This is a genomic window from Flavobacterium sp. PL02, from assembly GCF_035013205.1.
Classification (GTDB): Bacteria; Bacteroidota; Bacteroidia; order Flavobacteriales; family Flavobacteriaceae; genus Flavobacterium.
The window spans coordinates 57,518-115,188 of record NZ_JAYGJP010000011.1; the positions used below are offsets into that span (position 1 = coordinate 57,518).

The window sequence follows — 57,671 nt, forward strand, 5'->3', positions numbered from 1 at the left end:
TGGATAACGATAAACATCCAGTTCTTACGCCAGAAGATAGTTTAAAACTGGTAAATCATCAAATTGAAGTAAAAGGTGAAGTAGAGTTTCTGTTGCAATTAACTGTAGATTCATTGCGTAAAATGAAAGTGGTAACCATAAATGATTTTAAAGTAGTTTGCCAGAGCGGAGAAGTTAAAAAAGATGATAAAACTTGCAAAGGAGTTTTACTAAAAGACATTTTAGAGAAAGCTAAAATTAAACAAAGCGGACATAAAGACCGTAATTTTTATATCGTAGCAAGAGCTTCTGATGGGTATATGGCAACATTTTCGTGGGCAGAAATTTTTAATAATCCAACAGGAGAAAATGCCTATGTTCTTTTTGAAGAAAATGGTAAACCGGTAAAAAACGGAGAAATGATTACGATTTGTAAAAATGACATAAAAACAGGTCCGCGCCATGTTTCCTGGCTTAAAAGTATAGAAGTTTATAAAGTTAAGTAAAGGTTCTGAGTTACTAAGGTTTTTCTAAGCTACTAAGGTTCTAAGTGGCTAAGGTTTTGAAGATCTAACCGCAAAGTGCACAAAGGGGTACGCAAAGTTCGCAAAGCTTTGTGTACTTTGCGTTTTTATAAAACTATATATTTAAAACCTTTGCGCACTTTGCGGTTAAATCAACTTTTAAGGTTCTAAGTGACTAAGATTTTCAATAAGTAAGCTTACGAAAGACTAAGTTGTTGATTCAGCTTTGCGCACTTTACGTTTTTATAAAGTCGCGCATTAAAAAAACTTGGCGTACTTTGCGGTTAAATAAACTTTTTATTCAATGTCTAAATGTATAATTATAGTATAAAAGTTCGTTATTAGCTGTAAATAATGAAATTCTTTATTATTTTTACCACATAATTTAAGCAAACTATGAGTTCTAACTTTGATAAATTTCAAAAACGCAGGTTAATTTCCTCTTATTTTTCGGTTGTATTAAGTGTATTTCTGGTTTTATTCCTTTTGGGAGTACTAGGATTGTTCATTATTAATTCTAAAAAATTAGCAGATGATTTTAAAGAAAAAATCGCAATGACGGTTTTCTTCAAAAACGAAGCTAATGATAGTATAATAAAGGCATTTAATACCGAATTGAAAAGAGCTCCTTTTGCAAGATCGTTTGTTTATGTTACTAAAGAAGCTGCTGCTAAACAACATACCGATATTATTGGTGAAGATTTCCTAACGTTTTTAGGAGAGAATCCATTATTGAATTCTTACGATATTCACTTAAAAGCAGATTATGTTGTTAGAGATAGTATTACTAAAATAGAAACTAACTTACGTAAAAACACTATGGTTTCGGATATTGTTTATGACAAACAATTGGTAAATCTGGTTAATGATAATATCAAAAAAGTAAGTATGTGGATTTTAATTATAAGCGGATTTTTAACTGTAATTGCAGTATTGCTTATTAATAGTTCATTACGTTTATCAATACATTCTAATCGATTTATTATTAAAACAATGCAAATGGTTGGTGCTACAAAATCGTTTATTCGTAAACCATTTGTAATGCGAAGCATTAAATTAGGATTAATTGGTGCTGGTTTGGCAATTGTTGCTTTAATCGGACTTTTAATATATGTAGATACAAACTATCCAGGACTGGGAATATTAGATGATAAAGCTCTTATTGGGTTAGTATTATTGGCTGTTTTAGGAATCGGAGTTTTAATTACTTGGTTAAGTACACACTTTGCTACACAACGTTTCTTGAATTTAAGAACCGACGATCTTTATTAAAAAGTGTATAGTCGCAGTATTCAGTAAACATTATAACAGAATTTAATTTTAGAAATGAAAAATAAAGAAGAACAAAAAAAACAGGAATTCCTTTTTGATAAAGTAAATTATAAAATTTTATTGGTTGGGATTGGTGTAATTGCATTAGGATTTATCTTAATGGCAGGCGGAGGAAGTGATGATCCAAATGTTTTTAATGAAGCTATTTTTAATTTCAGACGTATTCGTTTGGCTCCAACTACCGTTTTGATAGGCTTTGGAATCACAATTTATGCTATTCTTAAAAACCCTAAAACAGACTAATTAGGCTCCTTAGACATTTTAGATCTTTAGATTATTAGATTAATCTTTTCTGAAAAATCTAAACAGTCTAATATTCTAAACAATCTAACAATCTAATAAATGGATACTTTACAAGCTGTTGTTTTAGCCATTATTGAAGGAATTACAGAATTTTTACCTGTTTCTTCAACTGGCCACATGATTATTGCCTCATCATTTTTTGGGATTGCCCATGATGATTTTACAAAACTTTTTACGATTGTAATTCAGCTAGGCGCGATTCTTTCGGTTGTAGTTTTGTATTTCAAACGTTTCTTTCAAACGCTAGATTTTTACTTTAAATTATTGGTTGCTTTTATACCAGCAGTTGTTTTAGGATTACTATTAAGTGATTTTATAGATGGTCTATTAGAAAATCCAGTTACAGTTGCAATTTCACTTTTACTAGGAGGAATTATTTTATTAAAAGTCGATGAATGGTTTAGTACACCAAAAGGAGCCGAAACATCACAAGAAATCACCTATTTGCAAGCTTTTAAAATAGGAATGTTCCAGTGTTTGGCAATGATTCCTGGAGTTTCTAGAAGTGGAGCAAGTATAGTAGGAGGAATGTCGCAAAAATTGACAAGAACTACAGCCGCAGAGTTTTCATTCTTTTTGGCTGTTCCTACGATGTTGGGAGCAACAGTAAAAAAGTGTTATGATTATTATAAAGCAGGATTCGAATTATCGCATGATCAAGTTAATTTATTGATTATTGGTAACATTGTAGCTTTTATAGTAGCGCTTTTGGCTATTAAAACTTTCATAGGATTTTTGACTAAAAACGGATTCAAAGTATTTGGATATTACCGAATTATTGCTGGAATTGTATTGTTACTAATTCATTTCTTTATTCATCCGCTTACTATTATATAATGAACACTCCCGAAGATTTTTTAAACGGACAAATTTTACTAATAGATAAGCCATTAAATTGGAGTTCTTTTCAGGCAGTAAATAAGTTAAAATATGCACTGATAAACAAAGCTGGATTACCAAAGAAATTTAAAATTGGTCATGCAGGTACATTAGATCCTTTGGCAACAGGGCTATTACTTATTTGTACAGGTAAGTTTACCAAAAGAATTACCGAGTTACAAGGTCAAGCCAAAGAATATACTGGGACTTTCTTTATTGGAGCCACCACACCTTCTTATGATTTAGAAACCGAAATTGACCAAACTTTCCCAACGGAACATATCGATGAGGTGCTTATTCATGAAACTGTAAAACAGTTTTTGGGCGAAATAGATCAAAAACCACCTATTTTCTCTGCTATAAAAAAAGATGGCGTTCGTTTATACGAGCATGCACGTGCAGGAGAAACTATCGAAATTGCAAGTCGAAAAACTACAATTCACGAATTTGAAATTACAAGAATCGCACTTCCAGAAATCGATTTTAGAGTAGTTTGCAGCAAAGGAACTTATATTCGATCATTAGCTTTTGATTTTGGAAAAGCAATGAATTCTGGTTCCCATTTAACTGCTTTAAGAAGAACTAAAATTGGTGATTACGATGTAAAGAATGCAACTGATGTAACTTTATTTGAAGCTTCTTTAGGGTTGAACAAAGAATAAACTATTTCAAAAGAAATTTGTTTTCATGGTTTTGTAGATAACTTTACTATTATGAATGCCAAAAAAAATAATTTCGATAATCTTGCGATACCTGGTAAACCAATGTCTCAAAAAAAATTTGCTTCAATGATTAAAGAAGTAGAAGGCGGAGTTTTTTATTCATTAGAAGAGTCTAAAAAACATTTTCAAGAATGGAAATCCCAAAGAAAGAAGTAGTTACTTCTGCACTTTTTGATTTTGTTGATCTTCCTTCAATTCACGAATATTGAACTAAGACTTTCGTTTTAAGATTTGTAGATTTAAACTTAAATTTACTTAAATAACTTATATGGTTGCTTTGCCATGTAAGGAATGTAAGTTCATCAAAACATATTAAACGGAGGAATTTAGCCTTTTTAGTTAAGGTACTTATTTCACTAAGCTTTAATGGAATTTCCTTGAATAATCAATCTTCATAAAAATGAAATTAGCACATTACAAATAAGATATTGTAATGTGCTAATACTTGAGTATCGCTATTCCATACAATGTGTTTTTTGAGGTTAATAATGAGATATGTTTTTCCCTCCAAACAAGAATCGCGAAAAAAAATCGTAGAACTTTTCAAATAACTTTTTCATAATAGTGCATTTTTTAATTGTTAGACAATAAATAGACACCAATAAAAAGAGCAAATAAAAAAGTAAATAATAGAATTGGGACTATAACAGCAAGTTACAAAAAATAAATTAAAAATAAATATTTTTTTTGATGTATAATACTTGTTTTCAGTGTTTTAGTTTGTGTTTTGTAAATATTTAAGATTTGTGGTAAAAAATACAATCAGTTATCCTTCCTGTTTTTCCATGATTTCCATGATTTTATCCTGTGTAGAAACTCCTTTATCATGAAGGTACCATAATTGTAAATTGGCCTTGATAGTTTCATCAAAAGCCCCAAATTCTTTTTTATAGTTGTTTACCAAGTCAATTGCTCCTTTTGGGCGTGGTCCCCAATCGGCAAGAACTTCAAGTTTTTCTTTATCGATTATAATTAATTTCGGAATTGCTTTTCCTCCATTTGTTAAGAACAGATTCATTAACTCAGAATTTTCATCACGAAGTACAATTTTCAGATCGATTTTGTTTTTAGATTCTGTTGCCATTTTATAAATAATAGGCAATAATTGTGCAGCATCTCCACACCAACCTTCAGAAATAACGAGCCAAATATAATTTTTGTGAACGTTTTGTAGCTTAGAAATCGTTGTTTCGGTAATTTTTATTGTTTTTTCCAGCCGATTCATTCGAGTTTCGTTCAAGCTGCTATAATTTGTTAAATCTTCGGATTGTTCTAGTCCTGTCGATTTTCCTTCGGCTAATAAATCAGAAACAAGTTTTCGGTATTCGATATATGAATAGCTATTGGACAGGGCGTTGGAAATACATTTTTGCATAAATTTTATTTTTTTATGAAATACAAATTTACAGCTTTAATAGAAACCGATGCTGATTTTTGTCATGTTGTGTCCTAAATACATTATTAAAATGGACGTTTTATGCAAAAAAGAGAAGATAAATTAATTTTTTTAAAACACTATTTTTAAAAATCAGAATATGTCTATATTTGCACAAACCAACGCAACATAGAAATGAAATACAAAAGAATTCTTCTTAAATTAAGTGGAGAAGCTTTAATGGGAGATTTACAATACGGAATCGACCCAAAAAGATTGGACGAATATGCCGAAGAAATTAAGCAAATTCATGCAAAGGGAGTAGAAATTGCCATTGTAATTGGAGGAGGAAACATTTTTAGAGGAGTTTCTGGGGTAAGTTCAGGAATGGATAGAGTACAAGGTGATTATATGGGAATGCTTGCTACTGTAATTAACGGAATGGCATTACAAGGCGCTTTGGAAAATAAAGGAATGTTAACGCGTTTGCAAACGGCTCTAAAAATAGAATCAATTGCAGAACCTTATATTAAAAGAAGAGCAGTACGCCACCTTGAGAAAAACAGAATTGTGATTTTTGGTGCAGGTACTGGAAACCCTTACTTTACTACAGATACAGCAGCAGTTTTAAGAGGTATAGAAATTAATGCCGATGTTATTTTAAAAGGAACTCGTGTTGACGGTGTTTACGACTCGGATCCAGAGAAAAATGCATCAGCTGTAAAATTTGATTTTATCTCTTTTGAAGATGTACTTAAAAAAGGATTAAATGTAATGGATACTACTGCTTTTACATTAAGCCAGGAAAATAAATTACCAATTGTGGTTTTTGATATGAACAAAATCGGAAATTTATTGAGAATTTGCGAAGGCGAAAATATTGGAACTGTAGTAAATATATAGTATTCAGTTACAGTTTACAGTCGCAATTGTCGACTTGAACTGAAAACTGAGATTGAAAACTGAAAACTTAAAAATATGACTGAAGAAATCGAATTTATCTTAGATAGCACTAAAGAATCAATGGCAAATTCTATTGCACATTTAGAAAAAGAATTTCTAAATATTCGTGCAGGAAAAGCATCTCCAGCAATGCTTGGAAGTGTTTTTGTAGATTATTATGGTTCAGCAACACCACTTTCGCAAGTGGCTAAAATTAGTGTTCCAGATGCAAGAACAATTACTTTGCAACCATTTGAAAAAAATATGTTGCAAACAATTGAAAAAGCAATCATGGTAGCCAACATTGGTTTTAATCCTATGAATAATGGAGATGTGATTATCATAAGTGTTCCGCCATTAACAGAAGAGCGTCGTAGAGATTTGGCAAAACAAGCAAAATCAGAAGCAGAAGATGCTAAGATTGGTGTGAGAAACGTTCGTAAGGATGCCAACACAGATATTAAAAAACTAGAAAAAGAAGGAACTTCAGAAGATGTTTGCAAAAGCGCAGAAGAAGAAGTACAAAACCTGACTAACAAATATATTAAACTTATTGATGAGTTATTAGCTAATAAAGAGGCTGAAATCATGAAGGTTTAATCTTTTTATAACGATTAAAAAATCCGTCTTGTTAATTTTATACGAGACGGATTTTTTTATTCTTACTTTTGTGTATCCTAGCCAATTTATAATATTGTTTTCTGTATGAAGTTATTGTGTTTCTTGACATTGTTTTTCACGCTTTCTATACAAGCGCAATTCCAGATAAACGGAATTGTAACGGAAAACGCTACCAATAAACCACTCCCTTTTGCAACAATCGTTACAGATGATGGTATGAACACCATTACTGATGTCGATGGAAAATTTACACTCCTATCAATTTCTAGTATCGAATATTTTTCGGTTTCTTATATAGGATATACATCAATTACAATTTATACTTCGCCTAATAAGAAGTTTTATAAAATAAGCCTGGCCGAATCTACAGATGCTTTAAAAGAAGTTGTTATCTCAAACGAGAATCCCGCTCTTGAAATCATCAGAAAAACAATTGCGAGTAAGGACAAAAATAACCCACAAAAAAAATTAACGAGTTTTGAGTATAAAACCTATAACAAATTAATTGTAACGGCAAATCCCGATTCTATAAACTCAAGATTAGATTCTATTTTTGTGCAAGAAGCTATAGGTCGAAGATTTATTAAGGTAGATTCTGCTAATTTTAAATTCAAAGAGATTTCTAACAAACAGCATTTATTTCAAACCGAAAAAGTATCTCAATATCAGTTTGGAAACAAGAAGCTAAAAGAAACCATTCTAGGAACAAAAATGGCAGGTTTCAAGCAGCCTATTTATGAAATTATTGCATTTAATCTACAATCGATTTCTATATACGATTCTAATTATGAACTTTTCGAAACCAAGTATAATAGCCCAATTGCCAAAGATGCTTTAAAAGACTACAGTTATAAGTTACTGGATACGGTTATGATAAAAGGAAGGCAAACCTATATGGTTTACTTTAAAAACCGAATGAAGAAGTCTGAATTAGGCTTGGAAGGAGTTCTTTATATTGATCAGGATAGTTACGCTATTGCAAAAGCGGTAATGCGTATAAAAGGTGTACTCGATATTAGCGGAATACATGAGTTTGATTATATTCCAGAGGAGAAAATCTGGTTTCCAAAGAATACAACGTTCAAAATCGTTAAAGGAAAAAATGACGATGATATTAAGATTCTTGGAGGAACAATTCAGTTTGACGGAGATGCAGAACAAGAAGAAGATATTCATAGGAAAAAAGGAGCTTCGGATTATACATATCTAATGTCCGAAAGCAACAATTTTGATGTTCATTATAACAGAACAATAGAAATAAAAAATCCATCTATCTATATTGAGATTACAGATGATGCTATAAAAAAGCCAGAGAGTTTTTGGAATAAATATCGAAAAGATAGTTTAGATATTCGCTCGCAGAAAACGTACATGTTATTAGATAGTATTTCGTTAAAGAAAAGAGTCGAAAGCAAAATTAGATTTGGACGAAAAATTATTAATGGCTACTTGCCGTTAAGTGTTGTCGATTTAGACTTAAGAAAACTATTTAGTTATAATAATTACGAAGGATTCCGATTTGGTTTAGGAGGAGTTACCAATGAGCAGTTTTCAAAAAAATATAAGATTGGTGGTTACACAGGTTACGGGACAAAAGACGGTAACTTTAAATACAACCTGGATTTATCTACAAGAGTCGAAAGATTTTCGAATACATGGGTAGGAGCATCATACACCAACGATGTAAGAGAGATTGCAAGTACCGTTTTTGCAGTAGATAAAAGAGTATTTAAACTCTATGATCCAAGACCCATAAACATTAGTACTTTTTATAATTATGTGAGTTGGGCTAGTTATGTGGGTACTCGAATTGTACCGAAGACAGAAAGTATTTTTGAGCTTTCACGTTCCTTTATCGAGCCCAAATTTGACTATGCTTACAATTTAAACGGAAGATTGTATACTAACTATGTTATGACGACGGCAATGTTATCATTGGCTTGGAATCCGTTTAGTGATTATATGCAAACCCCAAACGGGCGAATTGAAACTGAAAAAAGATTTCCGAAGTTTACCATACAATACACTCAATCATTGCCTAAAGTGATGGAAAACGATTTTAATTTCTCTAAAATAGATTTTAAAACCGAATACGAGAAAAAATATCTGAATGGGCAAAAAACAAGTTTGCTCTTGCAAGCAGGATATGCAATGGGCGATGTACCAATTACACACTTATACAATACCTCTCCGAATAATATTACCAAAGAAACAATGATTCAGAGAATAACGTTTGCAGGTAGAAACAGTTTTGAAACGATGTTTTTTAATGAATTTTTCTCCAGCGAATATGCTATTTTTCAGGTAAAGCATGGTTTTAACCGATTTAAAATTATCAAGAAAGTAAGACCGTCATTAGTGTTAGTCTCGCGTATGGCGTGGGGAAATATGAAAAACCCAGAACAACATGTTGGGATTGACTACAAGACGTTAAATAAAGGTTTCTTTGAATCGGGTATAGAAATTAATCAGATATTTAATGGTTTGGGATTAAGCGGATTCTATCGCTACGGACCAAATCAGTTACCTAGATTTGAAGATAATATCGCCGTTAAATTGAGTTTTGTGCTTAATTTAGGTATATAAATAAAAAAATCCCATTCTTTACGAATGGGATTTTTAAAACTATTAAGGTTTAAGAATTAAAACCGATGGCGTATTATTAAGCCATGTGCTTTGAGATTCGATTAGTTTTTTCCAGCTGTCTAAACTAATAATCATTAAATCTTGATTTTCTAAAAACTCTTTTTTAATAGTTCTATCAGACATTAGCATGATATGATTTGGGGCAATTTGTTCAATAGATCGAATAGATTCCTGCATATCCCGGGTGCTTTTTAATTCTCCGCTCGCATCTAGAATCGTAATTTGGGAACCATTGTTGTTAATTAATTTTTTTGCATATTCGATAAGGAATGCATCTTCTTTGCTAAAAACAGGCATGAAAACCTGATTTATTTCTTCTAATTCCTTGTCGATAAAAATTCCGACTGGCATTTTGCTTTTAGCGATAACGTGCCTTGTTCTTTCATCAAAAGGTGAATTTTCAAACAATCCTTCCTTTCCTGTGAATTTATCGATTAAACGGTCTGGATTTACGATTCTGGTCGTGAAACCAAGGATTTTACCTAGCAACGTTCCGTCGAAAATAGATTGTCCTAAACTAACCAATAATAAATCGTATTCACCTTGGTTTGCCGTTTCGGTTATATCAGCATCAATATCATTAGATACTTTAAAAAGGCTAATCATGTTTTGGTTTAAAACTTCAGATTCTGAAATAACTGGTAAGAGCATTTCTCTTTCATAATCTTTTACTTCAAACGAGTGTAACTCAGAGCTCAACGATAAATGCATTGCTGTTACAATAGTATTATCAGGTTGTTTTTTAGTCAGGCTATTTGCAATACGCAATAAAGTTTTTCCTTTTTCGGGAGTATCAAATGAAAATAAGATTTTGTATTTGCTTTTGTTTCCTATTTCTTCTGGAATAGTCGTCTTTTTATCTTTAAAGATAAAATTGATAAAGTCTAAAGCAGGTCCAGTCATAAATGTAGTAACCAATGCCATAATTACCATCATGGTAAAGATTTCGGTAGATAAAACACCTAAATCATATCCTATGTTTAGGACCACTAGCTCCATTAAACCACGAGTATTCATTAAGGCGCCGATGGCTAAACTATCTTTCCAGTTTTGTCCCACAAATTTGGCTGCAAGAGCACTTCCGAAGAATTTACCAACTACAGCCACAGCAATAATTACTCCTGTAACTTTCCATAAATAAGGATCATTTAATAAGCCTATCTGAGTACGTAATCCTGTGAAAACAAAGAATAAAGGAAGTAAAAGTATAACCGATACATCTTCTACTTTTTCGATGAAAATGTTACGGAATTTATTGTTTTCTGGCATGATTGCTCCTGCTAAAAATGCACCAAATAAAGCATGGATTCCTATTAGCTCTGAAGCGTAAGAAGAAAATAAAAGCGTTAAAAAGAAAATGGCAACTACTGGTTTGTTTAAACTTTCACGAGTTGAATTTAAATCGCCTACACGTTTTAAAAACGGTCGAACTATTTTTAGCATCACAATTACATACAAAATAGCTAATCCTATTACATATAATGAACTAGTAAATGAACCTGCTTTTACAATAGCAATTACTACGGCAAGAATACACCAGGCAGTAATATCATCGGCAGCAGCACAAGTTATGGCAATGGTACCAAGTTTAGTTTTTTGCAAGCCTCGTTCCTGAACAATTCGAGCTAAAACGGGAAATGCCGTAATACTCATGGCAATACCCATAAAGAGTCCGAAAGAAGAAAATTCGACACCTACTGGAGCAAAAGTATGATAAATGAAATAAGCCAATGTTAGTCCTAAAGCAAATGGAATTACAATACTTGCATGACTAATTACTACAGATTCATGTGCTTTGTTTTTAAGTACTTTTAAATCTAGTTCCATACCAATTACGAACATGAAAAGTATTAAACCAATCTGACTTAAAAATTGTAGGTTTCCTAAGGATTCTTTTGGGAATAAAGTGGCTGAAAATTCAGGAAAATACATTCCGATAAGGGATGGTCCTAAAACAATACCAGCAACCATTTCTCCAATTACTGATGGTTGACCAATTTTTCTAAAAACCCACCCAAAGAAACGTGCTACCAAAATAATTGTAATAATCTGGGCAAGTAAAATAGCAAGCGGATGTTGTAGATTTTCGATCATTGCCGAAATGAAGTCATTCCAATGGCTACTTTCTGTTTTTTTTACAACGATATCTCTTCCTATTTCTAATGCTTTTCCTTTTGAGATTACCAAATAGATTAAAGTCGAAAATCCGCCAATAATTATTAGATAAAATAATGAGTTTTTGATGTTTTTCATATCACGTCATTTTGATTTATTGTGCAAATATGAGAAGTGACTTTTAAGGAAAAAAGAAAATCTAGAGCTAATTCCTGTTAGATGTAATAAGACGGAAAAACTTTGTAATAACTTATATTTTTACTTTAAGTAAAAAGTCAGATCGGTACGTTTCGCTTAAAGAAAGAGTAATATTCTCCCCATTTTTTCTTTGATGAAGCAGTACAATTTCGTTGTGATTAAAGAATTGTATAGCGTTCATAGCTATGATTTCCTTTTTATTAACTCGACAAAAATGAGCATCAGGTAATTGCTTTAAAAGGGTATCAAAATTAATGTTTTTTAAGGTAAGCAAACTACCATCTGTAAGTAGCACCGTTTTGTCCCGACTATCTGTTGTGGCTGTTTTTATGTATTGAATTTGGTTAAAATACAACAAGGTTTTGCCTTTGTCGGTATTTAAGTGCATGAATTTTTTTGTAGCCTCAGGTTTATTGAATTGCTCAAGCGCTTTGGAAATTGCTTTTTGCAAACGTTCTATTTTTACAGGCTTTGTAATATAATCTACAGCATCAATATTAAACGCTTCGGCTGCATAATCTTTGTAAGCGGTACAAAAAATAATTAATTTATTCTCTAGTAAACTGGCAAGACTCAATCCGTCAATTCCTGGCATTTCGATATCCGAGATTAATAAATCGAAATCAAGATTAGGAATTTCTGCTAGTAATTTTTCGGGATTATTAAACGTTTTTACAATCTCTAATGTTGGAATTTGTTCACAAAGCATCTTTAGATAAGTTAAACCAGGTAACTCATCATCCAGTAGTAAGCATTTGAGTTTTGTATTCAAGTAGATTAATTTTTAAATGAGCAATGTAAATATCGTTCTCTACAAATTTATCAAGTTTGAATTGATTTTTATAGATAATTTTTAAACGTTGTTCCAATGTGGTGTTTCCGATACCGCTTCGTTCTTTTTTTAATACTTTTTTATCTGATATTTTATTAGAAACCGTCAGTGAGAAATGATTGTCTTTAAATTCGAATATTACCGAGATAAAAGCATCGGCATTTTGTATGTCGGCATGTTTAAAGGCATTTTCGATTAAATCGATAGAAATTAAAGGGGCAAGTAAAGGTTGGTCGTATAATTTTTCGTCTTCACCAATAATAGTCTTGACCTTTAATTCAAAAAGTGGGCTGATTTTTATTTTATTGATTTCGATAAGATTCAGTGCAAACTCGATTTCTTCTTTTGGTGTTACAAGCTTTTTTTTGCTTTCGTAAAGAATATAATCTAACACATTTGCCAGTTTATCCAGAGCAAAATAAGTTTGATATGCATGTGATTGAATCGAATTAAGAATGTTCTTGAAAAGATGTGGATTCAGTTTAGATTCTAATGTTTCCAATTGCAAATCATTTACTTTCATCTCGAGTAAGTAAAAATTCTTTTCGGCTATCTCTTTTGCTTTTCTGGATTGAATTAATTGATAAACGATATAGCCAATTAAAACTACTAGCAAAAGAATTATTGCTAGTAGAAAATTAGTTATAGTGTTGCTTGTTTGCATGTTATTAGTGGCTAGAAACAAATTTTAACCCAATAATTGAAGCTATTAAAGTTGATAAGAAAAATATTCTCCAAAATGTAGCTGGTTCTTTAAATATAAAAATCCCAACCAAAACAGTTCCCACAGCTCCAATTCCTGTCCAGACAGCATAAGCCGTTCCTATAGGTAAAACCTGAGTTGCTTTAAATAATAAAACCATACTTATGGTAAGGCATACAAAAAATCCAATCATCCAGTAGGTAGATACCATTCCAGATGTTTCTTTGGCTTTGCCAAGACAAGAGGCAAAACCTACTTCGAATAGCCCAGCTATTATAAGTAAAATCCAATTCATTTTTTAGGGTTTAATAATTAATACAGAAGGCACGTTACTTAACCAAGTGCTTCTGGAGTCGACTAATGCTTTCCAGCTTTCAAGACTAATAATCATTAGATCTTGTTTATCTAGAAATTCCTTTTTGATGATGCGGTCGCTCATCATAGATATGTTCTTAGGGAATTTTTGCTCTAAGGTACTAATAGCACTCTTAATTACAAAATTAGACTCTATGTTTCCGTTTACATCCAGAATCATGATGTGTGAATTGTTATTGAAAATTAGCTTCTGAGCATAGTCTATCAAGAACGTATCTTCGACACTAAAGATTGGTATAAATACTTGATTTACATTTTGTAATTCTTTGTCGATTAAGATTCCTAAAGGCATTTTAGTTTTCGAAACAATCAATCGGGTTCTTTCGTCAAAAGGAGAATTCTGAAACAATCCTTCTTTCCCAATAAATTTATCTATAAGTCTATCTGGGTTAATGATTCGGGTTGTAAAACCAATTACTTTCCCTAACAATGTTCCTTCAAAAATAGATTGTCCTAGACCAACCAGTAACAGGTCATAATTGCCTTGATTGGCAATGTCGGCAATGTCACTTTCAATGTCTATAGTTGCTTTAAAAATAGTGGTGATTTCTTGTTTAAGAATTTTTGATTCTTCGACAAGTGGGATAAAACTATCTTTCTCTTTATCTTCGATATTAAAAGCATGCATCTCGTCGCTTAAAGATAAGTGCATTGCTGTAACTTGGGAGTTATCCTGCTGTTTCTTGACCATGCTATGTGCCAATCGCAAAAGAGATTTTCCTCTTTCGTTATTTCCAAACGAAATTAAGATTCGGTATTTATTGCTAATTGATGGTTCTTCGAGAACTGGGGTTTCTTTGGTTTTAAACACAAAATCGATTAAATCCAGTGCGGGTCCAGTCATAAAAGTAGTTACCAATGCCATGATAACCATCATTGTAAATACTTCGGGAGTTAGTACTTTGAGCTCTAATCCTATATTTAACACGACCAATTCCATTAATCCCCTTGTGTTCATTAGGGCTCCAATGGTTAAGCTGTCTTTCCAGCTTTGTCCTACGAATTTAGCTGCAAGTGCGCTCCCAAAAAATTTCCCAACAACTGCAACTAATATAATCATTCCGGTTACAGTCCATAAATAAGGATCGTTTATAAGCCCGATTTCGGTTTTTAAACCAGTAAAAACGAAGAAAAGAGGTAGTAATAAAATTACGGATACATCTTCGACTTTCTCGATAAACATGGTTCGGAATTTAGGAACATCAGGCATGATTGCTCCAGTCATAAATGCACCAAAAAGGGCATGAATACCAATAACTTCGGTTGCGTATGAAGATACAATAAGAGTAAGTACAAAAATTGCCACGACAGGTTTGTCTATATTCGATTTTGCTCCGTATAAATCCCCTATTCTTTTTAAGAATGGTTTTACAATATATAACATTGCCAAAACATAAATAACAGCTAGGGAAATGATGTATATCGAGCTAACAAAACTTCCAGCTTTTACAATAGCAATTACTACAGCAAGTAAACACCAGGCAGTAATATCATCGGCAGCAGCACAAGTGATAACGATTGTGCCTAATTTGGTTTTATGAATACCTCGTTCCTGAACGATTCTTGCTAAAACAGGAAAAGCAGTAATACTCATGGCTATTCCCATAAATAAACTAAAGGATAGGAATTTTACACCTTCGGGAGCAAATTGGTTGTAAACAAAATAAGCGAGCCCAATACCTAATGCAAAAGGAATTACGATACTGGCATGACTTATTACAACGGCTTCATTTGCCTTGTTTTTTAATGCGTTTAAGTCGAGTTCCATTCCAATGACAAACATGAAAAGTATTAAACCAATCTGACTTAAAAATTTTAAGTTTCCTAAGGATTCGACAGGAAATAAGGCCATTGCAAATTCAGGAAAATACAAGCCTAATAAGGATGGTCCAAGAGCAATACCGGCAATAATTTCGCCTATTACAGATGGTTGCCCAATACGTTTGAAAATCCACCCAAAAAAACGGGCGACAAAAATAATTGTTATAATTTGGGCTAATAATATGGCTAGTGGGTCTTGAAAATTAGATTGCATCGAAGAAATAAAATCTTGCCAAGAACCTTTTCCTGTACCTACAACTTCTATTGTTTTATTTGCCTCTAAGTATTTACCTTTAGTAATGATCCAGTAAATTAAAGCTGTAAAACCTCCGGTTACCCCTATATAAAACAATGCGTTTTTGTAGTTCTTCATCCTATATTTTAAATAATGTAATTATTTTCTCAAAAATAATACAAATATGAGAAAAGGTAGCTAAGAAATCGTATCAATTTCAATTAACTTATTGTAAAAAAATGACTATAATTTATAGAAAAAACAGTATAAAAGTGTAATCAAATTTTATCCTTTCCTGTGTTTTTCACTACATTTGCAACCATTTTTAATACTTTTATGAAAAAGAAATCAAATGTAGGTTTCTGGGAATCTATTGCCAGAATTATACTTAAAAATAGAATCCTAATATTAGGGATTATTGCAGCCATAACTATTTTTCTTGGCTTGCAATGGAGGAATCTTGGAATGACTTATACGGAAGCTAATTTACTTCCTAAAAAACACATTGTAAACCAACAATATCAAGACTTCTTAAATAAATTTGGGGAAGAAGGGAATCTTATTGTTATCGGTTTTAAAGACGAAACTTTTTTTACACCAAAAAATTATGCTGCCTGGAATGAGTTAATGACAGGATTAAAGGATTCTAAAGCGGTAGATTTAGTTGTTTCGCTAAATGATTTAAAGAAGCTGGAGAAAGATACGGTTGCGGAGAAATTTGTACTTGTTCCTTTTATAGATCAGCACCAAACGGTAAATCCGGAATACCTTAAAAAAATAAAATTTGACTTGTTTAATAATTTGCCTTTCTACGAAGGTTTATTATTTAATAAGCAATCAGGAAGTATTCGTTCGGCAGTTTATCTGAATAAGAAAATTGTAAACACTGCAGCTCGAAAAACATTTATTCTAGAAGAATTAGTTCCTAGAATCGAGAAGTTTGAAAAAACTACAGGAATAGATCTTCGCGTTTCGGGAATGCCATATATCCGAACAATTAATGCGGAGAATATGAAAGGCGAAATTGGACTTTTCATCGGTGCAGCATTACTTATTACTTCATTGATTTTCTTTTTGTTTTTCCGTTCTTTTAGAGCTACATTTATATCAATTTGTATTTTGTTAATTGGGGTAATGTGGTCGTTCGGGACATTAGGATTGTTTCATTATAAAATCACCATCTTAACAGCTGTAATTCCGCCATTGATTATTGTAATCGGGATTACAAATTGTATTTTCCTGATTAATAAATACCAGCAGGAAATAAAGATTCATAACAATCAGGCAAAAGCTTTACAGCGTATTATTTCTAAAATTGGGGTTTCGACTTTAATGACGAATTTAACGACTGCTGTAGGTTTTGCAACGTTTATGATTACGGGTAACGACTTGCTTTTTGAGTTCGGGTTAGTAACTTCTATTAATGTTATATCGGTTTACTTGCTTACGCTTGTAATAGTGCCAATTGTGTATAGTTTTATGCCTTTGCCAAAAGAAAAGCATTTGTACCATTTAAGTAAAAACTACATTTCGTCTTTATTGGATTGGGTAGAGAATGTTGTGAAAAACAAACGAAAAGTAATTTATACAATTTACGGTTTAGCGCTTCTTTTTAGTGTAATAGGAGTTTCTCAAATTAAAGTTTCGGGTAGTTTAATTGGTGAAATGCCAAAGAGTGCTTCGTTTTTTAAGGATATTCTTTTTTATGAAAAAGAGTTTAATGGTGTAATGCCATTGGAGATTATGATTAACACCAAGCATAAAAAAGGTGTTATGAAATTATCTACCATGAAAAAAATGGATGAGTTGCAAGAGACAATTGCTACGATTCCAGAATTATCAAAACCGGTTTCGATAGTAAATTTAGTTAAATATTCTAAACAGGCATTTTATAATGGTAATCCAGAGTACTATGAGTTGCCAACTTCGCAAGAGCAAACATTTATCTTGTCGTATGCTAAAAATGCTACTAAAAACAGTAAAGATAACTTGATGAAAAGTTATGTTGATTCAACTGGGCAATACGCTCGAATCACAACTTTTATGAAAGATATTGGAACTCAGGAAATGGCTCGAGTAGAAGGGAAACTGAAAAAGAGAATAGAAGAGATTTTTCCAAAAGACCGTTACGAGGTTACCTTAACAGGGAAAGCTTTAGTGTTCCAGAAAGGAACTTCGTATTTAGTAGATAATCTTATAGAGTCTTTGATCTTTGCAATTTTAGTAATTGCAGCGCTTATGACTTATTTGTTTAGATCAGGAAAAATGGTAATGGCATCGGTAATTACTAATATTTTACCACTTTGTATAACATCAGGATTAATGGGGTATTTTGGTATTCCACTTAAGCCATCTACAATATTAGTATTTAGTATTGCTTTTGGTATTTCGGTAGATAATGCGATACAGTTTATGGCAAAATACCGACATGATTTATTGCAAAGTAATGGTAAGATTAAAAAATCAGTATTTAGTGCATTAAGAGAAACGGGAATTAGTACGTTTTACACTTCGATTGTGTTGATTTTTGGGTTCGCAACTTTTACATTGTCTAGTTTTAGCGGAACAATTGCTTTAGGAGGATTAATATCTTGTACGTTGCTATTTGCAATGTTTGCAAATTTATTAGTCTTGCCAGCATTGGTCTTGACATTTGAAAAGAAGAAAGCAAAAAAAGAAGATAATATAGAAGGAGAGATTTAATCTCTCCTTTTTTTTGTAAATATATTTCAGGAAGTTATAACTGAATTTGTCTGTCGATTTGTTGGTCTAATGAGATGAAGGTTTCTGTTCTGGAAACACCTTCAATCGCCTGAATTTTGGTGTTTAATAGCTGCATTAAATGTTCGTTGTCACGACATATTATTTTAATTAATATCGACCAGTTTCCTGTTGTGTAGTGACATTCGAGAACTTCGGGTATTTTTTTTAATTCCCTTACTGCTTCTGGATTTCGTGCAGCTTTATCAAGATATACGCCTACAAACGCCATTGTATTATATCCTAGAACTTTATTGTTAACGGTAAATTTTGAACCCGATATTACGCCCGATTGCTCTAGTTTGCGTAATCGCTGGTGAATTGCTGCACCCGAAATTCCGATTTTATTAGCAATCTGTAATATTGGTTTTCGCGCATCCTCCATTAAGTGTCGTAAAATTTCTTTATCGATACCATCTATTTCTATAACGAGTGAGTTGATTTTCATGTGTTGTGATTTGAAACTAATTTGAGTAGTTTGGTTAAAGATAGAAACCAAATTTAATGATAAAACTTTAATTAAGTTCTGAAATCGAAATCTTTGTCAAAGTTTAAAACTTTGACAAAGATGAATTGGGGTGGAAGTTGAGATAAAACAAAAATTTCAAATCTATAAGTGATGTAAGGTTTTGTATTACTTGAAGTTGGGATTTGAGCATAAAAAAAAGCCGCGAAATTCGCAGCTTTTTATTTATTTAGATAAAAGGATTATTTTCCTTTATTTGCTTCAGCAATATATTTTTCTAATGCCATTGTCATTGATGGAGTTTCAGGAGTTGGAGCAAGAATATCTATTCTTAAACCATAATCTAAAGCCTCTTTTTGAGTTGTGCTTCCAAAAACAGCTATCCTAGTTTCGTTTTGTTTGAAATCAGGAAAGTTTTTAAACAATGATTTTATTCCTGTTGGGCTGAAAAAAGCTAAAATGTCATAATAAACATCTGCTAAGTCAGATAAATCACTCATTACTGTTTTGTAAAAAATTGCTTGAGTCCAATCAACTTTTAAGTTGTTTAAAGTAATAGGAGCATCAGCATTTAATTGATCAGAAGCAGGTAGTAAGAATTTTTCGTCTTTGTACTTTTTGATTAATGGAGATAAATCTGCAAAATCTTTAGCACCAACATAAATTTTACGTTTTCTGTACACTACGTATTTTTGTAGGTAAAAAGCAACGGCTTCCGATTGACAAAAATATTTTAATCCTTCAGGAACTTTATAACGCATTTCTTCTGCTACTCTAAAAAAATGATCAACAGCGTTTCTGCTTGTTAAAATGATTGCAGTGTAATGATTAAGATCGATTTTTTGAAGTCGAATCTCTTTAGCGTTAACTCCTTCCACGTGAATGAAAGGTCTGAAATCAATTTTTATTTTGTGTTTCTGTTGGAGCTCAAAATAAGGGGAGTTTTCCACTTTAGGTTCAGGCTGTGACACCAAAATTGTTTTCACTTTCATAAGTTGTAATATTTTCTAAGCACTCCCTTTGGTAAACCAATAATACATAAAATAATAAGGGGCTATTTCAAGAGTGCAAAGATATAAAATAAAATAAAATAACTTACTCAATATTACGTTTTGATAGTTTTTAATTGAAATAAAATAAGAGAACAGGCTAATACATAGTGAAATAGCTAGTATTGTTAGCGGTACATTTTTTGAAATATCGTCATAATAGAACAAAATTGCATTAACTGGAAGGATTAAAATACCGATATAAGCTCTATAAGTTACTTTTTGTAAGTTAAAGTGCTCGATAAATTCTTCAATATTAAAAGAAGTAGCAACAATCTTTTCTATTAAATACTTTGATAAAATAAAAAATCCCAGCAAGGTTACAATTTGGATATAAAGAGTCCAATCAGTTTTTGATGCATGTCCAAAACTACTTAAGGTAAGTTGTATAAAGAATGCAAAAGAAATAATTTGTAAAAAAAATAAGGCAATTGTAAAACCGCTTTTTATGTGGCTGCTATCTCTATATATTTTTGCATATTTATCAGAGAAAATCAATTTTGTAAAGTCTCCAAAACGGCTCTCATAGATAGACTTTGTTATAGCAATAACCGCAAAGCATAACACAAACAAAAGTGTTGCCCAGTCTTTGTTTTCAGTAATTCTTGGATGAAGTTGTTCAATCATAGCGATGCAAAATTAGTAATTTTTTATATCAATACTTTTATTATAACTTTATTATGAATGAAATGCTATAAAAAGTTTACTTTTGCGTTGAAATTACTCAGAAAAATGAATGATTGTATTGTCATAATTCCCACTTACAACGAAATTGAAAACATTGAAAGCATTATAAGAGCTGTGCTTTCTCAACATAAATCTTTTCACCTTCTTATTGTCGATGATAACTCTCCAGATCGTACTGCAGATAAAGTTGTCATGCTTCAAGAGGAGTTTGAAGGGAAATTGTTTTTAGAAAACAGAGCCAAAAAAGCAGGCTTAGGAACTGCTTATGTTCATGGTTTTAAATGGGCTCTGGATCGAAAGTATAATTATATATTCGAAATGGATGCCGATTTTTCGCATAACCCAAATGATCTCGAAAAACTTTTTGATGCTTGCCATTTTGGTGGAGCAGATTTGGCTATTGGATCAAGATATGTAACAGGGGTAAATGTTGTAAACTGGCCATTAAGCCGTGTATTGATGTCATATTTTGCTTCGGTGTATGTAAAATTCATAACAGGTATGAAAATACATGATGCCACAGCTGGATTTGTATGTTATAAAAGAGAAGTCTTGGAGGCTATTAATCTTAACAGAATAAAATTTGTTGGTTATGCTTTTCAGATTGAAATGAAATATAGAACGTATTGCAAGAAATTTGAAATTACCGAGGTTCCTATTATTTTTACTGATAGAACAAAAGGAGTTTCTAAAATGAGTAATGCTATTATAAAAGAGGCAATTTTTGGAGTTATCTCACTTCGACTAAAAAAATTAGTCAATTCATTATAAACCAATATTAAGGATGAATAGGATTTTAATAAAAAATGCTAAAATTGTAAACGAAGGGTCAATTTTTGAAGGCGATTTGCTAATCGAAAATGATATAATTGTAGAGATCTCAGATAGTATAAGTCTAAAGTCTTCTAATTGTGTCGTTATTGATGCCGAAGGAAGTTACTTAATGCCGGGAGCGATAGATGATCAAGTACATTTTAGAGAGCCGGGTTTAACACATAAAGGAGATATCGAATCTGAGTCTAAAGCAGCTGTTGCTGGAGGAATTACTTCGTTTATCGAGCAGCCTAATACTGTTCCTAATGCTGTAACTCAGGAAATATTAGAAGAAAAATACCAAATAGCTTCAAAGAAATCGTATGCGAATTATTCGTTTATGATGGGAGCTACAAATGATAACTTGGAGGAGGTTTTAAAAACAAATCCAAAAAATGTAGCAGGAATTAAGATATTTCTAGGTTCTTCAACCGGAAATATGTTGGTAGATAATGAAGCTACTCTCGAAAAAATATTCTCTAGTACACCAATGCTTATTGCTGTACACTGTGAGGATGAAACAACAATTCAGAATAATTTAGAAAAATATAAGGCAGAGTATGGTGAAGATGTTCCTGTGACGGTACATCATTTAATTCGTAGTGCCGAAGCGTGTTATATTTCTTCATCTAAGGCTATCGCTTTGGCGAAGAAAACAGGAGCTCGTTTGCATATTTTTCACCTTTCGACTGCTAAAGAAATGGAATTGTTTACAAACAAAATCCCTTTGGAAGAAAAGAAAATTACTGCCGAAGTTTGTGTGCATCATTTATGGTTTACAGATGAAGATTATAAAACTAAGGGTAACTTTATAAAATGGAATCCTGCTGTAAAAACTGCCGATGACCGAAAAGCTCTTTGGGAGGCATTACTAGATGGACGAATAGATGTAATTGCTACAGATCATGCGCCACATACTAAAGAAGAAAAGAAACAATCCTATTTAAAAGCTCCTTCTGGAGGTCCTTTGGTTCAGCATGCCGTTGTAGCTATGTTTGAAGCGCATCATCAAGGAAAAATTAGCGTTGAGAAAATCATTGAAAAAATGTGTCACAATCCTGCTAAAATTTTTAAGATTGAAAAAAGAGGTTTTATTAGAGAAGGTTATTATGCCGATTTGGTAATTGTAAATCCTGGTTTACCTTGGAGTGTAAATACAGATAATATTTTGGCAAAATGTAAATGGTCTCCATTTGAGGGATATACATTTAAATCAAGAATTACTCACACTTTTGTAAATGGTCAATTGGTTTACAATGCATTTAAAGTGAAAAACGTTCACGCTGGAAAAAGATTATTATTTGATAGATAAGATATGAAAAAAATAGTCATAATTATTTCGGTACTAATGTTTGCTGTAGGATGCAAGAAAGAACTGGTTCCAAAACCAGAACGACTTGTTGAAAGAGATAAGATGATAGATATTATGTATGACTTATCATTATTAGAAGCAATAAAATACCAGAATCCAATGTCTCTTGATTCTAGCGATACTAATCCTACCAGATTTATATTAAAAAAATATAAAGTGGATAGTTTGCAATTTGTAAAGAGTAATATGTATTACGCTGCAAATTATAATGATTACAAAGACATGTTTGATGAGATTAGTGCGCGTATAGAAAAAAATAAAAAGAAGGTAGATTCTTTAATCAAAATTGAAGAAAAGAAAAAGAAGTCGCTTGAAAAAAATGGCAAAGCTGTTAAAAAAGACACTATTAAAAAACCTAAAGAAGAATTGATAAAAGTAAAGCCGGTTTCGCCTAAAATAGAGATGAAACAGAGTAATTAACTTTTTATAAAGTAGAAACCTCTTTAATATATTGATGGATATTTATGAAGTCAGTTTTTAAAGTGGTTTTTATTTTTTCATTCGAATATAAATCTTTTGTATAAGACGATTTTGCAGTCGCTTTTGTAATCTGTCTTTTCTTCAGGAAAAATGTAGATAGAAACCAATCGATTCTCCATATAATTTTCATAAGTAAAGGACTTGCATGAATTGTAGGTCTTTTTACTTTTAATGCATCAGCAATAGTATTTAGAATATCTCGAAAAACGACATTATCTGCAATTAAAGTAAATCGCTCATTTTTTATCTCGCTTTTCATTAATGTTACGGCGATTCTAACAACATCATCTACAGCAACAAATCCGGTACTTCCCAGCGTATAGAATGAAAGCCCATTGGCTACTTTTGTATAAAGTTCTGCGCTTCCTTGTTCATCACTTTTAGATTTTGGGATAGGACCCATAATTACCCCAGGATTTATAATAACAACATCAAGGCCTTCTTGCCAACTACGCCAAACTTCCATTTCGGCGCCATATTTAGATATTGCATAATCACTATGTGGTTTTTCAGGATTCCATTCTGTTTCTTCGGTTATGATAGTTTCATGCGCTGCAAGGTCTCCAAGAGCGGCTATTGAACTTACAAAACATAATTTTTTTATTTGCTTTGCGATACAAAAATTTACAATGTTTGCAGTGCCTTCGATATTGGTTTTTCGTACTAAGTCTTCGTCCTTTGGGTCAAAAGAGATTAAGGCTGCACAATGATATACATACTCAATATCTGCAAAAGCAATTTCTAATGAGGGAACATCGAGGATATCAGCTTCTGTCCATTGTATTGATTCGAATAAATGAGATTTTTTATATAAATCAAAAACTGATTTTGTTCTTTCTATTTTATTTGCGTTTCGGTAAATTGCCCGAACGTTGTCTCCATTTTCAATTAAATGAAGTAATAAATGTGCGCCAACTAAACCTGTTCCTCCTGTTACTAAAACCATTTTGTAAAGATAATACTTTCGATTTATCTACATACAAATTTCGTATGATTCAGGGTACAGATAATAAATAAGGCATATTAAAAAGTATCTTTTCAATATGCCTTATTTGTTTATAGGATCAAATGTTTTGTTTATTAGAAAATTGTGTATCCTAAAACAAAATCTATTGAGCTATATTTTGCAGAATAAGTTAGATAATCGCGCATTAATTCTTTTTTGGTATTTAATCTTGCTTCGAAGCTAAATTTATTTTTAAAGTTATAACCAAGGCCGAAAGCAAAATTACTTCCAGAACCACTTTCATATTCTCTTGTAGTTTTATTTGTTACATCCGTGTAAGTGATGTTTGTTTTGCTTCCCGCATCAAATGCATAAGCTACGTTTATAAAAATTTTAGAGGTTTGATTTAAAAACATATAATGTCTTATTCCGATAGGGATTTGTATAGAAGTGTATTTTACTTTTGCATTGTTAGGGGTTTCCGGGCTTATTATAAATCCACTAGGAACATTATATGTTTTATCATCTTGGTATGTTTGATAAGCAGGATTTATAAAAATACTCCATTTGTTTTTATTGTATGGAAGGATGTACTCTGCCTCGACACCAAACTTGAAGTTAATTTTATTATCTAGTTGTACGTTATCGCGAAGAAAGTAATCGTTTTCAGTAGATAATGATGCAATGCTTGCGCTAGGTGTTATTTTAACTAGAAAAATTCCTTTGTTTACTTTTCTTTCTTCTTTAGCTAAATTAGGTTTGATGTTATTGTATTTTATGAAATACTTAGTAAGATCTGATTTATTGTAATTAAGTTTTATAATTTCTTTTTCGGTTGTGTTTTCGGCCTTTACATTTTGAAATAGTTGTTGTTTGTATTCATTATTTTCGGCTAGTATTGTTGGGGAGCCGTTAGAATCAATCTGATAATATTTTGTATAAACAAGTTGCTCCACAGGAATCGTTTTTGTTTCGTAAAAATATCTATTAAGGTTTTGATCGGTGTAACTATATAAAGTGGCATCGCCTTTTACAAGAACTTTTAAAAAAATCACTTCTTCTTTAAAAACAGGATTTCTGTCAGCTAATAACTTATTTGGTTCGTCGCTTGTGCGATCTATTTTAATTTTAAATTTTTTAAATGTGGTTTCATTGTCGATCCCGAACTCTTGAACGTTTGCAATGGTTTCGGTTTTAAAGTCGTTGTCACTAAGTTGTGTTTTGTATTTAAAATCTGTTGGATTGTTTTTCCAGTCTATGTTTCTTATGAAACATTCTATGCGACTTCCATCGTTTAAAATATAATATCCTTTTTCAAAAGATATTTGCGCATAAGAAAAAGTAAAAAAGAATAAAAATAAAATAGTAATCAGTAATGGTTTTTTCATGGTAATTTATTAGTTTTTTTGCGAATGTAGCCATTATATATTGCTTTTATTGCATATTAAAGGTTAAAGCATGAATTGTTTAGCTGGGTACAGATGAAGATAGTCTTTATAGTTTGAATTTAATGGTTAATATTTTGCAGGACAGAAATGAAAATCTTTTGTAACAGGAGTGTTTTATAGTATTTACTCCTAACAGAATTAATTATATTTGTAAAAATTATTTTAAAAGAAATGAAAAATTTTATTGAAGAAGTAACTTGGAGAGGAATGCTTCACGACGTTATGCCAGGTACTGAAGAACATTTGATGGAACAAATGAGAGTGGCATATGTGGGAATTGATCCAACTGCGGATTCATTGCATATAGGGCACTTGGTTGGAGTGATGTTATTGAAGCATTTTCAGTTATCAGGACACAAACCATTGGCGTTAGTTGGTGGGGCAACAGGTATGATTGGTGATCCATCGGGAAAATCGAATGAAAGAAATCTACTTGACGAAACAACGTTACGTCATAATCAGGAAGCTATAAAAGGGCAATTGTCTCGATTTTTAGACTTTACTTCAGATGCGGCTAATGCTGCTGAATTGGTGAACAACTACGATTGGATGAAAGAATTCTCATTCCTGGATTTTATTCGTGATGTAGGTAAACATATTACGGTAAATTATATGATGGCAAAAGATTCTGTAAAGAAAAGATTGTCTTCAGAAGCTGCCGAAGGAATGTCGTTTACAGAGTTTACTTATCAGTTAGTTCAAGGATATGACTTTTTGCATTTGTATAAAAACAAACAATGTACCCTACAAATGGGAGGAAGTGACCAATGGGGTAATATCACCACGGGAACGGAATTGGTAAGAAGAATGGAAAGCGGAAAAGCTTATGCTTTAACTTGTCCATTAATTACAAAAGCTGACGGAACAAAATTCGGAAAATCAGAAGGTGGAAATATTTGGCTGGATGCAGCAAGAACATCTCCGTACAAGTTTTACCAATATTGGTTAAATACTTCGGATGTTGATGCTGAAAAATATATTAAAATTTTCACTTTCTTATCAAAAGAAGAAATTGAATCTTTGACAATAGAACATAGAGAGACACCACATTTGCGTATTTTGCAAAAAAGATTGGCTGAAGAAATTACTGTAATGGTACATTCTGCTGCAGATTTAGAAAATGCAATTAAAGCTTCGGGGATCTTATTCGGAAATTCTACTTCAGATGATTTAAAACAATTAGATGAAGCGACTTTCTTAGATGTTTTTGACGGTGTGCCTCAAGCAGAAATTGCTAAAGCCGACCTTGAAAACGGATTGGAGATCATAAATGTTCTGAATGAGAAAACAGGATTCTTTAAGTCGAATGGTGAAGCTAGACGTGCTCTTACAGCTAATTCTATTTCGGTTAACAGAGAAAAAATAACAGAGGAATTTGTTCTTTCTAATAAAGATTTAATAAACAATCAGTTTGTTTTATTACAAAGCGGAAAGAAAAATTATTTTGTGATTAGAGTAGTATAATTGGTGAATCGTTTAATTGTTTTTTTTCGTTTAACCAATAAACGGATTAACTTTTTTAAAGTACCATTAAATTACAACCTCGAATATCAGAGTTATCAAAACGTCCCAATACCTCGAAAGAGTTGTTGGGATATTTTTTGCCCAAATCTTGCGTAGCGATAAAGGAGCAGGAATTAATATTGGCTAAGTCGATTACGTTTATACCACCAGTTTTTCCTTCTTTTACGTAAGTTAAAGCATCTTCGGTATCACGAATAAGAACTTGTATCCACGAAGGACATTCAAAAATTCCTTCACCCAAAGAATAAGCTTGCGATAATAATTCGGTCATACCATACTCAGAATGTATTGCAGATACTCCAAAGCCTTCACATAATTCTTTGTGTAATTCTTCGCGAATCATTTCTTTGCGTTTGCCTTTCATTCCACCAGTTTCCATGATGATGGTATTTTGTAGTTTAAACGAGTTTTTTTCGATTAAATCTAATAAAGCATATGTTACACCAATTAAGATAGTATTTTGTCCTGACTGGTCTAATTCGATTAGCTTTTGGGTAAGTTCTTCGTGGTTGTGTAAATAAAACCCACTTTCTGGATGGTTTGATAATTTAATTAAATCTTCGACCATGTATATTAAAGAAGATCCTTCGCGTTCTAGATAAGAAGGTAAAAGTGCTAGTACAGCATAATCTTCGATGTTACCATAAAATTCTGAAAATCCTTTGCGATAACTTTCTTCATACAAAGAGACATCAGTTACAATATGCTTGCTTGTAATCATTCCTGTTGTGCCACTACTAGTAAAAGTAACTTGTGCAGGATTAGAATTTGAAACTACATTATGACTCTTAAAGAACTGGATTGGTAAGAAAGGGATTTGAGTAAGAGACTTTACCTTTTGCGGATCTGTTTTAAGATAATCACAGAATGTTCGATATACTACGTTGTTTTCGTATTGAAAGCGAAACACTTTCAACGCTATTTTTTCAAATTGCTTTTGATTGGAAATCGTAAATATATCGGTTGTTGTAATCAAGATCTTTTTTTTGCAAAGGTAATTTATTTAAAAGAAAAAGCTCCAATATTACTTTGGAGCTTTTTTATGTTTTTATTTTTAAAAATTACCTGACAATTAGCTTTCTAGTTGCAGTTGCGTTCTCTTCGTTTATTTTTATGATATAAACACCTGGCGAAAGATTAGAAACATTAAGCTCTTTAGAACTTATTTGTGTCTGTAGGACTTTTTTCCCCAGTACGTCAAAAATGGTTATCTCTTTTTCTAAATCATTTTTAGACGAAATGTATACTTTACCGTTACTCACAGGGTTTGGGTACAAACTTAAGCCCTCTATAACAGTGCCGTCTTGCGGTTTTGGCAGTTGTTTACTGTCTTGTGCCGAGACACTTACAGTAAAGAAAAAAGCCAATAAGAATGTAATATAAAAGTAGTTTTTTGCCATCACTTAAATTTAGTATTAGTAAATATACAAAAAAGTTTTCAAAAACTACGCCAAAAAAAAACATCCTATAAATTTAGGATGTTTTTAACATTTTATTTCGAAGTTATTAGAAATCAACTAATCAATAAAGAATTGTGTGTTTTTCTAAAACTTTATTTAATTACTTAGTCCAGTTACCCCAAGTAGGTAATTCAGCACCAGCACCAGCACCAGTTGCACCAGTAGTTGTTCCTGATAATTTAGCACCATCAAAAACAGTTACAGAAGCTCCAAAAGTATAGTTTGTGATAGTAAAGTTACCAGCAGCGATATTTGCAGTTGCACCAGCATCAGTTGATAATTTAGTAAGGTCTTTAGGCATTCCATCAGCAACATATAAGTTTGTGTAAGCTTGTTTTCCACCACCTTCTTTATAGTTGATTGATTTTTCGTCAGCTGGGAAAGCAGCATCACCTTTAATGATAGAGATATTAATGATTTTAGCATCAGTCATTGGAACAGCTGTACTTGGATTTTTTTGGTTGGTAGATCCTTCAACACCTGCTTTAGTAACACCTTTGATGTAAACGTTTGTAGCAGTACCTTGCCATCCGTCAGCAAAATCTAATGAATCATCATAAGAATTGATAATTACTAAGTTAGAAGCGTTTACTGCTCCTCCGAAGAATTCAATTCCGTCATCACCACTTTCAAAAGTGTAGATATCAGATACTATTGTTCCTGAACCTACCCCGAAGAAAGAAACTCCATTGTATTCTTTTTCAGCAGTGTATTTAGAACCTGTGTAAGAAATTTTTAAGAAGTTGATATTTCCAGAAGAATCTGCATTGTTATTACCTCCATAGCTTAAAGCACCTACTTCAGAAGTACCATTGTCTCCTGTGTTCACTTTTGCATTACCAGCGATAATTAATCCACCCCAGTCACTTTGAGCAGGAGTAGCTTTTCCAGATGTCATAATAACTGGTTTAGCAGCAGTACCATTGATGTTGATTTTAGCATTTCTCTCTACAGCAATGAATAAAGAAGTAGCTTCTGCAGTAGCAGAACTTTTAATTACCGTTCCGGCAGGAATTACTAAAGTAGCTCCACCTTTAACAACTAAACCTCCAGTTAAAGTGTAAGTTTTAGTAGGGTCTAAAGTTACAACACCTTCATTGATGTCTCCCTTTAAATCGTCAACCTTTAATACGAAATTACTTTTGTTTTCGTCCTTTTTGTTGTTGTTATCATCAGAACTACAGCTTGTTAAAGCAAGTCCTAATATTGCAGTCATCGCAAATAATGATTTTTTCATTTTGTTGTGTTTTATTGTTTTGATTTATTTAAGGCAAAGTAAACGAACATATGTTTTTGCTGAGTTAAGACCATATTAACAATATATTAAGTATATTGAGTAAAAAATAAACCCGCTTAATGTAAAATTTACATTGAATTTTGATAAATAAAAAAAAGGTGATTAGATAATACTAATCACCTTTTGAAATTTTTATGGTTTTACTTTTAGAATGTATAGCTTAAAGTAAGTCTAAAATCTGAACCTGCTTTATATGAAATTGCAGTAATATCACCAACAGATTCTTTTCCTGGTACTTTTCCTTGTTCTTGTACACGATTGAAAGCCGGGTTTAAAATATTATTGTAAATAAAGCCTAATTTTAAGTTTTTAGTCAAACTTGCATTAGCGATAAAGTCTAGTTTATTTACAGCTTTATCAACTAAGTTTCCTACTTGTCCGGTTCCAATAACAGCTAATTTATCTGAAAAATAAGAGTATGATATTGTTGTAGTTATATCCTGACCTTCTCTGAATTCATTTAAAAATGATAAGTTAGCATTGGCAAGGAAATTAGAAGCCCCTGTTAATTTACTCTCTGTAAAAGTAAAGTTTGCCCCAAAATCATTTTCGTTATTTACTTTCTCATTACTTAAATCCTGATTTGTATAAAGGTAAGACCCATTGGCATCAAACGAAAGTTTTGTCTTTAGGTTGTTACTGTTTTCAATTTCAAAAATGTCTTTTCTAAATTCTAATTCAACCCCTGCTACAGTTGCTTTGTCTCCTGTATTAGCATAAGTAATATCATTTGAAGATGAATTAAGGAACATTTCGTTGATTGGATTTTGAATGATTTTTCCAAATGCAGTAACAGAAATTAATTCGCCTGCCTTAGGAAAAAATTCCCATCCTAAATCAAAGTTATAATTTGTTGAAGCATACAAATTAGGGTTTCCTTCGTATGCTTGTGCGACATCTTCGTAAATAATAGGCACTTTTTCTTTAAACTGAGGTAACGTATATGTTTTACTTGCAGAGAATTTTAAATTCTGCTTTTCATTCAAGGTATACTTTGAAATTAAACTTGGTAATATGTTAAACTTTGACTCATCTGAACTATCCCCATCAGGAACTGTGGTTGTGATATAGGAAACATTCTGAGTCAATTGTTCCAGTCTCGCACCTAATATCACACTCAATCTATCAGTTAAAGAGTATTGAACATTAGCGAACGCAGCATTGATATATAAATTTCCATTATACAATTGGCTAATTCTGTTTGAGTAAGATGAACCCCAATGGGCAGGGTCTAAATAGTTGTCTACGTGATGTATGTCTTCTTTAGGGAAAGAAATTGTAGTTCTGTTTGGGAAGAATGAATATTGCTCCATTTTGTAATCTACATCCTTGAACTTTCCTGAATAACCAACAGTTACTTTTCCTTTGTATGTGTCATCGCTTTTTTTGCTGAAATTATATGATAATGCAATATTAGCAGCGATTTCATTCTCTTTTAAGTCCTGAAAAAATCGGTGATTATTGATGTTTGAATTGGTGAAAAATGTATAGTCAATGCCATTAGGTGCATGTACAAAAGAGTTTTGCATACGATCTGGTATTGCGCTTTCAGACATGCTGTATCCTACTCCCCAATTTAAATTCCACTGATCGTTGAATTTGTTTTTCCCTGTTAATTGGTTTACAATTAATTGAGTTCTTTCAAATGTTCCACGTTTGATAAAACCTGAAATTTGTTGATGAGCGTCTCCACCACCGTCAAAATTCTGGTTAGTTCCTTCATACTCACTGTAATCCTGATCACTTGAATTTAAGAATAAAGAAGTAAAGAAGATTGAGTTTTTATTATTGATTTTATAATCAGCCGTAGCCATAACAGTTGTTGTAGTGTTATGTTTGTATGCTGTTCTGTAAAAATCTGAAAAGATATCTCCGTCAGCACTAATCCCGCCTCTGCTATATCCTTCTGTAAATTTATTTCTTGCACTAAAAGAACCTGTAACAAAAGTTGCTATTGAGCTTTCGTCATTTATATTAAACTTCTTTCCTGCAGATAGTGTGTAGAATGCATTCAATACATTTTTGTTTTCTTGTCTGTCCCAGCTCGTTGAATAATTATATGGTTGAAGCGGAGAATTAGGAACGCCTACTTTTTTGAATCCAGTGTAAGAAGGTCCGTCTTGTAAATAGAAATGATCTTGCCCCAAGACGTTTGTATTGGCACCTGTTCCTATTGAAAAGCTGATAAAAGGTTTTCCGCTGAATTTTTTTGAACTGATGTCAATATTTGCTCCACCAAAATCCGCATAATTTTGAGCCTCAAATGTTTTACTTACTCCGATATTATCTACAATGTTAGTAGTAAAAATATCTAAAAGGATATTTTTATTCGCAGGATTATTTGATGGTAATGGAAGTCCGTTTAAAGTAGTAACATTATAACGGTCACCCAATCCTCTTACGAAAACATTTCCTGAGTCGTCATTTTTAGAAACACCACTTACTTTAGATACTGCATTTGCAACATCGTTAATTCCTTTTCTTGAAATTTCTTCTGCACCAATAGCAGATTTAAAGGCAACTGCATTTTTTTGTTCTAAAAGTAAAGCAGATTCTTTTTGTTTACTTACAGGCGAAGCTTTTATTACAACATCTTTTAGCGTATAACTCCCCGAAGATAACGCTTGATTAACAGTTGTAGTTTCATTCGATTTAACAATTACTGGAACTTCTACAGTTTCATACCCCAAGAAACTATAAATTACAGTATAGCTACCAGGAGCTATGTTTATCGAATATTTACCATCGATGTCGGTATTTGCACTGTTGTTTGTTCCTTTAATAAGGACATTTGCAAATGGTAGTGCTTCATTATTAGTTTGTTTGTCTGTTAAAACCCCAGAAATTGTACCTTTGGTCTGAGCCATAGAAACAGCACAAATAAATAATGTAATAAATAGAAATTTTAAGTTGAATTTCATTTTCGTTTGTTGTTTGTTTATTTTTTTGCAAATAAAAGACGGTTTTGTAAAGTTCGTGTTAGCTGCTTGTTATTGTTTTGTCTCTAATATATTATGAAATTGTTATGAGATTAAATTACGGTTAACACTACTTTTTAACAGTTGATTTATTATTACCTTTACACTCGCAACTACAATCATTGAATATTATATCGTATAAGTATCAATGAGATAACCCAATTTTTTGCTATTTTATGAAAAAAACACAAACTAAGATTTTACTAGTAGATGATGAACCGGATATTTTAGAAATTGTTGGATATAACCTATCTCAAGAAGGGTATCAAATAATTACAGCCTCAAACGGAAAAGATGCAATTGCAAAAGCACAAAAGGAATTGCCAGATCTTATAATAATGGATGTTATGATGGCTGAAATGGATGGTATGGAAGCTTGTGAACACATCCGAAAAATACCTGAACTAAATAACGTTATCATTACATTCCTAACTGCAAGAAGTGAAGATTACTCACAAGTAGCTGGTTTTGACGCTGGAGCAGATGATTATATCACTAAGCCTATTAAACCAAAATTACTAGTAAGTAAGGTAAAAGCATTATTGAGACGTTTAAAAGAACAAGAAGTTAGTAGTGATACATTAAACGTAGGTGGAATCGAAATTAATCGTGAAGAATATAAAATCGTAAAAGATAATATAGAAATCGCTTTGCCTAGAAAAGAATTTGAATTGTTCTACTTATTGGCTTCAAAACCAGGAAAAGTATTTAAACGTGATGAAATACTTGATAAGGTTTGGGGTAATGAAGTAGTTGTAGGCGGAAGAACGATTGATGTACACATTCGAAAATTAAGAGAAAAAATTGGAGAAGATTTATTTAAAACCATCAAAGGAGTAGGTTACAAATTCGAGGTTTAAAATAAAGATTACCAACCAAAAGCATAATGCAAAGAAATCAGAATTATCTTTGTAGAAGCTATCCATGAACTAAATGAAAATAAGTTTTAAAAAAACCTATAAGTTTGCTGTAAAGTCAGCACTATATATAAGTCTCTTTGCTACAGGATTTGTAGTAATTCTAGTTTTATTATTCTTCAAAAATAGAACAGAACATTTATTACCATTCAGTCTTGTCTTTCTTGTGTCGGTATATGCGTTCTCGTTTATGGTTTTACAATACCGAGTAGAACGTTTTATTTATCGCAGAGTAAAGAAAATCTACGATGAGGTTTCGTTATTGGAATCCAGTACACTTATCAACCAGCCGATCACTACGGATATGGAAACGCTTTCGCGTGAAGTCAAAAAATTTGCAACTGATAAAAAGTTAGAAATCGAAATGCTCGAGATTCGTGAAGAATACCGTCGAGAATTTCTAGGTAATGTTTCGCATGAACTTAAAACGCCATTGTTTACAGTTCAGGGATATATTTCGACTTTATTAGATGGAGCAATGGAGGACAAAACCATCCGAAAAAAATATCTTAAACGTGCCGAAAAAGGAGTAGAACGATTAATTTATATTGTCGAAGATTTAGACATGATCACTAAATTAGAAACGGGTGATTTAAACTTAATAATCACCGATTTTGATATTGTCGAACTTATTCAGAATGTTTTTGATTTATTAGAAATGAAAGCTGATAAAAAGAAGATTAAGTTAACTTACGAAAAGAAAATCCTTCAGCCGATTTTGGTGAAAGGAGATAAAGACAGAATTCAACAGATACTAGAAAATTTGATTGTGAATTCAATTAAATATGGTAAGCAAGGCGGAACTACAGAGGTAGGAGTTGTAAATCTGACAAAGAAAAAAGTACTTATTCGTATTAGTGATAATGGAGAAGGAGTAGAGAAACAAAATATACCAAGACTTTTTGAGCGTTTTTATAGAGTAGATAAAAGTGGGGCCAGATCAGAAGGTGGTTCTGGTTTAGGACTTGCTATTGTAAAACATATTATCGAAGCCCATAAAGAGAAAGTGTATGTTGAGAGTGAGTTTGGGATAGGTTCTGAGTTTTCATTTACTCTCGAAAAAGCCCATAAAAGCACTAATCTTGAAGTTAAGTAATTGTAATTAGAGCATCTCAGATCAGCATAAAATTCTCATGATTTAACCTCGATTTAAAGTTGCCGATTCTCCCTTAATATTAAATTTTCATAATAATAACATCTTGGTAACGTTATGTTAACTTTGATGGGTGATTTTTGCACTCTGAACGAGGAGTTTAAAAAAATAAGATGAGAAAATTTTTAGTGGTAGCTTTATTTTTAGCGGCGGGCTTAACGCATGCACAAGAGGTAAACAAAGATGAGATAAAGAAAGAGGTAGTTCGTATTTTAGACTCTATTAATAAGGCAAAAGAAACTGCAATAATAACAGCACCAAAGATTGAACCTATTCTTCAGAAAGAAGAAAAAGATCATTGGTATGATAAAATCTCATTACGAGGTTATGTTCAGATAAGATATAATGGTTTGTTTTCTACTAATGATAAAGTTTCATGCGAACAGTGTGATAGATCTTGGGGAACAACATCTACAGAACCAGATGCAAAATCTAATAATGGGTTTTTTATAAGACGTGCACGATTAGTATTTTCTGGTCAAATACACCCAAATATATATTTTTATTTCCAACCCGATTTTGCAAGTTCACCAAGTACAGGAATCAATAATTTTGTTCAAATTAGAGACATATTTTTTGATTTCTCATTTGATCCAAAAAGAGAATATCGTGTTCGTGTAGGACAAAGTAAAATCCCTTATGGTTTTGAGAACATGCAATCTAGTTCTGTTCGACTTGCTTTGGATAGAAATGATGCTATGAATAGTGCTATATTAAATGAACGTGACTTAGGAGTGTTTTTTTATTGGGCACCTAGCAAAATAAGAGAACGTTTCGAAATGTTAGTTAAAGATGGTTACAAAGGTTCTGGCGATTATGGTGTTTTTGCTTTTGGAGTTTACAACGGGCAAATCGCAAATAAACTTGATAGCAATAGAGATTTAAATGTTGTAGCGAGAGTAACTTATCCTTTCGTAATAGGAAGTCAGATTATTGAACCAGGAATCCAGGCTTATTCAGGGAAATGGGCATTTACCAACGAAATTTCAACTGGAGTTGCAATAGATAATAAACAATATGTAAAAGATCAGCGAGTAGGAGCAACTTTTGTATTATACCCTAGACCTTTTGGAATACAAACGGAGTATAACATAGGTAAAGGACCACGTTATGACAAGACTACTAATAGTGTCGATGTTACAAATATAAATGGAGGTTATGTTTTATTAAATTATAAATTAGATTTAGGAAAACAACTATTATATCCTTTTGCAAAATTTCAATATTATGACGGAGGAAAAAAATATGAAAAAGATGCCAGAAGTTATGTAGTTAGAGATTATGAAATTGGAATAGAGTGGCAGCCCCTAAAAGCATTAGAGTTTACAGCAGAATATGTTATTGCCGATAGAACTTTTGAAGATAGCGCATTACCAATTAATCGCCAACAAGGAAATTTACTGAGATTACAAGCTCAATTTAATTTCTAAAACATAAAAAACATATAGGATGGAGTTTATTATTTTTCGAAAACAGAAAATAATGAACTCCATTTTGCTTTCTTCTTATATTGAGGTAATCCTTTGTATTCTTTAATTTTCGCAATATCCTCAATCTTAAAATCATCTTGTAATGCGTAAGGAACAAGGCCTTCTTCCTGTAGTTTCTCAGCAAGATATAATTGCTCATATTGACCAGGAGTTGGTATAAAAAAAGCTTTCTTTTCTAGTTTTACCAAATCCATTACGGTCGTATATCCCGAGCGACATAAAATTTGTTCACTTTCGTTAAAAGTTTGTTCTAGCTGGCGTGTATTCATGAAATTGTAATACGTAACATTATCGATGATTTCCTTTTTTTGGTCTTTTTCGACAATGCCTTTTACAAAAACTACTTTTCCGTCGTAGCGAATAACTTCTTGTTTTAATTTATCTTCGAGATAACCACGTTGAGGTTCTGGTCCAGATAAGATAACCATTAAATCATATACTTTAGGCGTTTCCTTCTTGCGCATTCGGCTCATAGGACCTATGTATCTTAACTTGATTTTTTTTGTTTTTAAATGGCCTAATTCTCCAGTTAAATTAGGATTCTTTTTTATGTCGGGAACCCAACATTCAGTATATTTCTTTATAAAATATTGATGACATTTGCTGGTAAACCAAGTCGTGTTTCCAGTCATTACATTTAATTGATGCGTAATAAAAACAGATGGTATCTTATCACTGTAAACACCCAAACGATTATCAGAAATAATCCCGTCGATACCATATTTTTTAATCCACGATTTCACCATTTTTTTTTCGTCCAAAATGGCTTCAATCATTTTAGGACAATTTTTGATTAATTTCCACTTAAAGTTTTTGCCATTCTTGGCATATTCTATTTGGTAAGAAGGTAATTCGAGTGTTTGGATATATGGGAACTCTTTTCGTAATAGCTCTAAAGCAATACCATCAGAGGCAATTATTGGGATGTAATTGTTTTCCTGTAATGCTTTAATTATCGGGATGCATCTTGTGGCGTGACCTAAACCCCAATTTAATGGAGCAATTAAAATAGTTTTATTAGTTGAATCTAAATTCATATAGAATTGGGTTATGTTAAGTTAACCCTGCGAAAGTTACAAACAGTAAGTCTTTTCCTTATTTATAAATGATTACTAAAATATTAAGTTATTATTTTAGTAAAAGCAAAAAGGCTAGACGCTATAAGAAGTCTAGCCTTTTTAATTGTATCAAGAAAAAGATGCTTAGTCTTGAATATAAGTTTTGTTTCCGTTAGAATTAATGTAGTACTTACCACCTCTTGGTCCTGTATATACTTTTTTACCATTATATTCTCCAGTAACTTTATCTGCTACTTTAGGTGCTTTTTCATTAGTTTCTTTAACTGTTTTTGTAGCAGTTTTAGCAGTGCTTTTCGTTGTTGCTTTAGTATCTGCTTTAGCTTTATCTACTTTTTCAGTAGCAGTTTTTGTATCAGCTTTAGCTTTAGTTACTTTTTTAGTAGCATCATCAGTTGCATTTTTAGCATCAGTTTTTGCTTTGGCAGCTTTTTTTGTAGTTGACTCTTCTGCTTTAGTGGTTTTTGCCTTAGCATCGCTTTTAGTTTTTGTAGCTTTATCTTCTACACTTTTAGTTGCTGATGCTTTTTCTTTAGTTGCTTTTTTCTCTGTAGCAGTTTTGGTGTCGGTAGCTTTTTTAGTAGCAGTCTTTTTTTCTTTAGTTGCTTCTGATTTAGCTTTGGTTTTAGTCGTCTTTACAGCAGTTTCTTGTGCGTAAAAATTACTTGAGAAAACTAACATAAAACAAAGTAATAATAATTTTTTCATGTTTTTTAAGTGTTAAAGTTTATAATAAAATTAATCAATTTATTGTAATGTTTTCGAAAATGTATCAAAAATAAGCTCTTAGCTGAACATTTCCTGTATGGATAGTTGGTCCGGTTTCGCCTTTTCTTCCTTGATAGTTTACATTAACATCCAAAAACTGAGTGATGTTTTTTTGCAATAGCAATCTCCATACCAAATTTTGTCCTGTTTGTAAACCTTCTAACATTTGGAAACCTACAGATGAAAATTCATTGCCTGTAAATTTATTCTGATAAAAGGAAAATTCCCCATTTAATGTGATTTTTTTATCACCAGCATAGGAAAAAGATGTTCCTAATCGGCTTTGTTCTAACGTTTCTTCCTCGCCAATTTGATTGTCCTTGTTCTGAATTTCATAGAAGAAATCTAAACTTGTACTTTTAGAAAACAAATAACTAATTTTTGGAGCAAGTTGATAACCTGTTAGCTTATAGTTTTTTTCTGGGAAACTTTCAGAGATAAGATCTGTTTGTATGGTTTTGGTAAAAAATCCGAATAACCAACTTTTATCATACAAATGAGAATATTGTAATTGATGTGAACTATTTTTAGCCTGTTGCGATCCTATTGTAAGTAAGTTTCTGCTTTTGTTTTGTAAATAGGTATAAGTTGTAGAATGTTTTTGTTTACCACGATTATAAAATAAACTGTTTCTGAAACTGGAATTTAGCCCCAGTACATTTTCATCTGAAGAATTAAAAGGATTAAGTTCAAAACGATCACCATCACTTTTTACTTTTCGATCTAATATAAACGAGGTCTGGTTATAAAAATAAGATATTACCTTTTTTATTCCAGTTTCATTTAACCATTGGTTTGGATTTAATGTTACCGATTGAGAAAACTTATTCTGATTTGTTTTAATATAAATCCGGTTAGGTAAAAAGATACGAATGTATTTTGCCTGATCAATAAATGCAGCTACTTCAAATTCCTGTAATTCCTGAATTCCATTATTGTTGTAATCGTTCCAGGTGTAAACTCCTTGTCCTGCAGGAACTTCTACGTAGGTATAATCTTGTTGCGGCATTGTTCCTGAACTGGTTTCGTAGGCAGTAGTAGTTTGGATAAATTGATTGAAAAAACGATCATTATAAAGAATTCTGGAATTTAGTGATGGTTCTCTTTTTTTAGTCACATCTTCAAAATTCAATACTCTATAGCTCGCATATACCGATAAATCACTTTTGGTAGTTTGGATTAATTTAGATCTTAAATAATAAGTCTGTGAGTTGTTTACACGTTGTAATAGTCCGTTTTGTAAACTATCATTGCTTCGTTTTAAAAAGCCTAATTCTACAAAAACCTTGGTACTATCACCACGACCTATAAATAAACCATATTCATTAAATCTTTGGCTTAAAGCCGAAAACTGATTGGTTTCCTTATTCTTTTCTTGATTATCTTCAAGCTGTACTGTACCACCAACCCAGTTTTTATTAAAATGATAACGGGCTTGAGTTTGGTTTCTTAAAAACTTAGAAGTCGATATTGTACTGTTACTATTTAGTAAGCTACCTTGGTTCTGAATCAGCCAGTTTTTTACTTTAAAAAGACCATTAACCGTATGTCGGCTTCCAGAATAGTTTTCGGTAAAATCTAAGTTTTCAAATTGATAGGTTAGTAATCCTATATCTGAGATCTTTTTTTGAGGAAATAAATCAAAATTTAATCCCGAAATTAATAAACTCTGATTCCCAAATCGATTTGCAGGAAGATTCCAATCCCTATCAAACTCGATGTTATAAAGGCGTTCTACCGATTTAAAATTGTCCTGAATAAATTGATAATTTACAAATGCATCCAGATTCCAACTTCTGGTAAATAAACGTTGCTTAGCATTTATTTTGGATGCAATTCCTTTATTGTTTCCATCTTGTATGCTCGAAAATAAATTAGCATCATTGTTACTAACACCAACTTCAAAATCAAAACTTGTTTTTTCGGTTGGATTATATTTACCCAAAAAAGTAGCTACTTGCAGTTTTATTGGAGCAACGAGTTTAATAATTGGAGCATAATTTCCTTGCGGAATACCATTTATAGGAGCAACATATTCATAAATTCGATCAATTGTATTTACGTTTCTAAGAATGTAATTGGCAGACTTTGCACCAATTAAATTGAATCTTACATTGTATAATTCTTCTTTTGGATCGTTGGAGAATTCATAAACTTCCGTTCCGTTTATCATTATTTTTCGGTAAAGAATTTTATTGTCCGAATAAGAATCAACGTAAGCCGAAGGAGCAATCATGGCATTTGTATCATCTCCCGCATTACTTAATATTTCTACCTGTTCTTTGGTTAGATTTTGTTGTAACGGTTGGTTTTTTAAGTCATTTTCAGAGTATAGATACCCTCCAAAACTCCATTTTTTATTTTCATGAGTAACTCCGGCATACGTTACAAATCGAGTATAATTTTGATTTGTATATTGATACTCAACACTTATACGCATCTCCGAAGTAATTGTAAAAAGAGAAGTAAAAGTGATTTCCCCAGCATTATAATCAATAGTATAATCTTTGTTTTCGCCTCGTTTTAATAAAACACCATTTACATAAACTCTTTCAGAACCCGAAATCACCAATATGTATAACTCACCATTCTGTCCAGTTAACTTATAAGGACCTTGATTTCCTTCCTGTCCAGTAATGTTACTTTTTGCATATTGCCCCCTTACCAATGCGGCAGAAGCAAATACATTGGTTTTGCTATCTTCGTCACCAAAATTAAAATTAACGGCAAGACCTTGAACCTTTTTGTCGAAATTTAGGAACTGTGTTTTTTTATTTTCAAGAAAAATATCTCCCGCGCGTAATGCCCAATCATTACTAAAAAGCTCTATAAATATATTATCGAATTGATCTAATTTTTGAGAGTAACCACCATCTTGCAACGGAATATTATTGTCTTGTAATGATGCACGAAGACTTACTTTTTCAGATATTTTTCCTGTAATCTGTAAGTCAAGATTAGAGTTTAAAACTGTGTTTTGGTTGTTACCAATGGTAATCCCTCGGGTAATACTTCCAGAAGTATTTAATCCGTCAAAAGGAGTTACAGTTTTATTGGTTTTAGGTTGTATTTGATATAAAGATTCAGAGGTTACACCATTACTTACGATTCGGTCAGAATCATAAATTTTATACTCTTTGGTTAAAATATCTGGAAGTTTTAAATACTCAACTGTTAGAGAATCAGTATTCGAAATCATTTTTTCATTTAAAAGTAATGTTCCTTTCTGGAAATTTACTTTGTAGAAACTACTATCAATAGGTTGTTTATTGTTGTCGTATAGTTTGAAAAAACTCGAATTGATACTAACGTTTTCAAGATGAATAGTATCTCTGGAGATACCAACTTTTTTGGTTTTATAGTGCGTGTTTATTTCCTGGGCATGAAGTCCAGAACAAAAAAGAATTACAATCCAAAAGAGTAATTTTTTAAACATAAATACTTTAACTCCAAAACGTCAAAAGTAGTATTTAATAATTAAAGTTATAGAGGAGATATCTTTATAAAAAAGAAAGGCTTCACCGAAAAAGGGAAGCCTTAAAAGTATTTGATAATACACCAACTTATCTTAAATTAGATGTTTGTTCAGCTTATTTTATTTAGAAGGAGGAAATTTGGTAGAATACAATATTCCAACATGTATAAAAAGTGCTGATAAAAATGCATATATTAAAGCTATATACATTTTTATGTCTTTACGATGTTCATATATGGTGCTCCAACTAAAATTTTTATCGCTAAAAAAATTGGCCCAAAAAAACATTACTGTTGTTATAAAAATTAAAAAAATAAACTGACGTGTGCCCGTTTTGCGTATTTTTTCAAAAATTTTCATTTTTATAGTATAAAAGTTAATGATGCGTCTTTAGGTACTTCTAATATAGAATTAATAAATTCTAATTTTTTCATAATTCATTACTTTAATAGTAGTAAAAAAGATTATTTATCTAACAAATATATAAGTAGATCTAAATATGTCTTATGCAGAAATCGGTTGTTTTTAGTCGGTTTTCGGGTATTCAGAAGAGAGATAGCTTTGTTCTGATTTTTTAATAAATTTACTTAAAACTAACTTTTAACAAGGCTTTATGAGTATATTTTAATAAATCTGACCTCTATTATCTTACAGGTAAAAATGGGTTTATGAATATTATCGTAGGAAATAAGCTGAAACAGCTACGTAAAAGCAAAGATATGTCGCAAGAACAATTGGCGGATTGTTTGTGTATATCTCAGTCTGCCTATGCTAGGATAGAAAGAGGTGAGGGGACTTCCTGGGCAAATTATGCCAATAAAATATGCGAGTTCTTCAAAATAACTCCAGAAGAATTGGTAACAAATGATATAGGACAGAATAAAGAAACGACTAATGATTTAAATGAAGCTTTTATTATAAATCAATTGTCGGATAAAATCGTAGAGCAATACGAAGAGCGAATTAAAGAGCTGAAAAAAATAATAAAAGATTTAAAAAGAAAACAGAAACCATAAATAAAGGCTCCACTTAAAAAATGGAGCCTTTATTATTATATTGAATTTTGTAATTAACTTTTTAAAAGTAAACTAATTAGATTCCTTTGTTACTATTTGCATAGTCTCGCGGCTTACTTGTTTTAGTAAAACTACTTTGTTTTCTTCGACAGTTTCGGCAGCTTTATCATCAAAATGACGAATTGTATATAAAGTTACATTTTCGCTGAAATCAACTTTGAACTTTTTAGAAAGGATAGCATTCAAATCATTGAAATTCTCAAATTTATCTTCTACACAAACAGAAAAACTAATCGCTGAGTTTTGAATTAAATTCACTTTAATTTTAAATTCATGGAATAAAGCAAAAATCTCGCTGATGTTTTCCTCCATGATAAAAGAGAAATCTATCGATGAAAGAGAAATCAAAAGTTGGTTTCTTTTTACGATAAAACAAGGTAAATAAGGCTCTAAATCGACACCTTTAGAAACACTTGTTCCTTTTAGCAATGGGTTTATAAATGATTTTACATACAACGGAATCTCTTTTTTCTGTAAAGGTTGTAATGTTTTAGGGTGAATAACTGTTGCTCCGTAAAAGGCTAATTCGATAGCCTCACGATATGAAATTTGATTAAGCAAACTTGCATTTTCAAAATAACGTGGATCAGCATTCATAACTCCGGGAACGTCTTTCCAGATGGTAACACTTTCGGCATTTAAGCAATAAGCAAAAATTGCAGCAGTATAATCTGAACCTTCACGACCTAAAGTAGTAGTGAAGTTATTTTCATCGGCACCTAAGAATCCTTGAGTAATATTCAGCATTTTTCGCTTTACATTATTACCAATATTTTTTTGAGTTAATTCCCAATCAACTTCGGCATCTCTGTAATTAGCGTTGGTTTTTATAAAATTACGAACATCAATCCATTGTGTTTGGATGCCCATAAAATTCATAAAATGGCTTAAGATAGTAGTCGAAATTAACTCTCCAAAACTTACAATTTGGTCATAAACAAAGTTGTAATTAGGAGATTTGTTATGAGCAAGAAAGTATTCTAACTCCGAAAATAATGCCTTTACAGCAGTAAAAACTTCATGTTTCTCATTCTCGAATAAATCTAATAATATCTGGTTATGGTATTTTTTTACTTCTTGTACAGATGAACTTAACTCAGAAGATTTTTCGAAATAATTCTTTATTACAACCTCAAGAGCGTTTGTGGTTTTTCCCATGGCCGAAACCACAAGCAATACATCTTCATAACCTACTTTTTGTAAAACGTCATAAACGTTTTTAATTCCTTCAGCATCTTTCACTGAGGCACCACCAAATTTGAATACTCTCATTATTTATTATATCTTAATATTATCTATTGTCTTTTAATTTTTGTTTTTCTCTAAAAAAGTATCTATTCCAGCTTCGTCCATTTGTACAACACGCCATTCTTCGATAATTTTAGCACCAGAATTTTCATAGAATTTAACTGCAGGAGTATTCCAATCGAGTACATTCCATTCAACTCTTTTTACTTTATCCTTTTTGGCCTGCTTCATTATTTCGGAGTATAAAGCAAATCCTAAACCAGATCCGCGCATTTTATCTTTTACAATCAAATCCTCTAAATGTATTGTTTTTCCTTTCCAGGTCGAAAATCGGTAATAGTACAAAGCAATCCCCACTATTTCGGCATCTACCTCGGCTACAAATACATGAAAAAGAGGGTTTTCTCCAAAGCCATCACGAACTAAATCACTTTCTGTAATCAAAACAGCGTCTGGTTCTTTCTCGAATATGGCTAGTTCCTGAATCAAGCCCAAAACAGCTTTCATATCATCAGGGTTTCCTTTTCTAATATTCATAAATTCTTATTATTAATGTATTTATATCTAAAATAATGGTTTTTTTGAACTCAATTTTTACTTTTGATTAACAAATATACAATACGGACAAACTAACTAAATAATTTTTAAATCAATTTCACAAAAAAGGCGATATTTGTGACTTCAAAAAAAATCTACAACGATATAGTATAATGGAAGAACGCAATAAAACACTAGGAGAGTTTATTATTGAGAACCAAAAAGCATTTCAGTATTCGTCGGGAGAGCTTTCCCGAATTATCAACTCTATACGATTGGCGGCCAAAGTCGTTAATTACAAAGTAAACAAAGCTGGTTTGGTCGACATCGTTGGCGCAGCAGGAGAGCAAAACATACAAGGAGAAGATCAGCAAAAACTAGATGTGTATGCAAACGAGGTTTTTATTCAAACCTTAATTAATCGTGAAATTGTTTGCGGAATCGCTTCAGAAGAAAACGATGATTTTATCACTGTTCAAGGAAGTGACAACAGTCATAACAACAAATATGTAGTTTTAATGGATCCTCTTGACGGATCTTCTAATATTGATGTAAATGTTTCTGTAGGAACTATTTTTTCGGTTTATAGAAGAATTACGCCAATAGGAACTCCAGTTACACTCGAAGATTTTTTACAACCAGGAGTTAATCAAGTTGCGGCTGGATATGTAATTTATGGAACTTCGACTATGTTAGTTTACACAACAGGTCATGGTGTAAATGGATTTACACTGAATCCTGCAATTGGAACATTCTATTTGTCACACCCGAATATGAAATATTCTAAAGATGGAAATATTTACTCTGTAAATGAAGGAAATTATGTTCATTTTCCTCAAGGAGTAAAAGATTATATTAAATATTGCCAGCATGAAGAAGATGATAGACCTTATACTTCAAGATATATCGGAAGTTTAGTTTCCGATTTTCATCGAAATATGATTAAAGGCGGAATTTATTTGTACCCAACAAGTAGCAAAGCGCCAAAAGGAAAGCTTCGTTTATTATACGAATGTAATCCAATGGCATTTGTGGCAGAGCAAGCAGGAGGGAAAGCATCTGATGGTTTTAATAGAATCATGGAAATTAACCCAACCGAATTACACCAACGCGTTCCGTTCTTTTGCGGAAGCTATAATATGGTCGAAAAAGCAGAAGAGTTTATGCTTAAAGCGAAGTAATAAAAATAAAACCCGACTAGTAAAATAGTCGGGTTTTGTTTTTTTAGTACCTGTTTTAGTTTTCAGTCTCAGTTTTTAGTACCAGTTTGTAAACTGAATACTGCGACTGCAAACTTTTTTAATATTAGTCTCAGTTTTTAGTACCAGTTTGTAAACTGAATACTGCGACTGCAAACTTTTTTAATATTAGTCTCAGTTTTTAGTACCAGTTTGTAAACTGAATACTGCGACTGTAAACTTTTTTAATATTAGTCTCAGTTTTTAGTCTCAGTTTGTAAACTGAATACTGCGACTGAATACTGAATGTTTCTATTTATTCATATTTTGCATTTCGAAAGTAAAAGTATCTAAATCTACTTTTTTATCTACTAATGAAAGTGCTTTTGCAATAATGTAGTTTACGTTTCCTGGAGTAAATCCTAGTGCAAGACCAAGTCTTCTTAACATGATTTCCTGACTATCTCCCATGTGGTGATCTACGTGTACCATACGAGCCAAATCGTATAAACGCTCTAAACGTTGAGAATACAAATAAGGCGCATTTATAGGATGCTTCAATGGATCTGCAAGAATCTCTTTATACTCTTCGTCTGAAATTTCTAATCTAGAAGCTAGCTTGTCTAAAAAAGCTTTTTCTTCCTGATTTGTTTTTCCGTCTGCAAGAGCTACGCGAACAATAGCCGAAAAATGACCTTTATTTCTTAGTTTAAATTCGCTATCAAATAAATCTGAAAATGACATAATTAATTGGTTTTTTGTATCACAAAGATAAATCTATTTTTAAATTATTAATTTTAATTTTCTCATAATTTTTATAATTGGAGAAACTACAATTTTAACTTATTTTTATTTAATGATTTTAGAATAGCAATCTACCATTTTCAAAATTAATCGTAAGTTTACACACCCTTTATCAATTTTAAATTAAAATACCCATGTCAGATTTTTGGATTTATTTTCAAATAGGATTAAAACACGTTCTAGATATTCATGCTTACGACCACGTAATGTTTCTAATGGCTTTAACCATTCCTTATGCATTTAAGGATTGGAAAAGAATTTTGCTTCTTGTAACTATTTTTACAGTTGGGCATACATTAGCATTGTTGCTTTCGGTTTACGGAATCGTTACTATTAAAGTAAATATTGTCGAATTTTTAATTCCGATAACTATTTTAATAACAGCCTTTTTTAATTTTTTTACAGCAGGAAAATCATCCAAGACAGAGAGTATTAATTTAGTGTTTTTTATAACACTTTTCTTTGGGATAATTCATGGTTTAGGATTCTCTAATTATTTTAAAACAATATTAGGAGGTAGTCCATCATCAAAATTATTACCATTAGGAGAATTTGCATTAGGGATTGAGGCAGCTCAAATTATTGTGGTTTTTGTAGTTTTAATAATCTCATATATTGTACAGACTATTTTTCGTTTTTCAAAACGTGACTGGACTTTGGCGATGTCGGCATTTATAATAGGTGTTGTAATCCCGATGGTTATTGAGAGCGAAATATGGAGCAGATAAAAAATGGAAAAGAAAAAATTAAATAGATACGACAAGGCCTATTTGCGAATAGCTAAAGAATGGAGTTTGTTGTCGTATTGCAAGCGCAAGCAAGTTGGTGCAATTATCGTAAAAGACCGTATGATTATTTCTGATGGTTATAACGGTACACCATCTGGGTTTGAGAACTGTTGTGAAGATGAAGAAGGATTAACGCGCTGGGATGTTTTACATGCCGAGGCAAATGCTATTTTAAAAGTAGCGCGATCTACCCAATCTTGCGAAGGAGCAACGTTGTATATAACGCTTTCTCCATGTAAAGAATGTAGTAAATTAATTCATCAATCGGGGATAAAAAGAGTTGTTTACCAAAACGGATATCGTGATGATGCAGGTATTCAATTCTTAATAAAAGCAGGTGTAGAGGTAGAACATATTCCTGTTTTAGAAGAAGAATAAAGTTACAGTAATTTCAAGATACACGGTTACTTATGAAGAATGGCAATAATCTGTTCTCATAAATTAAATATTAACTACATATGAAATTCAATCCTAAATATTTGCCAATAGTTATTGGAGTAACTTTAGCTCTGGGAACTGTCCTTGGAGGTATGTTAAACGCTCCGGTACAGGATCAGTTTTTGGCTAAAACCAACTCTAAGAACAAGCTCAACAAATTAATTGATTTCATCAATAATGAGTATGTAGATAGTGTAGATACCGATTCTATTGTAAACCTTACAGTAGATAATATTTTATCAAAACTAGATCCCCATTCCGTTTATATTCCGCCAAGCGAACAAGCAGAAGTTGCCGAAAGTATGAAAGGTGATTTTGTAGGTATTGGTGTAAATTTCTATATGTATAGAGATTCCGTTGCGATTATAAAACCTGTAGAAAATGGCCCTTCGGCAAAAGCAGGAATTCTAGCCGGCGATAGGATTTTATACGTAGGAAAAACAAAATTGTTTGGACGAAAACTCCCTTCAGATAGTTTATTTGCTAAATTAAAAGGAGAAAAAGGAACAGAGATAGAGCTGACAGTTTATAGGAAATCAGAACAAAAGAAATTAAAAGTCAAAATAAAGAGAGACGTTATTCCGATAAAAAGTGTTGATGTCTCAATGTTATTAGATAAAAATACCGGATATATAAAAATCAATCGTTTTGCAGAGACCACCTTTGCGGAGTTTAAATCGGGTTTAACCAAATTAAAACAAAATGGAATTGAGTCGCTTATTATCGACCTTCGTGATAATGGTGGAGGGTATATGGAAGAAGCAGTTGCGATTGCAGATGAATTCCTGAAAAACAAACAACTGATTGTTTTTACCAAAAATAAAAATGGCGAAACCGAAAAAACCTATGCTACAGGAGCCGGAAGTTTTGAAAACGGAAAAGTATCTATTTTAATCAACGAAAATAGTGCTTCGGCAAGTGAAATTCTGGCAGGAGCAATCCAGGATAACGATAGAGGAAATATTATTGGTCGCCGTTCTTTTGGAAAAGGATTGGTTCAACGCGAAATGGATTTTAATGACGGTTCTGCTGTGCGATTAACTGTTGCAAGATATTACACACCAACAGGTCGTTCTATCCAAAAGCCATATAGCCACGGAAACGAAGATTACTTTAAAGAATCGGATTCACGATTTAATAACGGAGAATTGTATAGCAAAGACAGTATTAAGGTTGTTGATACATTAAAATATAAAACACCAAAAGGTAAAATTGTTTACGGAGGTGGAGGTATAGTGCCAGATGTTTTTGTGCCTATCGAAATGGAGCATGGTAGCGAAGGCTCTGCTTATTTACTACAAACTGGTATCGTAGGACATTTTGTTTTTGAGCAGTTGGATAAAAACCGAAAGGCATTCACAGGATTGAACTATAAAGAGTTTATCGCCAAAATGCATGCGACGGACGATTATTTTAAATCGTTTCAAAAATATCTTTCTATTAACGGATTAGATTTAAAATTAGATAAAAATAAAGCAATCATTAGTCGTTATATTACAGCTGAATTTGCTCGACAATTGTATGGCGAAATTTACTATTACGATGTGATTCTTAAAAATGATGCAATGATTAAGGCTGTTTTAAATCAGAAGAAATATCGCTAAATTTTATCAAAATGGAAGTAAAGACTATTGTAAATGCCGAAATTGAGCTTTTAGCTGCTATTAAAAATGCAGATGTTCTAGCTCTGGAAAAGATTCTACATGATGATTTATTGTTTAACTTACCAGATGGGCAAACGATCACTAAGGAATTCGATTTAGATACCTATCGCTCAGGTAAAATTAAAATAGATGTTCTGGAAGCTTCAGATCAAATTATTAATGTAATTGATGATTCAGCAGTCGTTGGAGTTACTATTTTGCTAAAAGGGAAATATGATAATGATCCTATAGATGGTGTTTTTAGATATATAAGAGTTTGGAAACAATTTGATGACAATTTAAAAGTTATTGCAGGTAGTTGCATACAATTAAAATAGAATTAATGAGTTTAACTTAGCGAACTTCACAGTTAAATAATAAACATGAAAAATTTAAAAAGAATAAGTTTTCTGTTAGTCTTAATGGTTTTTGTAATTTCTTGTGCATGTATGAAAGATAAAAATACGATTTCAGGAAAAGTAGAATCTATCGAGTTTGGTAAAGACGGTTATACTGCAAAAGTAAAGACGGAGAAAAACGAAATTTACTATGCTACAATAAGCATTGTAAATGTGGGCGGTCCTGAAAATTATAAGAAACTAAAAGAAGGAGATGAGGTTTCTTTAAAAGGAGAAATCTGGAAAGCTGATACCGAGAAACATATAAAAGTAAAAGAGATTGTTTCTGTAAAATAAGTTAATGCTAAAGCATTAAAATTGTTGAAATATTAAGATTTTTGAACCATTAAGACATTAAGTTTATTAAGCTTAGTCTAATGGTTTTTCTTTTTTTACTATTTAAGAGATTAAGTCTGTAAAGTGTCTAAAACTTAATTTTTCTTAATCTCTTAATGGTTTAAAATAAAAAACTTGATGTTTTTAGATTTTGCTATTAAAGCTTAAATTATTTAAACCAAAGCTTAACTTTTCTTAATCTCTTAATAGTTTAAAATAAAAAACTGATGTTTTAGATTTTGCTATTAAGGTCTGGATTATTTAAACTCAAGCTTAATTCTTCTTAATCTCTTAATGGTTTAAAATAAAAAAAAAACTGATGTTTTAGATTTTACTATTAAAGCTTAAATTATTTAAACCCAAGCTTAATTTTTCTTAATCTCTTAATGGTTTAAAATAAAAAAAAACTGATGTTTTAGATTTTGCTATTGAAACTTAAATTATTTAAATCCAAGCTTAATTTTCTTAATCTCTTAGTGGTTTAAAATAAAAAAACTGATGTTTTAAATTTTACTATTAAAGTTTGAATTGTTTAAACCCAAGCTTAATTTTTCTTAATCTCTTAATGGTTTAAAATAAAAAACTGATGTTTTAGATTTTGCTATTAAAGTTTGAATTATTTAAACCCAAGCTTAACTTTCTTAATCTCTTAATGGTTCAAAATAAAAAATTTGATGTTTTTAGATTTTGCTATTAAAGCTTAAAATATTTAAACCCAAGCTTAACTTTTCTTAATTTCTTAATGGTAAAATAAAAAAAAACTGATGTTTTAAAAGTTAGCGAGTACTGTCGTGAGCATGAGTTTGCACGCCGTTATTCCATACCGTTAAGATATCCGTTGCAACGGCAGCTCCACTTCCGGCAGCAATTGCAAGTTGGCTTCTCCAGCCAGCCAGAGTACCAATTACGTAAATACCTTCGGCAACTTTATGGTCGATGTTTTTTAACTGAATTCGTTGTTTTTCGGGAAGCGCTTTTTTATGAGGTTCGATATATTGCATCAAGCCTTCTATAGCAAAAGTATTTGCAGAACCAATCCCTACAACTATCATTTTAGTTTTATATGAGCTTCTGTTTGTAGTAATTAAAAAATCAGGATATTCACCTTCTATTTTTATTACTTTCTCATTTGGGATTTGCTCAATATGCGGATACGCTTGGCTTAAATGTTCGGTACTTTCAGATAATAATTCAGAACCTAATTTTCCAGGAGCAATACCATAAGCATTATTAAAAAGAGCTTCTTGAAGAGAAGAGTTTTTTTGGTGAGTAAAAACCCCAATTTTTTTGTCAATAGCAAAAGGTTTATTTTGTGCAGATCCTAAAACAAGTGCACAGGACATACTTGATACCCCTCCGCCAATAATTAAAACGTCAAACATATTATTGTTGATCGTTCATCTTTTCTTCTATTTTTTTAGAAACTCTAAAAATTAAAAGAATTAGTACAGCGCAAAATGAAGCAGCGATTCCAATAAAAGCTACCATGCTATCTCCTTGTAAAGGATTCTGAAAGTCAAGCAAAGTAATATTGAAAATAATCAAAGCTAATGCTAAAAGCACTAATATGGAAGTAAAAATTTTCATAGGACTATTATTTATTTCTAACTATTAAGAGAAATAGATAAATACTGAAACGTTGTTTTTTGGATCCCTAAAACGAATATTCTGGTATTTAAGTATTTCTGAGGGGGTAAATTTATGAAAATTAATTTTAGACAAACAAACCTTTAACATTAGCTGCAAATAATTTAACAGCAATGGCCAAAAGGACTACACCAAAAGTCTTACGAACTACGCCAAGTCCATTCTCACCAAGTAATTTTTCGATCTTAGAAGAAGATTTTAGAACGATATATACCAAGATAATATTAAGTATAATTGCGATAACTATATTTATAGTATGAAATTGAGAACGCAAGGATAATAAAGTTGTCATTGTGCCTGCTCCGGCTATTAACGGAAATGCTAATGGAACAATTGAAGCAGAGCTTGCTTCTTCGTTACGATATATGTGTATACCAAGAATCATCTCTAAGGCTAAGAAGAATAAAACAAAAGATCCTGCTACAGCAAAAGAGTGAACATCGATACCAATTATTTTAAGAAAACCTTCTCCGATAAAAAGGAAAATAATCATGATAAGACCAGCTACTATTGAGGCTTTTTCAGATTCGATATGCCCGACTTTTGATCTTAAATTAACAATGATTGGGATAGAGCCCACAATATCAATTACTGCAAATAACACCATCCCGACAGTGATAATTTCCTTAAAATCAATTTCTAGCATAATTTTTTGATTTAGTGTTTAAAGATGTGCAAAGTTAGATAATAAAGTTAGGGCTTTTTCATAAGAAATTAGTAATAGTGTATTTTTGTTATAAAAACACGTGTTGTTGTGTAAAATAATGATTTTTATAACAAAATTTTGTTTTTACTTCAAGGATTCGCAAAGATTTTCGGTAAACCCACGAGCGAGAATGTCTGGTAGAGTTTTGAAAAGGTTTCGATATGTCTTCTAAAATTTAATTTTTCGTTGCTTTTGTTGACGAAAAAAAAACTTTGGGGTTAAATTTCAACACATTCTGCAGTAAAAATTTAATCTCATTTCATCTGTTTTCTTTGCCTATCTTTGCACTTTATAAATTTCAGTATTTTATTATCATGTTTCAATTAGGGAAAACCATCGTTTCGGAAGATATTCTTGAAAAAGAATTTGTTTGCAATTTATCAGCTTGTAAAGGTGCTTGCTGTGTTGATGGTGATGCTGGGGCTCCGCTAAGCGAAGAAGAAACAAAGATATTAGAAGAAATATATCCTAAAGTTAAGCCGTTTTTACGCAAAGAAGGAATTGCAGCTATCGAAGCGCAAGGAACTTGGGTAAAAGGTACAGATGGTGATCTGGAAACACCATTAATTGATAATAAAGATTGCGCCTATGTAATCTTTGATGGTAAAACTGCGCTTTGTGGTATTGAGCAAGCCTATAATCAGGGAATCGTAACTTGGAAAAAACCAGTTTCTTGCCATCTATACCCAATCCGAGTAAAAGATTTTACCGAGTTTGCGGCAGTTAATTATGACAAATGGGATATTTGTGATGCTGCCTGTTCTTTAGGTCAGGAGCTTGAGGTTCCAGTCTATAAATTTGTAAAAGAAGCGTTAATTCGCAAGTTTGGAGAAGATTGGTATATGGAACTTGATAAAGTTGCACAAGACATGAAACGCTCTTAAAAACATCCCATTTTTTTTACAAGAAAACAATGCTGATATTGCAGTAAAAATTATTGCAAATGATCTGAAAAAAGATTTTTAAAAATTATAAAAAAGTCTTGCATTTTATTTCAAAAATCCTATATTTTACGCTTGCTAACGTGAATTTGGACAGATTTAACTGTCTAATTTTCAGAATGTTAACAATTGTATGAAAATTATTCTGTTTTTGTCCCTTTGTTAAAAACTAGACTCGATTGTGAATAAGTTTGACTTTTATTTTAGCCAACAAATGACAATCTTTGTAGTCTACAGAAATGGATGAAAATCTATTGAAAATATTTAAAATAAAACACAACTATAATGTCACAAGTCGAACCAATTTTACAAGAAAATAAGAACCGTTTCGTAATTTTTCCTATCAAACATCATGATATCTGGGAATGGTACAAAAAAATGGAAGCTAGTTTTTGGACTGCTGAAGAAATTGATTTGCACCAAGACTTAAATGATTGGAATAATAAGTTATCTGACGACGAAAGATACTTTATCAAACATATATTAGCATTCTTTGCTGCATCTGATGGAATCGTAAACGAAAATCTTGCTGAGAATTTTGTAAACGAAGTACAATATGCAGAAGCAAAGTTTTTTTACGGATTCCAAATTATGATGGAAAACATTCATAGTGAAACGTATTCATTATTAATTGATACTTACGTAAAAGACGAAGCAGAGAAAGATGATCTATTTAATGCATTAGATGTTTTTCCAGCAATTGCTAAAAAAGCAAAATGGGCTTTAAAATGGATTGAATCAGATTCATTTGCAGAGCGTTTAATTGCTTTTGCAGCTGTAGAAGGAATCTTCTTTTCAGGAGCTTTTTGTTCTATTTATTGGTTGAAAAAACGTGGACTAATGCCAGGATTAACTTTCTCAAACGAGTTAATTTCTCGCGACGAAGGAGTTCATTGCGATTTTGCAGTGCATTTACACAACCACCATTTAATTAACAAAGTTCCAAAAGATAGAATTAAAGAAATTATCGTTGATGCTTTAAACATCGAAAGAGAGTTTGTTACAGAATCTCTTCCAGTAAGTTTAATTGGTATGAATGCTGTCTTAATGACACAATATTTAGAATTTGTTGCCGATAGACTACTTGTTGAATTAGGATGTGACCGTGTTTACGGTTCAGCAAATCCGTTTGACTTTATGGATATGATTTCACTTCAGGGAAAAACCAATTTCTTTGAAAAACGTGTTGCAGAGTATCAAAAATCAGGTGTGATGAACACAGATAGTGATGCTCAAAAAATTTCATTCGATGCAGATTTTTAGACAACAAAGCATTTTAGCGATTACCACGACGCTCAAAAAACAAAAAATTAAGAAACGTAGGTTTCTATAACTAGACAATTTAAAAGTTGAATCTGATTTCCCCCAAATCGTAGATTCGACACTATCACTGACTAATTTTCAGCCTATATACCAGGTTGGGGAGAGGGTAACTATTGGAAATCTACTAATTTCCAAATTAATATAAAAACACGCAATGTTTAAGTATAGAGGTTCGTCCTCTATGCTTTCATTTTTTCAATAATAATTATAAAGGTAAGCTTATGTATGTAGTAAAAAGAGATGGCCACAAAGAGCCCGTAATGTTTGATAAGATTACAGAAAGAATCAAAAAATTGTGTTACGGGTTAAATGAACTTGTAGATCCTGTTAAGGTAGCTATGCGCGTTATCGAGGGATTGTATGATGGTGTTTCGACTTCGGAACTAGATAATCTTGCTGCCGAAACTGCGGCTTCAATGACGATTGCACATCCGGATTATGCTCAATTGGCTGCTCGTATTGCAATTTCAAACTTACACTCTAATACTAAAAAATCGTTCTCAGAAACGATGAAGGATATGTATAACTACGTAAATCCAAGAAATGGTCAAGAAGCACCACTTCTTTCGGATGAAGTATTTAAAGTAATTCAGGAAAATGCTGAGTTTTTAGATTCGCATATCATATACACAAGAGATTTTAATTACGACTACTTTGGTTTTAAAACCCTGGAGCGTTCGTATTTGCTTAAAATAAATGGTAAGATTGTCGAGAGACCACAACATATGTTAATGCGTGTGTCTGTAGGTATTCACCTTGATGATTTAAAATCGGTAATGGAAACATACGACTTAATGTCGAAGAAATTCTTTACCCATGCAACACCTACATTGTTTAATGCAGGAACACCAAAACCTCAAATGTCATCTTGTTTCCTTCTTGCAATGCAAGACGATAGTATCGATGGGATTTATGATACGTTAAAACAAACAGCTAAAATTTCTCAATCGGCTGGAGGAATCGGACTTTCTATTCATAATGTACGCGCTACAGGTTCTTACATTCGTGGAACTAACGGAACTTCAAACGGAATTGTTCCTATGTTGAGAGTATTTAATGATACAGCACGTTATGTAGATCAAGGTGGAGGAAAACGTAAAGGAAGTTTTGCGATTTATATCGAAACCTGGCATGCAGATATCTTTGAATTTTTGGATTTAAAGAAAAATACAGGAAAAGAAGAAATGCGTGCGAGAGATTTATTCTTCGCAATGTGGACTTCTGATTTATTCATGAGACGTGTACAAGAAGATGCTTCTTGGACATTAATGTGCCCTAACGAATGTCCTGGGTTATATGATGTTTACGGAGAAGAATTCGAAACAATGTACCTTGACTATGAATTTAGAGGAAAAGGAAGAAAAACAATCCGCGCTCGTGAATTATGGGAGAAAATCCTTGAATCACAAATCGAGACCGGAACACCGTATATGTTGTACAAAGATGCAGCAAACCGTAAATCTAACCACAAGAACTTAGGAACAATTCGGTCTTCAAACTTGTGTACTGAGATTATGGAGTTCACATCTAAAGATGAAATCGCAGTTTGTAACCTGGCTTCTATTTCGTTGCCAATGTTTATCGAGAACGGGAAATTTGATCACGAAGCGCTTTACAACGTTACAAAACGTGTAACACGTAACTTAAACAAAGTAATCGACAGAAACTACTATCCAGTAAAAGAAGCTGAGAATTCTAATATGCGTCACCGTCCGGTAGGACTTGGTGTGCAAGGATTAGCAGATGCTTTTATCTTGTTGCGTATGCCGTTTACAAGTGATGAGGCTAAGAAATTAAACCAGGAAATTTTCGAAACATTATACTTTGCAGCTGTAACCGCATCTATGGAAATGGCTCAGGAAGAAGGACCGTATTCTACATTTGCAGGATCTCCAATGTCACAAGGAGAATTCCAATACAATATGTGGGGAATGAAAGACGAAGAATTATCAGGACGTTGGGACTGGGCTTCGTTACGTAAAGAAGTAATGGAACATGGAGTTCGTAACTCATTATTGGTTGCTCCGATGCCAACAGCTTCGACTTCTCAAATTTTAGGAAACAATGAAGCTTTCGAGCCTTATACTTCTAATATTTACACACGTCGTGTATTATCTGGAGAATTTATCGTTGTAAACAAACACTTACTAGAAGATTTAGTAAAACTTGGATTGTGGAACGAAACATTGAAGCAAGAAATCATGCGTCATAACGGATCAGTTCAAAACATTGATATTATCCCGCAAGACTTAAAAGATCTTTATAAAACTGTTTGGGAAATGTCGATGAAAGATATTATCGATATGTCACGCCAAAGAGGTTACTTTATAGATCAATCGCAATCATTAAACTTGTTTATGCAAGATGCAAATTATTCTAAACTTACATCAATGCACTTTTATGCTTGGCAATCAGGTTTAAAAACAGGAATGTATTACCTACGTACCAAATCGGCTGTAGATGCAATTAAATTTACATTAAACAACGATAAAAAAGAAGAAGATGCGCCAGCAGCAGCTTTGGTTCCAGAAACAGAATCAATTAGTGTTGAGGATTACAAAGCAATGTTGCTAAAAGCACAAGCAGGAGATCCAGACGATTGCGAAATGTGTGGTTCTTAATCTTTTTTTAGAAGATAAAAAATAGAATAAAGATTTTATTCTTAGTTAATAGAAAGCGGTTGTCATTATGATAGCTGCTTTTTTTTTGCCCAAACTTGTCATCTCGAAGAATGAGAGATCTCCACGAGTAGCTCGCCAATCTTGTCCTTCATCGTCAGGAAAGACAAGATTGAGAAAAAACTTTGCGATTCTTCGTGGCTCTTCTTTGCGAAACTTTGCGAAATAG

51 protein-coding genes (1 of these 51 cut by a window edge) are annotated in these 57,671 nt (G+C 32.1%); 27 read left to right on the plus strand and 24 right to left on the minus strand.

What is annotated here, in order from left to right; genetic code table 11:
• The 6 genes from SHI72_RS21500 to SHI72_RS21525 form a co-directional block, all read left to right on the plus strand.
• Window positions 1-485, plus strand: partial view of a molybdopterin-dependent oxidoreductase gene (locus SHI72_RS21500; RefSeq protein WP_323491362.1) — the 3' portion only. Its footprint begins 112 nt before the window's first position; only the last 485 of its 597 coding nucleotides appear in the window; its start codon lies beyond the left edge, outside the window; it ends in the stop codon at window positions 483-485.
• Between the two features lie 414 nt (window positions 486-899).
• Window positions 900-1,775 (plus strand): cell division protein FtsX, encoded by an 876-nt coding sequence (locus SHI72_RS21505; protein WP_039115415.1) that lies wholly within the window; start codon window positions 900-902, stop codon window positions 1,773-1,775.
• 54 nt (window positions 1,776-1,829) lie between these two features.
• A complete protein-coding gene (locus SHI72_RS21510; RefSeq protein WP_035617389.1) occupies window positions 1,830-2,078 on the plus strand; it encodes a DUF3098 domain-containing protein in 249 nt (82 codons plus the stop codon).
• 99 nt (window positions 2,079-2,177) lie between these two features.
• Window positions 2,178-2,975, plus strand: coding sequence for an undecaprenyl-diphosphate phosphatase (locus SHI72_RS21515; RefSeq protein WP_323491363.1), 798 nt, complete (start codon window positions 2,178-2,180; stop codon window positions 2,973-2,975).
• A complete protein-coding gene (truB, locus tag SHI72_RS21520; protein WP_323491364.1) occupies window positions 2,975-3,679 on the plus strand; it encodes a tRNA pseudouridine(55) synthase TruB in 705 nt (234 codons plus the stop codon). The genes SHI72_RS21515 and truB overlap by 1 nt, the downstream gene beginning before the upstream one ends.
• Window positions 3,680-3,730: 51 nt before the next feature.
• Window positions 3,731-3,895, plus strand: coding sequence for a hypothetical protein (locus SHI72_RS21525; protein ID WP_323491365.1), 165 nt, complete (start codon window positions 3,731-3,733; stop codon window positions 3,893-3,895).
• 610 nt (window positions 3,896-4,505) lie between these two features.
• Here the strand turns inward: SHI72_RS21525 and SHI72_RS21530 are convergent.
• Complete coding sequence (locus SHI72_RS21530) at window positions 4,506-5,114, minus strand: thioredoxin family protein (protein WP_323491366.1); 609 nt, start codon at window positions 5,112-5,114, stop codon at window positions 4,506-4,508.
• Window positions 5,115-5,309: 195 nt separating this feature from the next.
• Here SHI72_RS21530 and pyrH point away from each other — a divergent pair, with 195 nt between their 5' ends.
• The 3 genes from pyrH (at window position 5,310) to SHI72_RS21545 (ending at window position 9,263) form a co-directional block, all read left to right on the plus strand.
• Complete coding sequence (gene pyrH, locus SHI72_RS21535; protein ID WP_035617376.1) at window positions 5,310-6,017, plus strand: UMP kinase; 708 nt, start codon at window positions 5,310-5,312, stop codon at window positions 6,015-6,017.
• A gap of 75 nt (window positions 6,018-6,092) precedes the next feature.
• Window positions 6,093-6,656, plus strand: coding sequence for a ribosome recycling factor (frr, locus tag SHI72_RS21540; RefSeq protein WP_039117895.1), 564 nt, complete (start codon window positions 6,093-6,095; stop codon window positions 6,654-6,656).
• A 105-nt stretch (window positions 6,657-6,761) separates the two neighbouring features.
• Window positions 6,762-9,263 carry a DUF5686 family protein gene (locus SHI72_RS21545; protein WP_323491367.1) on the plus strand — a complete coding sequence of 834 codons (2,502 nt, stop codon included), beginning with the start codon at window positions 6,762-6,764 and terminating at the stop codon, window positions 9,261-9,263.
• Between the two features lie 42 nt (window positions 9,264-9,305).
• Here SHI72_RS21545 and SHI72_RS21550 read toward each other — a convergent pair whose 3' ends face one another.
• The 5 genes from SHI72_RS21550 to SHI72_RS21570 all read right to left on the minus strand — a co-directional run bounded on the left by SHI72_RS21550 (window position 9,306) and on the right by SHI72_RS21570 (window position 15,740).
• The gene (locus SHI72_RS21550; protein WP_039117893.1) at window positions 9,306-11,576 is read right to left on the minus strand and encodes a cation:proton antiporter; all 2,271 of its coding nucleotides are present in this window, start codon (window positions 11,574-11,576) and stop codon (window positions 9,306-9,308) included.
• 112 nt (window positions 11,577-11,688) lie between these two features.
• Entirely contained in the window at window positions 11,689-12,408 is a 720-nt protein-coding gene (locus tag SHI72_RS21555; RefSeq protein WP_323491368.1) for a LytR/AlgR family response regulator transcription factor, read from the minus strand.
• Entirely contained in the window at window positions 12,374-13,132 is a 759-nt protein-coding gene (locus tag SHI72_RS21560; protein ID WP_035617363.1) for a sensor histidine kinase, read from the minus strand. Before SHI72_RS21560 ends, SHI72_RS21555 begins: the two co-directional genes overlap by 35 nt.
• Before the next feature lie 4 nt (window positions 13,133-13,136).
• Window positions 13,137-13,466 carry a DMT family transporter gene (locus SHI72_RS21565; protein ID WP_035617362.1) on the minus strand — a complete coding sequence of 110 codons (330 nt, stop codon included), beginning with the start codon at window positions 13,464-13,466 and terminating at the stop codon, window positions 13,137-13,139.
• Between the two features lie 3 nt (window positions 13,467-13,469).
• On the minus strand, window positions 13,470-15,740 hold the full coding sequence (locus tag SHI72_RS21570) for a cation:proton antiporter (RefSeq protein ID WP_039115874.1): 2,271 nt from the start codon (window positions 15,738-15,740) through the stop codon (window positions 13,470-13,472).
• Between the two features lie 198 nt (window positions 15,741-15,938).
• Between SHI72_RS21570 and SHI72_RS21575 the strand changes: the two genes are divergently transcribed.
• Window positions 15,939-18,305 (plus strand): efflux RND transporter permease subunit, encoded by a 2,367-nt coding sequence (locus tag SHI72_RS21575; RefSeq protein ID WP_323491369.1) that lies wholly within the window; start codon window positions 15,939-15,941, stop codon window positions 18,303-18,305.
• Between the two features lie 34 nt (window positions 18,306-18,339).
• Here the strand turns inward: SHI72_RS21575 and SHI72_RS21580 are convergent, their stop codons facing one another.
• The 3 genes from SHI72_RS21580 to SHI72_RS21590 all read right to left on the minus strand — a co-directional run bounded on the left by SHI72_RS21580 (window position 18,340) and on the right by SHI72_RS21590 (window position 20,504).
• A complete protein-coding gene (locus tag SHI72_RS21580) occupies window positions 18,340-18,810 on the minus strand; it encodes an Lrp/AsnC family transcriptional regulator (RefSeq protein ID WP_035617352.1) in 471 nt (156 codons plus the stop codon).
• A 260-nt stretch (window positions 18,811-19,070) separates the two neighbouring features.
• A complete protein-coding gene (locus tag SHI72_RS21585; RefSeq protein ID WP_039115878.1) occupies window positions 19,071-19,820 on the minus strand; it encodes a uroporphyrinogen-III synthase in 750 nt (249 codons plus the stop codon).
• Window positions 19,821-19,835: 15 nt separating this feature from the next.
• Entirely contained in the window at window positions 19,836-20,504 is a 669-nt protein-coding gene (locus SHI72_RS21590) for a DUF4271 domain-containing protein (RefSeq protein WP_039115880.1), read from the minus strand.
• Window positions 20,505-20,609: 105 nt separating this feature from the next.
• On the opposite strand from SHI72_RS21590, the gene SHI72_RS21595 reads away from it, so the two are divergent.
• From SHI72_RS21595 to SHI72_RS21605, 3 genes are read left to right on the plus strand one after another with little or no spacing between them, the layout of a single operon-like run.
• On the plus strand, window positions 20,610-21,335 hold the full coding sequence (locus SHI72_RS21595; protein ID WP_039115882.1) for a polyprenol monophosphomannose synthase: 726 nt from the start codon (window positions 20,610-20,612) through the stop codon (window positions 21,333-21,335).
• 13 nt (window positions 21,336-21,348) lie between these two features.
• Window positions 21,349-22,689 (plus strand): dihydroorotase, encoded by a 1,341-nt coding sequence (locus SHI72_RS21600; RefSeq protein WP_039117888.1) that lies wholly within the window; start codon window positions 21,349-21,351, stop codon window positions 22,687-22,689.
• 3 nt (window positions 22,690-22,692) lie between these two features.
• Window positions 22,693-23,169 (plus strand): DUF4296 domain-containing protein, encoded by a 477-nt coding sequence (locus SHI72_RS21605; RefSeq protein WP_052249994.1) that lies wholly within the window; start codon window positions 22,693-22,695, stop codon window positions 23,167-23,169.
• 4 nt (window positions 23,170-23,173) lie between these two features.
• Here the strand turns inward: SHI72_RS21605 and SHI72_RS21610 are convergent, their stop codons facing one another.
• Together SHI72_RS21610 and SHI72_RS21615 are read right to left on the minus strand one after the other, a co-directional pair.
• The gene (locus tag SHI72_RS21610) at window positions 23,174-24,175 is read right to left on the minus strand and encodes an NAD-dependent epimerase/dehydratase family protein (RefSeq protein ID WP_323491371.1); all 1,002 of its coding nucleotides are present in this window, start codon (window positions 24,173-24,175) and stop codon (window positions 23,174-23,176) included.
• Window positions 24,176-24,309: 134 nt separating this feature from the next.
• Window positions 24,310-25,563: an outer membrane beta-barrel protein gene (locus SHI72_RS21615; protein WP_323491372.1), complete on the minus strand. Its 1,254-nt coding sequence runs from the start codon at window positions 25,561-25,563 to the stop codon at window positions 24,310-24,312.
• Window positions 25,564-25,794: 231 nt separating this feature from the next.
• Between SHI72_RS21615 and tyrS the strand changes: the two genes are divergently transcribed.
• A complete protein-coding gene (tyrS, locus tag SHI72_RS21620) occupies window positions 25,795-27,087 on the plus strand; it encodes a tyrosine--tRNA ligase (RefSeq protein WP_323491373.1) in 1,293 nt (430 codons plus the stop codon).
• 55 nt (window positions 27,088-27,142) lie between these two features.
• Here the strand turns inward: tyrS and SHI72_RS21625 are convergent, their stop codons facing one another.
• From SHI72_RS21625 to SHI72_RS21640, 4 genes are all read right to left on the minus strand, one after another.
• The gene (locus SHI72_RS21625) at window positions 27,143-28,123 is read right to left on the minus strand and encodes an acyl transferase (protein ID WP_323491374.1); all 981 of its coding nucleotides are present in this window, start codon (window positions 28,121-28,123) and stop codon (window positions 27,143-27,145) included.
• A gap of 85 nt (window positions 28,124-28,208) precedes the next feature.
• Complete coding sequence (locus SHI72_RS21630; RefSeq protein WP_039115888.1) at window positions 28,209-28,547, minus strand: T9SS type A sorting domain-containing protein; 339 nt, start codon at window positions 28,545-28,547, stop codon at window positions 28,209-28,211.
• Between the two features lie 160 nt (window positions 28,548-28,707).
• The gene (locus tag SHI72_RS21635; protein ID WP_323491375.1) at window positions 28,708-29,844 is read right to left on the minus strand and encodes a hypothetical protein; all 1,137 of its coding nucleotides are present in this window, start codon (window positions 29,842-29,844) and stop codon (window positions 28,708-28,710) included.
• Window positions 29,845-30,050: 206 nt separating this feature from the next.
• Complete coding sequence (locus SHI72_RS21640) at window positions 30,051-32,825, minus strand: TonB-dependent receptor (RefSeq protein WP_323491376.1); 2,775 nt, start codon at window positions 32,823-32,825, stop codon at window positions 30,051-30,053.
• Between the two features lie 233 nt (window positions 32,826-33,058).
• Between SHI72_RS21640 and SHI72_RS21645 the strand changes: the two genes are divergently transcribed.
• The 3 genes from SHI72_RS21645 to SHI72_RS21655 all read left to right on the plus strand — a co-directional run bounded on the left by SHI72_RS21645 (window position 33,059) and on the right by SHI72_RS21655 (window position 36,382).
• Window positions 33,059-33,742 (plus strand): response regulator transcription factor, encoded by a 684-nt coding sequence (locus SHI72_RS21645; protein WP_035617332.1) that lies wholly within the window; start codon window positions 33,059-33,061, stop codon window positions 33,740-33,742.
• Between the two features lie 73 nt (window positions 33,743-33,815).
• Window positions 33,816-34,895 (plus strand): sensor histidine kinase, encoded by a 1,080-nt coding sequence (locus tag SHI72_RS21650; RefSeq protein WP_039115894.1) that lies wholly within the window; start codon window positions 33,816-33,818, stop codon window positions 34,893-34,895.
• A gap of 170 nt (window positions 34,896-35,065) precedes the next feature.
• The gene (locus SHI72_RS21655) at window positions 35,066-36,382 is read left to right on the plus strand and encodes a porin (protein WP_323491377.1); all 1,317 of its coding nucleotides are present in this window, start codon (window positions 35,066-35,068) and stop codon (window positions 36,380-36,382) included.
• A 29-nt stretch (window positions 36,383-36,411) separates the two neighbouring features.
• Here the strand turns inward: SHI72_RS21655 and SHI72_RS21660 are convergent, their stop codons facing one another.
• The 3 genes from SHI72_RS21660 to SHI72_RS21670 form a co-directional block, all read right to left on the minus strand.
• Window positions 36,412-37,479 carry a glycosyltransferase gene (locus SHI72_RS21660; RefSeq protein ID WP_323491378.1) on the minus strand — a complete coding sequence of 356 codons (1,068 nt, stop codon included), beginning with the start codon at window positions 37,477-37,479 and terminating at the stop codon, window positions 36,412-36,414.
• A gap of 165 nt (window positions 37,480-37,644) precedes the next feature.
• Window positions 37,645-38,226: a hypothetical protein gene (locus SHI72_RS21665; RefSeq protein ID WP_323491379.1), complete on the minus strand. Its 582-nt coding sequence runs from the start codon at window positions 38,224-38,226 to the stop codon at window positions 37,645-37,647.
• A gap of 64 nt (window positions 38,227-38,290) precedes the next feature.
• On the minus strand, window positions 38,291-41,722 hold the full coding sequence (locus SHI72_RS21670) for a hypothetical protein (RefSeq protein ID WP_323491380.1): 3,432 nt from the start codon (window positions 41,720-41,722) through the stop codon (window positions 38,291-38,293).
• Window positions 41,723-42,429: 707 nt separating this feature from the next.
• On the opposite strand from SHI72_RS21670, the gene SHI72_RS21675 reads away from it, so the two are divergent.
• On the plus strand, window positions 42,430-42,777 hold the full coding sequence (locus SHI72_RS21675; RefSeq protein ID WP_323491381.1) for a helix-turn-helix transcriptional regulator: 348 nt from the start codon (window positions 42,430-42,432) through the stop codon (window positions 42,775-42,777).
• A 72-nt stretch (window positions 42,778-42,849) separates the two neighbouring features.
• Here the strand turns inward: SHI72_RS21675 and SHI72_RS21680 are convergent, their stop codons facing one another.
• Both SHI72_RS21680 and SHI72_RS21685 read right to left on the minus strand, forming a co-directional pair.
• Window positions 42,850-44,109 carry an aspartate kinase gene (locus SHI72_RS21680; protein ID WP_039115910.1) on the minus strand — a complete coding sequence of 420 codons (1,260 nt, stop codon included), beginning with the start codon at window positions 44,107-44,109 and terminating at the stop codon, window positions 42,850-42,852.
• Between the two features lie 33 nt (window positions 44,110-44,142).
• Window positions 44,143-44,622 (minus strand): GNAT family N-acetyltransferase, encoded by a 480-nt coding sequence (locus SHI72_RS21685; RefSeq protein ID WP_086895211.1) that lies wholly within the window; start codon window positions 44,620-44,622, stop codon window positions 44,143-44,145.
• Between the two features lie 173 nt (window positions 44,623-44,795).
• On the opposite strand from SHI72_RS21685, the gene fbp reads away from it, so the two are divergent.
• The gene (gene fbp / locus SHI72_RS21690; RefSeq protein WP_039115912.1) at window positions 44,796-45,803 is read left to right on the plus strand and encodes a class 1 fructose-bisphosphatase; all 1,008 of its coding nucleotides are present in this window, start codon (window positions 44,796-44,798) and stop codon (window positions 45,801-45,803) included.
• A gap of 309 nt (window positions 45,804-46,112) precedes the next feature.
• Here fbp and SHI72_RS21695 read toward each other — a convergent pair whose 3' ends face one another.
• A complete protein-coding gene (locus SHI72_RS21695; RefSeq protein WP_035617301.1) occupies window positions 46,113-46,544 on the minus strand; it encodes a TerB family tellurite resistance protein in 432 nt (143 codons plus the stop codon).
• Window positions 46,545-46,738: 194 nt separating this feature from the next.
• Here SHI72_RS21695 and SHI72_RS21700 point away from each other — a divergent pair, with 194 nt between their 5' ends.
• The 5 genes from SHI72_RS21700 (at window position 46,739) to SHI72_RS21720 (ending at window position 50,168) form a co-directional block, all read left to right on the plus strand.
• Window positions 46,739-47,332 (plus strand): HupE/UreJ family protein, encoded by a 594-nt coding sequence (locus tag SHI72_RS21700; protein WP_039115913.1) that lies wholly within the window; start codon window positions 46,739-46,741, stop codon window positions 47,330-47,332.
• A 3-nt stretch (window positions 47,333-47,335) separates the two neighbouring features.
• On the plus strand, window positions 47,336-47,770 hold the full coding sequence (locus SHI72_RS21705) for a deoxycytidylate deaminase (RefSeq protein WP_039115914.1): 435 nt from the start codon (window positions 47,336-47,338) through the stop codon (window positions 47,768-47,770).
• An 80-nt stretch (window positions 47,771-47,850) separates the two neighbouring features.
• Window positions 47,851-49,434: a S41 family peptidase gene (locus SHI72_RS21710; RefSeq protein WP_323491382.1), complete on the plus strand. Its 1,584-nt coding sequence runs from the start codon at window positions 47,851-47,853 to the stop codon at window positions 49,432-49,434.
• An 11-nt stretch (window positions 49,435-49,445) separates the two neighbouring features.
• On the plus strand, window positions 49,446-49,811 hold the full coding sequence (locus SHI72_RS21715; RefSeq protein WP_039115917.1) for a nuclear transport factor 2 family protein: 366 nt from the start codon (window positions 49,446-49,448) through the stop codon (window positions 49,809-49,811).
• A gap of 45 nt (window positions 49,812-49,856) precedes the next feature.
• Window positions 49,857-50,168 carry a hypothetical protein gene (locus tag SHI72_RS21720; protein WP_039115918.1) on the plus strand — a complete coding sequence of 104 codons (312 nt, stop codon included), beginning with the start codon at window positions 49,857-49,859 and terminating at the stop codon, window positions 50,166-50,168.
• A gap of 815 nt (window positions 50,169-50,983) precedes the next feature.
• On the opposite strand, the gene SHI72_RS21725 is transcribed toward SHI72_RS21720, so the two are convergent.
• The 3 genes from SHI72_RS21725 to SHI72_RS21735 all read right to left on the minus strand — a co-directional run bounded on the left by SHI72_RS21725 (window position 50,984) and on the right by SHI72_RS21735 (window position 52,500).
• Window positions 50,984-51,589 carry an FAD-dependent oxidoreductase gene (locus SHI72_RS21725; protein WP_323491383.1) on the minus strand — a complete coding sequence of 202 codons (606 nt, stop codon included), beginning with the start codon at window positions 51,587-51,589 and terminating at the stop codon, window positions 50,984-50,986.
• A 1-nt stretch (window position 51,590) separates the two neighbouring features.
• Complete coding sequence (locus SHI72_RS21730) at window positions 51,591-51,794, minus strand: hypothetical protein (protein ID WP_039115920.1); 204 nt, start codon at window positions 51,792-51,794, stop codon at window positions 51,591-51,593.
• A 127-nt stretch (window positions 51,795-51,921) separates the two neighbouring features.
• Window positions 51,922-52,500, minus strand: a complete 579-nt coding sequence (locus SHI72_RS21735; RefSeq protein WP_039115921.1) for a MarC family protein — start codon at window positions 52,498-52,500, stop codon at window positions 51,922-51,924.
• Window positions 52,501-52,874: 374 nt separating this feature from the next.
• Between SHI72_RS21735 and SHI72_RS21740 the strand changes: the two genes are divergently transcribed.
• From SHI72_RS21740 to SHI72_RS21750, 3 genes are all read left to right on the plus strand, one after another.
• Window positions 52,875-53,444, plus strand: a complete 570-nt coding sequence (locus tag SHI72_RS21740; protein ID WP_039115922.1) for a DUF3109 family protein — start codon at window positions 52,875-52,877, stop codon at window positions 53,442-53,444.
• Between the two features lie 342 nt (window positions 53,445-53,786).
• Window positions 53,787-54,764 carry a ribonucleotide-diphosphate reductase subunit beta gene (locus SHI72_RS21745; protein WP_039115924.1) on the plus strand — a complete coding sequence of 326 codons (978 nt, stop codon included), beginning with the start codon at window positions 53,787-53,789 and terminating at the stop codon, window positions 54,762-54,764.
• A 281-nt stretch (window positions 54,765-55,045) separates the two neighbouring features.
• The gene (locus tag SHI72_RS21750; RefSeq protein WP_039115926.1) at window positions 55,046-57,445 is read left to right on the plus strand and encodes a ribonucleoside-diphosphate reductase subunit alpha; all 2,400 of its coding nucleotides are present in this window, start codon (window positions 55,046-55,048) and stop codon (window positions 57,443-57,445) included.
• Window positions 57,446-57,671 lie beyond the last annotated feature (226 nt).

Bases quoted from the DNA above. Each gene is read 5' to 3' on its own strand.
- SHI72_RS21505 (WP_039115415.1), top strand. From the start codon at position 900: ATGAGTTCTAACTTTGATAAATTTCAAAAACGCAGGTTAATTTCCTCT.
- SHI72_RS21510 (WP_035617389.1), top strand. From the start codon at position 1,830: ATGAAAAATAAAGAAGAACAAAAAAAACAGGAATTCCTTTTTGATAAA.
- SHI72_RS21515 (WP_323491363.1), top strand. From the start codon at position 2,178: ATGGATACTTTACAAGCTGTTGTTTTAGCCATTATTGAAGGAATTACA.
- truB (WP_323491364.1), top strand. From the start codon at position 2,975: ATGAACACTCCCGAAGATTTTTTAAACGGACAAATTTTACTAATAGAT.
- SHI72_RS21525 (WP_323491365.1), top strand. From the start codon at position 3,731: ATGAATGCCAAAAAAAATAATTTCGATAATCTTGCGATACCTGGTAAA.
- SHI72_RS21530 (WP_323491366.1), bottom strand. From the start codon at position 5,114: ATGCAAAAATGTATTTCCAACGCCCTGTCCAATAGCTATTCATATATC.
- pyrH (WP_035617376.1), top strand. From the start codon at position 5,310: ATGAAATACAAAAGAATTCTTCTTAAATTAAGTGGAGAAGCTTTAATG.
- frr (WP_039117895.1), top strand. From the start codon at position 6,093: ATGACTGAAGAAATCGAATTTATCTTAGATAGCACTAAAGAATCAATG.
- SHI72_RS21545 (WP_323491367.1), top strand. From the start codon at position 6,762: ATGAAGTTATTGTGTTTCTTGACATTGTTTTTCACGCTTTCTATACAA.
- SHI72_RS21550 (WP_039117893.1), bottom strand. From the start codon at position 11,576: ATGAAAAACATCAAAAACTCATTATTTTATCTAATAATTATTGGCGGA.
- SHI72_RS21560 (WP_035617363.1), bottom strand. From the start codon at position 13,132: ATGCAAACAAGCAACACTATAACTAATTTTCTACTAGCAATAATTCTT.
- SHI72_RS21565 (WP_035617362.1), bottom strand. From the start codon at position 13,466: ATGAATTGGATTTTACTTATAATAGCTGGGCTATTCGAAGTAGGTTTT.
- SHI72_RS21570 (WP_039115874.1), bottom strand. From the start codon at position 15,740: ATGAAGAACTACAAAAACGCATTGTTTTATATAGGGGTAACCGGAGGT.
- SHI72_RS21575 (WP_323491369.1), top strand. From the start codon at position 15,939: ATGAAAAAGAAATCAAATGTAGGTTTCTGGGAATCTATTGCCAGAATT.
- SHI72_RS21580 (WP_035617352.1), bottom strand. From the start codon at position 18,810: ATGAAAATCAACTCACTCGTTATAGAAATAGATGGTATCGATAAAGAA.
- SHI72_RS21585 (WP_039115878.1), bottom strand. From the start codon at position 19,820: ATGAAAGTGAAAACAATTTTGGTGTCACAGCCTGAACCTAAAGTGGAA.
- SHI72_RS21590 (WP_039115880.1), bottom strand. From the start codon at position 20,504: ATGATTGAACAACTTCATCCAAGAATTACTGAAAACAAAGACTGGGCA.
- SHI72_RS21595 (WP_039115882.1), top strand. From the start codon at position 20,610: ATGAATGATTGTATTGTCATAATTCCCACTTACAACGAAATTGAAAAC.
- SHI72_RS21600 (WP_039117888.1), top strand. From the start codon at position 21,349: ATGAATAGGATTTTAATAAAAAATGCTAAAATTGTAAACGAAGGGTCA.
- SHI72_RS21605 (WP_052249994.1), top strand. From the start codon at position 22,693: ATGAAAAAAATAGTCATAATTATTTCGGTACTAATGTTTGCTGTAGGA.
- SHI72_RS21610 (WP_323491371.1), bottom strand. From the start codon at position 24,175: ATGGTTTTAGTAACAGGAGGAACAGGTTTAGTTGGCGCACATTTATTA.
- SHI72_RS21615 (WP_323491372.1), bottom strand. From the start codon at position 25,563: ATGAAAAAACCATTACTGATTACTATTTTATTTTTATTCTTTTTTACT.
- tyrS (WP_323491373.1), top strand. From the start codon at position 25,795: ATGAAAAATTTTATTGAAGAAGTAACTTGGAGAGGAATGCTTCACGAC.
- SHI72_RS21630 (WP_039115888.1), bottom strand. From the start codon at position 28,547: ATGGCAAAAAACTACTTTTATATTACATTCTTATTGGCTTTTTTCTTT.
- SHI72_RS21635 (WP_323491375.1), bottom strand. From the start codon at position 29,844: ATGAAAAAATCATTATTTGCGATGACTGCAATATTAGGACTTGCTTTA.
- SHI72_RS21640 (WP_323491376.1), bottom strand. From the start codon at position 32,825: ATGAAATTCAACTTAAAATTTCTATTTATTACATTATTTATTTGTGCT.
- SHI72_RS21645 (WP_035617332.1), top strand. From the start codon at position 33,059: ATGAAAAAAACACAAACTAAGATTTTACTAGTAGATGATGAACCGGAT.
- SHI72_RS21650 (WP_039115894.1), top strand. From the start codon at position 33,816: ATGAAAATAAGTTTTAAAAAAACCTATAAGTTTGCTGTAAAGTCAGCA.
- SHI72_RS21655 (WP_323491377.1), top strand. From the start codon at position 35,066: ATGAGAAAATTTTTAGTGGTAGCTTTATTTTTAGCGGCGGGCTTAACG.
- SHI72_RS21660 (WP_323491378.1), bottom strand. From the start codon at position 37,479: ATGAATTTAGATTCAACTAATAAAACTATTTTAATTGCTCCATTAAAT.
- SHI72_RS21665 (WP_323491379.1), bottom strand. From the start codon at position 38,226: ATGAAAAAATTATTATTACTTTGTTTTATGTTAGTTTTCTCAAGTAAT.
- SHI72_RS21670 (WP_323491380.1), bottom strand. From the start codon at position 41,722: ATGTTTAAAAAATTACTCTTTTGGATTGTAATTCTTTTTTGTTCTGGA.
- SHI72_RS21675 (WP_323491381.1), top strand. From the start codon at position 42,430: ATGAATATTATCGTAGGAAATAAGCTGAAACAGCTACGTAAAAGCAAA.
- SHI72_RS21680 (WP_039115910.1), bottom strand. From the start codon at position 44,109: ATGAGAGTATTCAAATTTGGTGGTGCCTCAGTGAAAGATGCTGAAGGA.
- SHI72_RS21685 (WP_086895211.1), bottom strand. From the start codon at position 44,622: ATGAATATTAGAAAAGGAAACCCTGATGATATGAAAGCTGTTTTGGGC.
- fbp (WP_039115912.1), top strand. From the start codon at position 44,796: ATGGAAGAACGCAATAAAACACTAGGAGAGTTTATTATTGAGAACCAA.
- SHI72_RS21695 (WP_035617301.1), bottom strand. From the start codon at position 46,544: ATGTCATTTTCAGATTTATTTGATAGCGAATTTAAACTAAGAAATAAA.
- SHI72_RS21700 (WP_039115913.1), top strand. From the start codon at position 46,739: ATGTCAGATTTTTGGATTTATTTTCAAATAGGATTAAAACACGTTCTA.
- SHI72_RS21705 (WP_039115914.1), top strand. From the start codon at position 47,336: ATGGAAAAGAAAAAATTAAATAGATACGACAAGGCCTATTTGCGAATA.
- SHI72_RS21710 (WP_323491382.1), top strand. From the start codon at position 47,851: ATGAAATTCAATCCTAAATATTTGCCAATAGTTATTGGAGTAACTTTA.
- SHI72_RS21715 (WP_039115917.1), top strand. From the start codon at position 49,446: ATGGAAGTAAAGACTATTGTAAATGCCGAAATTGAGCTTTTAGCTGCT.
- SHI72_RS21720 (WP_039115918.1), top strand. From the start codon at position 49,857: ATGAAAAATTTAAAAAGAATAAGTTTTCTGTTAGTCTTAATGGTTTTT.
- SHI72_RS21725 (WP_323491383.1), bottom strand. From the start codon at position 51,589: ATGTTTGACGTTTTAATTATTGGCGGAGGGGTATCAAGTATGTCCTGT.
- SHI72_RS21730 (WP_039115920.1), bottom strand. From the start codon at position 51,794: ATGAAAATTTTTACTTCCATATTAGTGCTTTTAGCATTAGCTTTGATT.
- SHI72_RS21735 (WP_039115921.1), bottom strand. From the start codon at position 52,500: ATGCTAGAAATTGATTTTAAGGAAATTATCACTGTCGGGATGGTGTTA.
- SHI72_RS21740 (WP_039115922.1), top strand. From the start codon at position 52,875: ATGTTTCAATTAGGGAAAACCATCGTTTCGGAAGATATTCTTGAAAAA.
- SHI72_RS21745 (WP_039115924.1), top strand. From the start codon at position 53,787: ATGTCACAAGTCGAACCAATTTTACAAGAAAATAAGAACCGTTTCGTA.
- SHI72_RS21750 (WP_039115926.1), top strand. From the start codon at position 55,046: ATGTATGTAGTAAAAAGAGATGGCCACAAAGAGCCCGTAATGTTTGAT.